Here is a 57671-nt window from a genome sequence, read left to right as displayed (position 1 = left end):
GGCCGCCGCGGGTGAGGCGGCGCCGATCGGGAAGACGCTGGCCGAGCGAGTCCTGGTGCCGTACCCGATCGAGTCGGCGCTGTCCGGCATCCAGCGGCACGAAGACCGGATGTGGTACCGCCGGACCTTCACCGTCCCCAGCGGTTGGCAGGGACAGCGGCTGGTCCTGCACTTCGGCGCGGTCGACTACGACGCGAAGGTCTGGGTGAACGGCCGCCAGGTCGCCACCCATCGCGGCGGCTACGACGGCTTCGACGTGGACGTGACGAACGTACTGCGCCGCTCCGGCCCGCAGGAGTTGATCGTCTGGGCCGAGGACCTCACCGACGAGACGTTCCAGCCGATCGGCAAGCAGCGCGAGGTCGGGGATCGCGGCATCTTCTACCAGGGCAGTTCCGGCATCTGGCGGACCGTCTGGATGGAACCGGTGAACACCTCGGCGATCGACCGGCTCCAACTCACGCCCGACCTGGCCACCAGCACGCTCAGGATCACCGCGGACACCAGCGGACCGGTCGGCCTCGACGTCGAGGCCACGGCGTACGACGGCCGCAAGGTGGTCGGCACGGTCCGGGGCAAGGCCGGCACCGAACTCAGGGTGCCGATCCCGAACCCCAAGCTCTGGTCGCCGGACAACCCGTTCCTGTACGACCTGAAGGTCCGGCTGATCGATCGCGGCAGGACCGTCGACCAGGTCGGCTCGTACTCCGGGATGCGGTCGGTCGGCAAGCTGAAAGGGGCCGACGGCAAACTCCGGCTCGCGCTGAACGGCAAGATCCTGTTCAACCTGTCCACCCTCGACCAGGGGTTCTGGCCGGACGGGCTGAACACCGCACCGACCGACGAGGCGCTCCGGTTCGACCTCGAGCAGCACAAGGTGCTCGGCTTCAACACCGTGCGCAAGCACATCAAGGTGGAGCCGGACCGCTGGTTCTACCACGCGGACAGGCTCGGCCTGATGGTCTGGCAGGACATGCCGTCGTCCAAGACCGACGCGATGCCGGAGCCCTGGCGGGCCCAGTTCAAGGCCGAACTGCACGAGATGATCGAGGAGCACAAGAGCTTCACCTCGATCACCGCCTGGGTGCCGTTCAACGAGGGCTGGGGTGAGTGGGACCTGGCCGAGACCGGGCGGATCGCCGACAGCGTCAAGGCCCAGGACCCGTCGCGACTCGTCAACGCCCACAGCGGGATGAACTGCTGCAACTCCAAGGGCGACTCCGGTCGCGGCGACATGATCGACCACCACGCGTACCTCGGACCGGCGACCTCCAGCCCGGCTGGTGACCGGGTCGCGGTCGACGGCGAGCACGGCGGATTCGGCCTGAAGACGGCGGACCACATGTGGTTCGGCGACGGCTTCGCCTACGAGATGACGCCGGACCAGGCGACCCTCACCCGCCGCTACGTCGAGAACCAGCGCGACGTACTCCGGTCGGCCAACACCTGCGGGATCAGCGGCTCGGTCTACACCCAGATCACCGATGTCGAAGGCGAGCTGAACGGCTTCTTCACCTACGACCGGCAGATCCCGAAGATGGACTTCGCCCAGGTCCGGGCGGTGAACGAATCCATCATCACCGGCGCCGACGGGACCGGTACGAGCGGTCCGCCGCCGCCGGCCGGCACCCCGGGCGCCGACGGCATCCACTTCTATCCGCTCGACGGAACCACTGAAGATGCCGTCGGCAACAACGACGCCACGTTGCAGGGCGGTGCGACGTTTGCCGAGGGCAAGAACGGCCAAGGCGTTGCCCTGAACGGATCCAGTCAGTTCATCGACACCGGCGCCCAACTCCTCGACACCAGCGGCAACTACACCGCGACCGCCTGGGTGAAGCTGAACAAGGCGGACGGCTCCTTCCAGACCGTGGTCAGCCAGGACGGCGACCGGGACAGCGCGTTCTTCCTGCAGTACTCCGGCCAGGACCAGCGGTTCGCGATGTCCTTCCCCGGCCAGCGAGCACTCGCCCCGACCAAGCCGAACCCGAACCAGTGGTACCACCTCACCGGAGTACGGGATGCCGCCAAGGGCGAGTTGAGGCTGTACGTCGACGGCGAGTTGGCGGCCACGAAGAGTGCCTGCAGCCTGGACGCCACCTCGACCGGCAACACCGTGATCGGACGGGCCAAGTTCGGCGGCAACTCGGTCGACTATCTCGACGGTACGGTCGACCAGGTCCACCTGTTCGACCGGGCGCTCGGCCCTGAGGAGGTGCGCAGCCTCTACGCATCGGGCCGCTGAGGAGTAGTTTCGAGATGCGAGGTCCTCTCCCAACCGCCATCCTGGTAGGGCCGCAGTCTGGCGGTGCTGCCGACCAGGGAGGACCAGTCCGATGACCGCTCCCAGCCATGTCCTCAGCCCCAGGACCGCGATGAAGTTCCGTCTTCCCCGCTTCGGACTCGGCGGGTCGCCCCTCGGCGACCTGCCGGGTCCGGACGGCGACGTCACCGCGACGGTCACCATCGACGCGGCGTACCAGGCCGGCATCAGGTTTTTCGACACCGCTCCGCGCTACGGCCGGGGCCAGTCCGAACGACGCTTCGGTACTGCGCTCGCCCGCCGCCCGCGCGGGGAGTTCCTGGTGTCGACCAAGGTCGGCCGGCTCATCGACGGCACGCCGGACTTCTCCGCGGACGGGATCACGCGATCCCTGGCCGACAGCCGCGAACGTCTCGGCCTCGACGTGGATCTGGTCCTGCTGGATGAGCCGGGGGAGCACTGGCAGCAGGCGATCGAGGATGCCTACCCGGTGCTGCACGAACTGCGACGGGGCCACCTGATCGCCGCGATCGGCGTGGCCGCGGACGACTGGCGGCTGCTCGACCGGTTCGTCCGCGACACCGAGATCGACGCGGTCCGGCTGGCCGGGCAGTACTCGCTGCTCGACCGGTCGGCGACCCCCCTGCTGGATCGCTGCGAGGCTCGGGGTGTCGTCGCGATCGCGGCCGGAGTACTGGGCAAGGAGGTGCTGAGGATTGACCAGTCCAAGCAAACAACTGACCCGACGGCGATCCTCGCGCGGCGCATCTCGGCGGTCTGCGAACGGTACGGCGTCTCGCTGCCGCAGGCCGCGCTCGCCTTCCCTGGCAGGCATTCCGCGGTCGGGTCGGTGTTGATCGGGGCCGCCAGCCAGGCCGAGATCCGGGCCGACGCGGCCCTGGTCCGGCAATCGGTTCCGGCCGAACTGTGGCGCGACCAGGAACTGCTCGGACTTCTGGACTAGTCAGGCCTTGTCACTTGTCCCGGGCTAGGTGATTCTGGACCCCTTTCGATTCCTGTGGGGGGATGTCCTTTGTCCAGAATCACTGCGGCCTGCCTGCGCGCCGCCGCGCTGGCCGGCCTGCTCGGCTCCGGCCTGGTCGCGGTCGCCGTACCGACTGCTTCGGCCGCCACCATCACCGTCACCACGACGGCCGACACGGTCGACGGAGGGGACGGCCAGACCTCGCTGCGGGAGGCGTTCACGACCGCCGGCGCGAACGGCGTCGACGACACGATCTCGCTGGGCGCCGGCCAGACCTACATCCTGACCGACTGCGCCGGACCGATGACCCATGCCGAGGGCCACGAACTCGTTGTCGAGGGCAATAACTCGACGATCGAGCAGGGCTGCGATGCCACCGGCATCGTCGACAGCACCGACCACGCCGGGCGGCTGGAACTGCGGAACCTGGTCATCGACGGCGGGCCGAACACCACGAACACGGGGCTGGAGGGTGCCGCGGTCCGTTCGGACAGCGAGTTGATGCTGAGCACGGTCGAGATCCGGAACGTGCTGTCGCCGAACGGTTCGGTCGTCTGGTCCAGCTTCGACCACGGCATCACGCCGTACCGGATGAGCATCCTGGGCAGCAACCTGCACCACAACACCGGCAGCATCGTGTTCTGCGAGAACTGCTCGGCCAGGGTCGACGGCAGCACGATCTCCGCCAACACCGGCTCCGGGATCTCGATGGTCGACGGCTACCCGCTGGTGGTCGAGAGTTCGACGATCTCGAACAACACCCGGGCGGGCATCAGCGACACCGGCCAGGGCTTCCCGGCCAACAAGCTGACGATCAACAACAGCCAGATCGAGAACAACGGCCGGGTCGGCATCCGCTGCGTCAACTGCGGCGTGCTGAGCATGTACTCCACCGGTGTCAACGGCAACGGCCTGACGGCGGTCGACGCGCTCGGCGGCATCTCGTTCTCGATGTCGGAGCGCAACGGCACCCCGGCGTCGTCGATCAGCAGCATCCTGTCCAGCATCACGGGCAACAAGAGCACTGCCGCGGGCGGTGGTCTCTCCGTCACGCCCATCCTCGTTGAGGACGGTGGAGAAACCGCGACCACGTACCTCGACCGCACGACGATCGACGGCAACCAGTCCGCGGGCGACGGCGGAGGCGTGGCGGTCAGCGTCGGGAACCTCAACCTCTACAAGGGCAGCCTGATCGGCAACACCGCGGCCGGCAAGGGTGGCGGTCTGGCGTATCTGACCCCAGGGCCGGCGTCGGCGGTGTCGCTGGACTCGACCGAGATCCAGACCAACACGGCCGGCACTGACGGTGGTGGGGTCCACGTGGCCGGCGCGGGCTCGGTGAGCGGGTTCCAGCCGATCATCTCGGGCAACACGGCAACCGGCAACGGCGGCGGCATCAAGGTCGGCTTCGCCTTCCAGGTCGGGTTCGACGGCGGCAAGATCTACGGCAACACCGCGGCCAACGGCGCCGGGCTGGACCTGGCCGGCGAGGTGGTGAAGTTCGACAAGACCACCATCAACGACAACGCGGTCGCTCCCGTCACCGGCACCGGCGGCGGCGCCCGCATCTCGGCGATGGCGACCGAGTTGCTGAACAGCACGGTCAACGGCAACACCGCGGCGGTCGGCGGCGGCCTCAACTTCACCACCGCCACGCAGGTCAAGCTGACCCACGTGACGATGGCCGACGACACCGCGACCACCGGCGCGCACATCGCCGCGGTACCGGCCGCGACGGTCGCGATCAGCCGAAGCGCCCTGGTCCTGCCGATCACCGGTACTGCGTGCGCGGGGGTCGGCGGCGCCTTCAACGGCACCTCCGGCGGCTTCTCCGTACTGCGGGACGCCACGTGCGGCTCGATCGCCTCGGACCTGGTGACTGCCGCCGACCCACAACTGGCTCCGCTGACCAACGGGTATCCGTCGGGACGGCTCCCGGCGGCGACCAGTCCGCTCGGCGGCCGGGTGCCGGTGGCGAGTTGCACGATCGAGGACGACCAGCGCCTGCAGGCTCGTCCGCTCGGGGCGAACTGTGACGCGGGATCGGTCGAGTTCGTCGAGACGGTCGCTCCGCCCAGCCCGGACAAGGCGCTGAAGGACCTGATCGCCGAGGTCAGGGCGCTGCATCTGGTCAAGCCGCTGGAGACGGTGCTGGTGCTCAAGCTCGAACTGGCCCGGGCCGCGATCAAGGCGAACCACAAGCCGGCCGCGAAGATCCTGCTGACCGCGTTCATCGCCGAGGTCACAGCCCAGTCGGGCAAGAAGATCCCGGCCGCGGCCGCGGCTCAACTGGTGATCAAGGCCACCGCCATCAGGGACAGTCTGTAGCTATTCTGGTCGGAGGCCCGCCGAGCCGGCGGGCCTCCGGACGAGATGGCGCCGTACCCGGTGGACGACAAGACGACGCTGGTCCCTGGAGGGGCCTGGCGGATGCATGTCGTCGATGTGGTGGAGATTGTCGGTGCCCTGACCGTGCTGGTGGCCTTCGCGGCCGCGCAGGCGGGGCGGCTCGAGCAGAAGACGCTGTCCTACCAGTTGCTGAACCTGTTGGGGTCGAGCGTGCTGGCGGTGATCGCGGCTGTCGAGAGCTCGTGGGGCTTCTTGCTGCTGGAGGGCAGTTGGGCCCTGGTCAGCCTGATCGGACTGATCGGGCTGCTGCGTCGCAAGCAGGAGAAGACCGCGGCCTGACTCAGAAGCGGTCGCCGGGGTCGCCCGGGGAGATGCTGCCGCTCGGGCCGGTGGTGGGGATCGGGCCGGTGGTGGTGCCGGTCGGCGTCGGTGACGGGCTGCCGCCGGGCGACGGGGACGGAGAGCCGCTCCCTGGCGGCGGCGTGGTCGGGGTGACGGTGACCGTCACGGTGCCGCTCGGGTCCGGGATGACCGGGCCCGGGTCCACTTCGGGGGAGTTCTTGAACAGCAGCCAGGCGATGAAGATCGCCAGCGCCATGATGACCAGCATCGTCAGCAGCGACAGCACCAGCGCGAACCAGGACGCCGGACGCAGGGCGGCCGGCCAGGGCAGCGGCCAGAGCCGGAACAGGCCCGGCCGGCGCCGGTTCTCCCAGTAGTGCCGGAAGTCGGGCCCGCGGACCCGGCCGAGTTGCGGGACCCGGTCCATCAGGACCGCCGACAGCACTTCCTCGCCGCGCCGCTCGGCGATCAGCCGCTCGTCGGCGACCGCGCTCGACCCGTCGTTCGGGCGGATCGGCCCGAGCGCGACCCAGAGGGCCAGATCGTCGTCGTCGCCGTCGTTGTGCGCCAGCACCGCCGCGACCGGCAGGCCGTCGACCACGGTGACGAACCGGTCCCGCGCCGCCGCGTCGTCCGCCGAGCCCTCGGTCATCATCGCGACCACGGCGTCCCGGCCGGTCTCGTCGGTCGCCGCGTACAGATAACCCGCCGCGTTCGCGCCCAGCCGGCCGCGCAGCCAGAAGTCGCCCACCCGCGGCGGGTCCTCCGGCATCAGCGGCAGCGCGTCCGGCAGCACCCGCGCGGGCACCGTGGCCGGCGCCTCGGGCTCGGCCGGCGCCGCCGTGTCGGTCTGGGAGTCGATCGCGGTCATCACCACCAATCCCACCACATCCCTGGTAGCAGTGTCGCCCGCGGCCGGGAACCGCCACGCCGAACCACCCGTCACACGCCGCGGTTGCCACCGCGGTACGCCGTCCGGGGGTGTCCGGATTTGGCGGGGTGGGGAGGATGGGAGGGGAGCCGGGCGGGGCACGCTCGTGTCCGGACCCGGCGATCTGATGGAATGGCGGCAGTTCCCGAGCGCTGAACAAGGTCCCGGTGGGGACCCCGGAAGGACAGGCATGACCGAAACCACTGTGCCGGCAGGGTCAGTGGCCCAGCAGTCCCACTTGGTCAGCGAGGCCATCAACGAGGTCAAGCGCGTCATCGTCGGCCAGGAGCACATGGTCGAGACGCTGATGGTGTCGTTGCTCGCCAAGGGGCACTGTCTGCTCGAGGGCGTGCCCGGTGTCGCCAAGACGCTGGCCGTCCGGACCTTCGCCTCGGTGGTCGGTGGTTCGTTCGCCCGGATCCAGTTCACCCCCGACCTGGTCCCGTCCGACATCGTCGGCACCCGGATCTACCGGCAGACCCGGGAGGCGTTCGACATCGAGCTCGGCCCGACGTTCGTGAACTTCGTCCTGGCCGACGAGGTGAACCGGGCCCCGGCCAAGGTGCAGTCGGCGATGCTGGAGTTGATGGCCGAGCGGCAGGTGTCGATCGGCGGCCAGACCTTCCCGATGCCCAAGCCGTTCATCGTGATCGCCACCCAGAACCCGATCGAGTCCGAGGGCGTCTACCCGCTGCCGGAGGCGCAGCGTGACCGGTTCCTGGTCAAGATCGACGTTCCGCACCCGCGCGGCCACGAGGAGTTCGAGATCCTCCGCCGGATGAGTGTCGACCCGCCGCAGCCGCGGCAGGTGCTGAAGCCCGAGACGATCATGGAGCTGCAGCGCTCGGCCGAGCAGGTCTTCGTGCACAACCTCGTCGCGGAGTACGCGGTGCGCCTGGTGATGGCGACCCGGACCCCGTCCGACTTCCACCTGCCCGACCTGGAGCCGATCATCGAGCTCGGCGTCAGCCCGCGGGCGACCCTCGGCCTGGTCGCGGCCGGCCGGGCGCTCGCGCTGATCCACGGCCGGGACTACCTGCTGCCGAGCGACGTCCAGACGGTCGCGCTCGACGTGATGGGCCACCGGCTCGGCCTGACCTTCGACGCGGTCGCCGACAACATCGACCCCCGCGCCGTGGTCGAGCGGATCCTCGCCACCGTGCCGCCGCCGCAGCCGGTCTGGCGCGACGGGTCCGACGGCACCGGCCGACCGGAATTCGTCTAGGCGGCCGGGGCTCCATGGCGAACCGACCCGATCCGCGGGCTGCGATGACGATCTCGCAGCTCGCTCCCGAGCGTGCCCTGCGCCGGCTGGAACTGACGGTCGTCCGCCGCCTGGAGGGTTACCTGCACGGCGAGCACCTCGGCCTGCTGCCCGGCCCGGGCACCGAGCTGGCCGAGGCCCGCGAGTACCAGGTCGGCGACGACGTCCGCCGGATGGACTGGGCCGTCACCGCCCGTACCACGATCCCGCACGTCCGCGACCTGATCGCGGACCGGGAGCTCGAGACCTGGGCGATGGTCGACCTGTCCGCCTCGATGGACTTCGGCACCTCCCAGCTGGAGAAGCGGGAGCTGGCTGTCGCCGCGGTCGCGACCGTCGGCTTCCTGACCCACCGGCTCGGGGACCGCTTCGGCGGCCTGATGCTGCGGGACTCCACCCTGCGCCGGTGGCCGGCCCGGTCGGGGCGGCTGGCGCTGTACGGACTGCTCCGCGCGTTGCTCGCGGAGACGAGCAACGGCGAGCACCAGGCGCGCAGCGACCTGGCCGGCGCGCTCGACTCGATGGCGCGCACCCAGCGCAAGCGGGGCCTGCGGGTGATCGTGTCCGACTTCCTCACCCCCGAGGACGGCGAGATCGACAGCCGGATGGAGCCGTCCTGGGAGCGCGCGATGCGCAAGCTGACCGCCCAGCACCAGGTGCTGGCGGTCGAGATCGTCGACCCGCGCGAGCTGGAACTGCCGAACATCGGCGTCGTCCTGATCGGCGATCCCGAGACCGGCGCGATCCGCGAGATCGACACCCGCAAGCGCAAGGTCCGCGAGCAGTACGCCGCGGCCGCGCTGGCGCAGCGGGAAAGGACCAGGACCGCCCTGCGTAGGGTAGGAGCCGGACACCTGGTTCTGCGGACCGACCGTGACTGGGTCGCCGACACCGTGCGGTTCGTGCTCGCCTACCGGCGAGTGGCGCCCCGCCTGCACCAACCGCCGAAGGGAGTGGCTCGCTGATGGAGTTCCTGTCTCCGGCCAGACTGTTGTTCCTGCTGATTATCCCGGTCGTCGTCGCCGGGTACATCTTCCTCCAGCACCGGCGCGCGCAGTACGCGCTGCGGTTCACCAACATCGCGCTGCTGGACCGGGTCGCCCCGCGCCGCCCGCAGTGGCGCCGGCACCTGGCCGTCGTGCTGGCGCTGTTCGCCGCGGCGTCGTGCATCGTGGCGTTCGCGCAGCCCAAGGACGAGGTGAAGGTGCCGCGCGAGCGGGCCACCATCGTGGTCGCGATCGACGTCTCGCTGTCGATGATGGCCACCGACGTCGACCCGAACCGGCTGGAGGCGGCGAAGAAGTCGGCGAAGAACTTCGTCGACCAGTTGCCGTCGAAGTTCAACGTGTCGCTGGTCAACTTCGCCGGTACGGCGTCCATCATCGTCCCGCCGACCACCGACCGGGCCACCGTGCAACGCTCGATCGACGGGCTGGAACTGGCCGAGTCCACCGCGACCGGTGAGGGCATCTTCACCTCGCTGCAGGCGCTGACCCAGGTCCCGCCGGACCCAGAGCACCCGAACGACCCGGCCCCGGCCCGCATTGTGCTGCTGTCCGACGGCAAGCGCACGGTCGGCCGGACCGCGCAGGAAGGCGCTCAGGCGGCCAAGGCCAAGAGCACCCCGGTCTACACGATCACTTTCGGCACCGACTCCGGCTTCATCGAGATGGACGGCATCCGCCAGCGCGTCCCCCCGGACCGCGCCGAGTTGCGCAGCGTCGCCGAGATCACCGGGGGAGAGGCCTACACGGCCGAGTCCGCGGGTGAACTCGAGGACGTCTACAAGGACATCGGCTCTTCGGTCGGCTACGACGAGGTCGACAAGGAAGTCACCTCCCGCTTCGCCGGCATCGCGATGCTCTTCACCCTCGCCGCCGCCGGCGCCTGCATCGCACTGGCTTCCCGCTTCCCGTAGAACGTGAGCGAACTGGGCCCGCCGTACGGCGGGCCCAGTTCGCGTTTCTATGTCCCGTTGATCAGCCGTACGGCGAGGTCCGGGCTGAACTGGCCGGCCGGAATGGTCGGCGCGGTCCCGCACGGACCGTCGGAGTTGCCGGGGACCTTGACCCAGAGCAGCATCTCCGCGCCGCCGCCGACCTGGCTCGTCGAGCCGAGCCGGCGGCCGGACGGGTTGCACCACTGGCCGTTCGAGCCGTTGCCGTTGCGGCTGGTGTCGATCACGAACGGCTTGGCGGAGGACAGGTTGTTCCGCACGTTGGTGCCGTAGGTCGCCGACGCCGAGGTGGTGTAGTAGTTCGACACGTTCACCGCGAAGCCGTGGGCGTTCGCGATCCCCGCGCCCTGCAGGCGCTGCGCCATCGTGGCCGCCGGGACCCAGCCGGCGTTGCCCGCGTCCAGGTACGCCCAGGTGTTCGGCGCGCGATCCTTGAACTGCTGGGTGGCGAAGGCAAGCATCCCGTTGCGTTCGGTGATCTGCGCGGTCGTCATGCACTCGAAGTCGCCGAGCGCGTCCGGCTCGATGACGACGACCGCCGGCCGGGTGCCGATCGAGTCCGCGAAGGCCGCGATCCAGGTCCGGTAGGCGGACGGGGATCCGGCGCCGCCGCCCGAATGACCGCCGCACGCGTCCCGGCCGGGCAGGTTGTACGCGACCAGGATCGGCAGTTTGTCCGCGTTGTCCGCGGCGCCCACGAAGGCGCCGACCGCGGCACCGATCGTCGTACCGGAGGGGTTGCCGAACCACCTGGCCATCGGCTTGGTGGTGATGTTGGTGTTGATCGTGCCGGCGCGGGAGTCGCCGCCGTTGTTTCGAACCCAGGTCGCGGGGGTCGAGTTCGGGTCGACGTAGAAGCCGTTCGTGAGGTCGACAGGGCTCGCGAGGACGGCTGGAGCCGCGGCGGCCTTGTGGTGGGCGTGTGTGTCGGCGAAGGCGGTCAGCCAGGCGAGGGCGGAGTTCCAGTTCACCGCGACCTCATTGGTCGAGTACGAGCCGATGTCGTCGACGTAGCAGGTCGCCGGCGCGCAGCCTTGGAGGTTGCGCTGGGCAACAGGATCCTGCAGGCCGGAGTTGGGGCCACCTGCCAGCGACCCGGGAGCGGGCGAGGGCAGCGCCGGGTCCAGTGACTTCGCCCAGAACCGGTGGTGCTGGTTCGCACTCGCACGTTCGCCGTAGCCGGTCACGTAGGACTGGTTGATCGCGTTCCGCCCGAGCAGGTAGTCGAGCGACTCGAGCGCCGCGTCGCGGTACTTGCTCTGCCCGGTCAGCTCGTACGCCGTTGCCATGATCATCGAACTGTTGGCGACCGCGCTGTTGGATCCCCACACGTACTTGCCGTCGGCCGGGCGGTAGGGATTGGCGTAGCCCTGCGCGCGGAGGTCGGCGACGTACTGGTCGGCGACCGCGCTGATCCGCTGCCTCAGCTTCCACTGCTCGATCGGGGACAACCGCCGTGGTGCGCGTGCGAGCGCGAGGTCCGCCAGCCCGCCGGTCTCCTGCCACGAGAACCCGTCCGCGGCCGTCAACTGGGTCGTGATCGCCTTCTTGTAAACGCCTCGGCCAGTCGTCGCGAAGAGCTCGGCCGCGGCCCACGAGAACTCGTCGGTGACCTTCACGTCGTCGTACGCACCGCCGCCCTCGCCGCCGTCCGGAGCGTAGACGGCGGGATTCTTCAGCGCTGCCTTCCATGCCTTGTCGGCGGCCGCAAGGCAGCGACCGGCCAAGGTCTTGTCCCAGCGCGCGTAGATCCGGGCGCACCGCGCGCCGACCGCGGCGACGTTGAGGGTCGCGGCCGTGGACGGGGGATAGAGGTAGCGCGGCTGCGGATCCGCCGCCGGCTTGAGCGGCAGTCCGGTCCACTTCTCGTCGTGGATCTTGTGATGCACCATTCCGGACGGCGCCTGCATCCGGAGCAGGAAGTCGAGTTGCCACTTCGCCTCGTCGAGCACGTCGGGGATCTTGTTGCCCGCTTCGGGAATCCGCAGTGCCCGGCTTCCCGACTGCTCGTACAGGTCGAGCAACTGCCAGGCCGCCAGCGCTCCGTTGACGACGTACTTGCCGTGGTCGCCGGCGTCGTACCAGCCACCCCGTACGTCGAGGCTGTAGGTGCAGGTCCCCGGGAAGCAGGGGACCGACGTGTCGCCTTTGTTGGGTGCGACGCCGACATGCCCGGCGTCCCTGGCGCGGTCGGCGCCGACGTACTGGGCCTCGATCGGGATGCCGCTGCGGTTGTTGTAGAAGTACTCGAGCGCGTCCCTCCGCAGGTCCCGATAGAGGTCGCCGGCCGCGTCGAAGGGCTCGCTCCGGTCGGTCCCGACAGCGAGCCGATAACCCTGGCCGGAGCCTCGGTATGTGCCGAAGTCGATCTTGTGCACGTTCTGCCCCGCCATCGGGTCCGCGCCGAACGGCTTCGTCTTGCCTTGGGCAACGACCCGGTCCGCCGCGTCGAGCAGGTTCCAGTCGAGCGGGGTCGTCTGGTCGGTGACGTACGTCGCCCGCTTCGGGCCGTCGGGGAGATAGCCGAGCTGGTTGACCCGCACCGGCGAACCGAAGTCCCGTACCCCACCAGGTGGCACGACACCGCCGACGAACGAGATGTTGTCCAGGCACAGCGTGTACGGCTCCGCGCCGCCGCCGGCCTGGAAGGTGACCTGGCTGTGCGCCGCGGTGGCGGTCGACGTCGCGGTGAACTCGAACGTCTGCGCCGTGGTGGTGACGTTGACTGGCTTGTTCAGCACCGTGGTTCGCGGCGCCGAAGCGGTCTGCACGACCGCGCGGAAGCCCACTGGCCGACTCGCCGAGGCATCGAAGCGCAAGGTGTACGGCTGCCCGCTCTCCAGCGGCACGTCGTCCTGGCCGATCATCGAATCCCATACGTTGACCGTGCCGCCGGGGATCTGCGCGCACAGCCGACCGTCCGTGACCGCCGACGGGGTGTTGCCGCTGCTCCACCAGGGACTCTTGCTGCCGCTGTCGAATGTCCCGTTCAGCACCCGCTCGTACGGCGGATCGGCGGTGGCCGCCGCCTGGACGGCACCGGTCGTGGGGACGAGGAGAAGGGCGATCAGGCCGATGGCCGCGCGCCTTCGGAATCTGGTCATACAACTGCCTCCGGATGGGAATGCGCTGGAAGCGCTCTCACTCTGCGGCCATCGATCCAGCGGCGTCCCTGAGCATGGTGCCGACGCCGGGAGAGCGTGTCAAGACTGGGACAGGCGTGAAATCCGCTCTTCACAAGACCGCGCTCGTGGCCTATGGTCGACCGGAAGCGCTCCCAGTTTCGAACCCGACGATTGGCTCATTCGCGCCATCGGGGTTCCTGCCGGAGCTGACTCAGCGGCGTCACCGAGGCCTCGGCGTCCGCAGTACTGGGAGCGCTTCCAGTTTGTTGGTCCGAGAAAGGGTGGAGTCATGCGACTATGGAAAGCGCTTGCCGTCGGCACGGCGACGGCGGTTGTCCTGCTGGCGGCCGGCTGCGGAAGCGGCGAGGAGGAGGCCGAAGCGGGCAAGGTCACGCTCACGGTCAAGACCTTCGGGCAGTTCGGCTACGACGACCTGATCAAGTCCTACCAGGCGTCGCACCCGGACATCGTGGTCAAGCAGGAGAACATCGCCAAGCTGGCCGACTACACGCCCAAGTTGCAGCAGTGGCTGACCGCGGGCAGTGGCGCCGGCGACGTGGTCGCGCTGGAAGAGGGCATCCTGATCAAGCTGATGGGCAAGCCCGACCAGTTCGTCAACCTGCTCGACCAAGGCGCCGGCGAGCTGAAGGGCAACTTCCTGGAATGGAAGTGGAACCAGGCGCTGACGCCGGACGGCAAGAAGCTCGTTGGCCTCGGCACCGACATCGGGGCCCAGGGCATGTGTTACCGGACGGACCTGTTCGCCAAGGCGGGCCTGCCGACGGATCGGGCCGCGGTCGGCGCGCTCTGGCCGACCTGGGACGGCTACCTTGCCACCGGCAAGCGCTTCGTTGCCGCGAGCACCGGGTCGAGCTTCTTCGACACCGCGGGCGGGGTCTACCAGAACATCCTGATGCAGCAGGGCGACCAGACCTACTTCGACCGCGAGAACAACCTGATCGCGGAGACGAACCCGGGCGTCCGGGCGGCCTGGGACCAGACGATCGCGATGATCGACGGTGGGTTGTCGGGCAAGCTGCAGATGTGGGGTCCGGCCTGGAACGCGGGCTTCAAGAAGGGCACCTTCGCGACCATTCCCTGCCCGGCCTGGATGCTCGGCGTCATCAAGGACCAGGCGGGGCCGGAGAACGCGGGTCGGTGGGACGTCGCCCGGGTGCCTGGTGAGGGCGCAGTACGGGGTGGCTCGTTCCTGGCCGTGCCGGCGCAGAGCAAGCACCCGAAGGAGGCGGCTGAGTTGGCGAAGTTCCTGACCAACCCCGCGGGTCAGATCGCTGCCTTCAAGGCCAAGAACAACTTCCCGTCGTCGCCGCAGGCCATCGACGACCCAGCGGTGTCGAGCGCGGTGAACGCCTACTTCAACAACGCGCCGGTCGGCAAGATCTTCGGCCAGTCTGCCAAGAGCCTGCGCCCGGTCTACCTGGGCCCGGACAACCAGGTCGTCGGCGACGGCATCGGCGACGCGCTGACCGCCGTGGAGCAGGGCAAGCTCGAGCCGGACAAGGCTTGGTCGAAGGCGATGACCGACGCGAAGCGAGCCGTCGACAAGTGAGAACGGCTGCCTGGCGGAACCGCCTCGACCTGCACGGGTCGCCGTACCTGTTCATCACTCCGTTCTTCGTCCTGTTCGGGTTGTTCGGCTTCTTCCCGTTGCTCTACACGGCCTGGGTGTCGTTGCGCTCGTGGGATCTGACCGGCGACGCCGGGTTCATCGGACTGCGGAACTACTCCAGGCTGCTTGCGGATCCGGACTTCTGGAACGCGATGGTGAACACGCTCGGCCTGTTCGTCTTGTCAACGGTGCCGCAACTGTGCCTCGCGTTGATCATCGCCGGACTGCTGAACCGGCCGATCCGCGCGCTGCTGCTGTTCCGGCTCGGCGTCCTCGCACCGATCGTCACCTCGGTCGCGGCGGTCGCCATCGTCTTCGGCCAGCTGTACGGGCGCGACACCGGCCTGGTCAACGGGGTGCTCGGGTTGGTCGACATCGGCCCGATCGACTGGCAGGCGAGCAAGGCGTCGTCCTGGGTCGCGGTCGCGAGCATGGTGAACTGGCGGTGGACCGGCTACAACGCGCTGATCTACCTGGCCGCGATCCAGGCGATTCCCCGCGATCTCTACGAGGCCGCCCAGTTGGACGGCGCCGGCGCGATCCGGCAGTTCCGATCCATCACCGTGCCGCTGATCCGGCCGGCGCTGATCTTCACCGTGGTGATGTCGACGATCGGCGGCATGCAGTTGTTCACCGAGCCGCTGCTGTTCGGCCAGGGCGACATCTCCGGCGGCAGCCTGCGGCAGTTCCAGACCGTCGCGATGTTCATGTTCGAGCAGAGCTTCCAGAACTTCGACTACGGCTACGGCTCGGCGATCGCGTGGATGATCTTCCTGCTGACCGTGCTCGCCGGTCTGGCTAACGCCCTGATCGCCCGCCGCTGGAAGGGCGGAACCCAATGAGGCGGCGTACCCGCGGCAACAGCCTGGTCTACCTGACGCTGCTGGTCAGCCTGGTCCTGTCGATCTTCCCGCTCTACTGGCTCTTCGTGGTCGCCACCCGGTCCAACGACGTGATCGGGCAGCTGCCGCCGCCGCTGGTCCCCGGCGGCAACCTGAGTGCGAACGTGAGCAGGCTCTTCGAGGCCCAGGAAGCTCACTTCGCCCGCGGTCTGCTGAACTCGATGATCGCCTCGGTCGCCGTCACGGTGTCGGTGGTGTTCTTCTCGTCGCTGGCAGGCTTCGCCTTCGCCAAGCTGCGCTTCCGGGGCCGCAACGCGCTCCTGCTGGCGGTGCTCGCGACGATGATGGTGCCGGTCCAGATGGGCATCGTGCCGCTCTACATGGTGATGGTGAAGCTCGGCTGGCAGAACCACCTGCAGGCGGTGATCGTGCCGTTCCTGGTGTCCGCCTTCGGCGTCTTCCTGATGCGCCAGTACGCCGAACGCGCCGTACCGGACGAGCTCATCGAAGCGGCTCGGCTGGATGGGTGCGGCACGTTCGGCTTGTTCGTCCGGGTGGTGTCGCCGGCGCTTCGGCCCGGCGCCGCGGTACTGGGGTTGTTCACGTTCATGAGTACCTGGAACGAGTTCCTCTGGCCGTTGGCGATCCTGGAGGCGGACAACCCCACCGTGCAGTTCTCGCTCAGCCAGTTGGCGACGCAGTACTACACGGACTACACGTTGATGTTCTCGGGGACGCTGATCGCGACGGTGCCGCTGTTGCTGGTGTTCGTCCTGTTCGGCCGACACATCGTCGGCGGCATCATGGACGGCGCCGTCCGCTCATGACCGGGTTACCCTTTCGTCCAGAGATGAAGGAGAACGACGCAGTGGCGATCGAGACGCCCAGGCGGCAACCGACGCTCGACGAGGTCGCCGAGCGGGCCGGTGTGTCGCGATCGGCCGCGTCGCGGGTGATCAACAACGCGCCGCACGTCAGCCGGGCAAAGCGCGAAGCGGTCCGGCGGGCCATCGACGATCTCGGCTACGTCCCCAACGCGACCGCAAGGGCCCTGGCCACCCAGCAGGTCGGCGCGGTCGTGCTGGCGATCTCCGGGGACGACCCGGGCATGTTCGCCGATCCCTTCTTCGCCGAGGTCGTGGTCGGGGTCAACTCCGTGCTGGAGGAGACCGAGTTGGAGTTGATGCTCTCGCTCGCCACCTCGACCCGCGGCCAGGCCCGGCTCGAGCAGTTGCTGCGCACCAGGCAGGCCGACGGCGTGATGCTGATGTCCCTGCACGGCGACGACCCGCTTGCGACACTCGCCGACCAGGCCTCCGTACCGGTCGTCTTCGGCGGCCGCCCACTCACCTTCGAACCCCGGTACTACGTTGACGCGGACAACCGCGGCGGAGCGCGTCTGGCGACCGAGCACCTGGTCAAGTCCGGGCGCCGGAAGATCGCCACCATCACCGGCGGGCTGGACGAGGGCGCGGGCATGGCGCGACTCCAGGGTTTCCAGGACGCGCTCGCGGTGGCCGGACTCGACAACAGCCTTGTCGAGCACGGTGATTTCCGCGAGGACGTCGGCAGTCGGGCGATGAGCCGACTGCTCGAGCGCGCTCCTGATCTCGACGGGGTGTTCATCGCGTCGGACCAGATGGCGATGGGCGCGCTGCGGGTGCTGGGCCAGGCCGGCAGGTCGGTGCCGGGTGACATCGCGGTGGTCGGCTTCAACGACATCGCCGGTGCGCGTCATACGGCTCCGCCACTCACGACCGTGAACCAGCCGATCCAGGCGCTCGGACGCGAGATGGCGCGGATGCTGCTCGCGCTGATGGCCGGTGAGCAGCCCAGCCCGCTGATCCTGCCGACCCGCCTGGTGGTGCGTGAGTCCGCCTGAGGTTTGCGGACCGGACAGTTCAGGATTGCGACACGACGGTGATGTGGTTGACACGGCGAGGTTGCTGGTGTCAGAGGGGTCCGTGGTGCAAGATGGGTCTCGCTGTCCGGGATTGACGAATGGTTGTTCGAGAACGCTGGGGAAGGCGCCCCTCGAGCACAGGAGGTCCCGGTGGCGACGACTCGTGGCGTTCTTTACGTCCACACGGTGCCGTCAGCGTTGTGCCCTCATGTCGAGTGGGCAGCGGGCGGCATCCTTGGCGTGCCCGTGAAACTCGACTGGACCCCGCAGCCCGCGGCCCAGGGAACCTATCGGGCCGAGCTGTCGTGGCAGGCTGAGGCCGGCACGGCGGCCAAACTGGCGTCCGCTCTGCGCGGCTGGCAGAAACTGCGCTTCGAGGTGACCGAGGAGCCGAGCAACGGGGTCGAGGGCGAGCGCTACTCCTTCACCCCGACCCTGGGTGTCTTCCACGCGACCACCGGTGTGCACGGCGACATCATGGTGCCGGAGGAACGGCTGAAGGCAGCGATGCTCAAGGCCGCCAGTGGCGAGGCCGACCTGACCGAGGAGGTCGAGCGTTTGCTCGGTCGTCCCTGGGACGACGAACTCGAACCGTTCCGCTACGCCGGCGACGGCGCACCGGTTCGCTGGCTGCACCAGGTGGTCTGAGCCGAACCTGAGAACTTCTGAAGAAAGCATCGGACCCTACAGCTTTTCGCGGACTTATCCCCGATGCTGGGAGTCAGACTTTTCACCGAGGTGGGAGGAGCCGTGGCCGCTGGGCCACCGGGTGTCGGGACACCCCCGGTTGTCGCAAACAGCGGCCGCACCACGTGAAGGGGCGCGGACCTCAGGGTCCGCGCCCTTTCTGTTGCGCTGATTCTGGAACGGCAGATCCGCTAGAGCGGGATGTTGCCGTGGCGGCCGCGGGTCCGGCCGGATGCTTCGGCGGTCGCGATGGCGGCGGCCAGTGCGGAGCGGGTCTTGGCCGGCTCGACGATCTCGTCGACGACGCCGATCTCCCGGGCCCGCTCGATGCCGCCGGCGATCTTCTCGTGCTCGGCGGCCAGTTCGGCCTCGACCTGCGGGCGCAGTTCCGGCGCCACCTCGGCGAGCTTGCGGCGGTGCAGGATCCGGATCGCGGCGACCGCGCCCATCACCGCCACCTCGGCCCGCGGCCAGGCGAACACCCGGGTCGCGCCGAGGGACCGGGCGTTCATCGCGATGTATGCGCCGCCGTAGGTCTTGCGGGTCACCAGCGTCACCCGCGGTACGACCGACTCGGCGAAGGCGTGCAGGAGCTTCGCGCCACGCCGTACGACGCCGTCCCACTCCTGACCGACACCGGGCAGGTACCCCGGGACGTCGACCAGCACGACCATCGGTACGCCGAACGCGTCGCACATCCGGACGAAGCGGGACGCCTTCTCCGCGCTCAGCGCGTCGAGGCAGCCACCTAGCCGGAGCGGGTTGTTCGCGATCACGCCGACGGTCCGGCCACCGAGCCGGCCCAGCGTGGTGACGATGTTCGGCGCCCACCGCTGGTGCAGTTCGACGCCGGACTCCTCGTCGAGCACCCCGCCGACCAGCGGATGGACGTCGTACGCGCGCTTGGCCGACTCCGGCAGCAGGCCGGACAGGTCGGTGTCGGGCACGTCGGTCGAGACGTCGCCCTGGTTCGCGAACAGGTCGGCCAGTTGGCGGGCCTTCTCGATCGCGGCGGCCTCGGAGTCGGTGGTGATGTGGACGACGCCGGAGCGCCGGCCGTGCGGCTCGGGACCACCGAGCCGCAGCATGTCGACGTCCTCACCGGTGACCGAGCGGACCACGTCCGGGCCGGTGACGAAGATCCGCCCCTCCGGTCCGAGCACGACGATGTCGGTCAACGCCGGCCCGTACGCCGCGCCGCCCGCCGCCGGGCCGAGCACGACCGAGATCTGCGGGATCTTGCCCGAGGCCTGGGTCATCTCGTAGAAGATCTTGCCGACGGCGTGCAGGCTGAGGACCCCCTCGGCCAGCCGGGCGCCGCCGGAGTGCCACAGACCGATGATCGGCAGCTCCTCCTGCCGGGCCACGTGGTACGCCTTCACGACGACGTCGCAGCCCTCGTCGCCCATCGCGCCGCCCATCACGGTGGCGTCCGAGCAGAACGCCACCACCGGCGCACCGGCGATGGTGCCCCGGGCCGCGAGCATGCCGGACAGGTCGTCCGGGGTGATCAGCTCGAGGGAGCCCGGGTCGAGCAGGTGCGTGAGCCGGCTGACCGGGTTGCGGGGGTCCTGCTCACGCGACAGCTTCGCCGGTTTGACGGGGGCGGTGGTCATGGGGCCTCCCGGCCTGGACTGAGGAGTGGAGGGAGCGAAGCGACTGGAGTGACGAGGGAAGGCCGGGAGTTCAAGCCCCATGGCCCGCGCGCCGGAGGCGCGCAATTCACCACGGTCATGGGCAACTCCTGTGGTCAGAAGGGGGAGCGGCGCCGGCTGGACTGTGAGCCGGGCGGACCGCCCGGCTCACCCACCTCAGACCGACTTGAAGGCGAGGGCGACGTTGTGTCCGCCGAAGCCGAAGGAGTTGTTCAGTGCGGCGATGTCCCCGTCGCCGAGCTTGCGCTGCTCGGTCGCGATGTCCAACTCGACGCCGTCGTCGACCTTGTCCAGGTTGATCGTCGGCGGCACCACCCGGTGGTGCAGGGCGAGCACGGTGGCGATCGACTCGACCGCGCCGGCCGCGCCGAGCAGGTGCCCGATCATCGACTTCGGTGCGGTCGCGACCGCCTGGTCGGCGGCCTTGCCCAGCGCCTTGCGGATCGCCACCGACTCGGCGACGTCGCCGACCGGGGTGGAGGTCGCGTGCGCGTTGATGTGCACCACGTCACCGGTGGCCAGGTCGCCCTCGCGCAGCGCCTGCAGCATGGCGCGCTCGGCGCCGGAGCCGGTCGGGTCGGGCTGCACGATGTCGTGACCGTCGGCGGTGATGCCGGAACCGGCGAACTCGGCGTAGATCTTCGCGCCGCGGGCGACCGCGTGCTCGTAGGTCTCCAGCACCAGCACGCCGGCGCCCTCACCGAGCAGGAAGCCGTCGCGGTCGACGTCCCACGGACGCGAGGCGCGCTCGGGGTCGTCGTTGCGGCGGCTCAGCGCCATCATCTGACCGAAGGCGGCCAGCGGCAGGCCGGCGATCGACCCCTCCGCGCCACCGGCGACGACGATGTCGGCGCGGCCGAGGCGGATCTGGTCGGCGGCCAGCGAGATGGCCTCGTTGCTCGAGGCGCAGGCGGACACTGGCGTCTGCACACCGGCCAGGGCGCCGATCTCGAGGCCCACGTTGGCGGCGGCGGAGTTCGGCATCAGCATCGGGATCGCCAGCGGCGACACCCGGCGCGGCCCGTTCCGCAGCGCGTCGTAGTTGGCCAGGGTGGTGAGCAGGCCGCCGATACCGGTCGCGATCGCGACACCGAGGCGGGTCTTGTCCAGCTCGACGTCGGCCAGGCCGGAGTCGGCCCAGGCCTCGCGGGCGGCGACCAGGGCGAACTGCGCGTTGCGGTCCAGGCGGCGGGCCTTGACCCGCTCGATCACCTCGGTCGGCTCGACGGCGGCGGGCGCGGCGATCTTGACCGGCAGCTCCTCGACCCAGTCGGCGGTCAGCAGCTTCGCGCCGGACCGGCCGGCCAGCAGGGCCTCCCAGGTGCTGGCGACGTCGCCCCCGACCGGGGTCGTCGCTCCGAGCCCGGTGATCACGACTCGGGTCTTCGACATGGTTACCTCATCCTTCGGACAGAGATCGGGTGATTGGGCTTCGGGGAGATCAGACGTCGCCCGCGGCGAACCCCGGTGGCGCCGGAGCGGCCGGCCGGCCGCGTGGTTGCCCACCGGGCGAGGTGCCCGGTGAGCCCCACGGCTGCCAGCACGATCGAGAGGTTTCGATCAGCCGTTCTGGGCGCGCTCGATGAACGCGACGGCGTCACCGACGGTCTTCAGGTTCTTGACCTCGTCGTCGGGGATCTTGACGCTGAACTTCTCCTCGGCGGCCACCACGACCTCGACCATGGAGAGCGAGTCGACGTCGAGGTCGTCGGTGAAGGACTTGTCCAGCTGGACGTCCTCGACCGGGATGCCCGCGATCTCGTTGACGATCTCGGCGAGGCTGGAGCGGATCTCTTCGGTGCTGGCCATCTGTTGGGTTCCCTTTCGGATTTCTTCTGTGTGCTTGCAGTCGCCGGGCTCGGCCACCTGAGCCGGCCCGGACATCTATCAGGGCAGCCGGATCACCTGGGCGGCGAAGACCAGGCCCGCGCCGAAACCGATGATGAGGGCAAGATCGCCGCTCTTGGCCTCGCCGTTCTCGCGCATGGTGCTGATCGCGAGCGGGATCGAGGCGGCCGAGGTGTTGCCCTGGCGCTCGATGTCGCGGGCCACCTTGACCGACTCGGGCAGCTTCAGCGTCCGGCGCATCGCGTCGGTGATCCGCATGTTCGCCTGGTGCGGGATGAACAGGTCGAGGTCCTCGGGCTTCACGCCGGCCACGTCCAGCGCCTGCTGCGCGGTCTTGGCCATCTCGAACGAGGCCCACCGGAAGACCGGGTTGCCGTCCATCGTCAGGTGCGGCCACTGGTAGCTGCCGGACGCCTCCTGCCAGGACTCCTTCTGGCTGATCACGTGGTGCTGGGTGCCGTCGGAGCCCCAGACGACCGGACCGATGCCCGCCTCCTCGGACGGGCCGATCACCGCGGCACCAGCGCCGTCGGCGAAGATGAACGCCGTACTGCGGTCGGTCCGGTCGGTGATGTCGCTGAGCCGCTCGACCCCGATCACCAGCACGTACTTCGCGCTGCCGGCGCGGACCATGTCGCTGCCCATCGCGACGCCGTAGCAGAAGCCCGCGCAGGCGGCCGAGACGTCGAAGGCGGCGGCGGTCGGAGCACCCACCGCGACCGCGATCTGGGTCGCGATCGCCGGGGTCTGGTAGAGGTGCGTGACGGTGGCGACGATCACGCAGCCGATCTGGGCCGGGTCGATGCCGGAGTCGGCCAGCGCCTCCTTGGCGGCGTTCGTCGACATCATCAGGACGGTCTCGTCCGCTTCGGCCCAGCGCCGCTCCTTGATCCCGGAGCGGGTCTGGATCCACTCGTCGCTGGAGTCGATCTGCTCGAGGATCTCGGCGTTCGTCACGACTCGGCGCGGCCGGTACGAGCCGAGGCCCAGGACCGCGGTGTGCTCGGCTCCGGTGGTGGTGTTGATCTGTCCGCCCATGTCAGTTCCCAGCGCTCGGGTGCAGTCGCACCAACGGTTGCCCGGGGGAGACCGGGTCTCCTTCTTCGACCAGCCACTCGACCACGATGCCGCCGTGCGGCGCGCGCACCTCGAGTTCGTCCCGCAGGCTCTTCACGGTGGCGACGACCTCGCCGGCCGCGACCGTGTCGCCCGTCTCGCGCTTCACCTGTGCCTCCCGGGTGAAGGTGCCCTTCATCGGGGCGACCAGCAGCCGCCAGGTCGGCGACGCGTCGATCTCCGACGGGCTGCCGTGCTTGTCCACGAAGGCCCGGGCGTCGTCGAGTTGGTCCGGCGTCTTCAGCGCGAACGTCTCGACCCCCTTCAGGGCCCGCTTGGCGATCCCGGTCAGGGTGCCCGCCGGGGTCATCTCCAGGATGCCGGTGACCTGCAGGTCGGCCATCGTCTGCATGCACAGGTCCCAGCGGACCGGCGCGTTGACCTGCTGGACCAGCCGGCGCAGTACGTCGCGGCCGTCGTGCACGATCTGGCCGTCGCGGTTGGAGATCAGCCTGCTGCGCGGGTCGTGGGTGGTGATGGAGCGCGCGTAGCCGGTCAGGGTCTGGACGGCCGGCTCCATGTGCTTGGTGTGGAAGGCGCCGGCCACCGACAGCGGAATCAGCCGCGTCTTGGCGGGCGGGTCCTCGGCCAGCGCGGCCAGTTCCTCGACGGTGCCGGCGGCGACGATCTGGCCGGGGCCGTTGTCGTTCGCGGCGGTCAGGCCGTGCTGCTCCAGCTTGGCCATGATCTCGTCGCGGTCTCCCCCGAGCACCGCGGTCATGGACGTCTTGGTCAGCGCCGACGCGGCGGCCATCGCCTTGCCGCGCTCGCGGACCAGGACCATCGCCTGCTCGGCGCTGATCACGCCCGCGCCGACGGCGGCGGCGATCTCGCCGACGCTGTGGCCGGCCAGCGCGCCCATCTTGGTGAACGAGTCGCCGGGGTGCGGGAACACCGCCAGCGCGGCCAGCATGCTGGAGGCGACCAGCAGCGGCTGGGCGATCGCGGTGTCACGGATGGTGTCCGCGTCGGCCTTGGTGCCGTAGTGGGCGAGGTCGAGCCCGGCGACCGCGGACAGCCAGTGCAGCCGGTTCTCGAACACGGGGTCCTCGAGCCAGGGCGCGAGGAAACCTGGGGTCTGGGCGCCCTGTCCGGGCGCGACGATGACGAGCACGTGACAACTCTCCCTGAGCCGGGCCGCCGATGGGCTACAAAGCAGCACGAATTCTACCGGCTGGACTTTGTAGGAATCCTACAATACGTACGTTCCGGGCTCCGGGTTGAGCAGGCGGCCCAGGGTCAGTGCGACACGTAACGTGAAAGCGTCGCGGGGATTGGTCGGCGAGTAGCCCGTGATCTCGCCCACACGCTTCAGCCGATACCGGACAGTATTCGCGTGGATGAACATCGCCCGGGCCGTTGCCTCGATGGAACCACCGGAATCGAGGTACGCCGCGACGGTGTCCCGGAGGACTCCATCGCCTATCGTGAGCGGGCCGTAGACATCCGAGGCCAGTTGGCGGCGGGCGTGACCGTCGCCGGACAGGGAGCGCTCGGGGAGCAGTTCGTCGGCCTGGACCGGTCGCGGGGCATCCGGCCAGCCTGGTGCGGCCCGGAGTCCGGCGACCGCCGCGCGAGCCGAGGTGACGGCCGACATCAGGTCCTTGACCACCGGTCCGACGACGATCGGACCCGGTCCAAACCAGCCGGCCAGCTTTTGTACGATGTCGACAGGTTTACTCGTACCACCGAGTACTATCACCAGCCGATCGCCCTGCATCGCGCACAGAGCGTCCGCCCCGGCTTCACGGGCCGCCGCGCGGACGGCGTCGGCCACGTTCTCGGTGCCGAGGTCGGCCTCGGGGGCTCTGCCGACCACGACGGCCACCTCGGAGGAGCCCGTCGTACCGGTCGCGGTGCCGGTCCAGCCGAGGGCGGAGGCGCGGGAGCGGACCGACTCGTCGGCCTCGCCGCGGATCACCGAGTCCACCACCAGCGCTTCCAGCCGGGCGTCCCAGGCGCCGCGCATCTCGGCCGCCTGCGCGTAGACCGTGGCGGCGGCGAAGGCGACCTCGCGCGCGTACCGCTGCATCGCCTCGCGCACCACCGGTACGTCGTCGGTGGGGAGCAGGTCACCGATCGTGTCCTCGATCATCTCGATGGTGGTCCGGACCAGGTCGACCGTCTGGTGCAGCGAGATCACCCGGGTGAACTCGCGCGGCGCCGAACCGAACATCCGGGTCGGCATCGACGAGTGCGCCTCGGGATCGCGGAACCAGTCCACGAACGCGGTGATGCCGGACTGCGCGACCAGCCCGATCCAGGACCTGTCCTGCGCCGACAACTTCCCGAACCACGGCAGTTCCTCGTCCATCGCCGCGATCGCCGCCGTAGCCAGCGCCCCCGTAGCCGCCTGCAACCGCTCCGCCCGCGCCTCATGCGCCGCGGTCGCAGTGAGCGCCTTGGTAGTCCGCTTGGCTGCCACGTCCCGACCCTAGCTCTCGTCCCCGGCGGACGGTTGCGGGGCGAGCTTGGTGTTCTCCCGACAACTGCGGCGGGACGCGCGATGATGGGAGCATGAGCGACAAGGCTGGGGTGGCGGATGCGGTCGAGGCGTTGCGGAAGATCGGGTACTTCCTGGAGCGGGATCGGCAGCCGACGCATCGGGTGAAGGCGTACCGGCGGGCCGCCGACACGATCGAGGCGCTGCCGGCCGCCGAAGTACGGGCTCGGCGGCGGGCCGGGACACTGACTGAGCTGCCGGGGATCGGGCCGAAGACCGAGGCGGTGATTCTCGAGGCGATGGACGGCGCGGTGCCGTCGTACCTGACCAAGCTGGAGGGCGCGGCCGGTGAGTTGACCGACGCGGGGAGCGTACTGCGGGCCGAGTTGCAGGCCGATCTCCACCTGCACTCCGACTGGTCCGACGGCGGCAGCCCGATCGAGGAGATGGCGCGTACGGCGGCGCGGCTCGGCCACAAGTACATGGCGCTCACGGACCACTCGCCCCGGCTGACCGTCGCCAACGGGCTGTCCCGGGAGCGCCGGCTGCAGCAGCTCGAGGTGGTGGCCGAGCTCAACAAGAAGCTGGCCGACGAGCTGGACGGGTTCACCATCCTGAACGGGATCGAGGTGGACATCCTCGACGACGGCTCGCTCGACTGCGACACCGAGATCCTGGCCCGGCTCGACATCGTCGTGGCCAGCGTGCACTCCAAGCTGCGGATGCAGTCCGAGCCGATGACCGAGCGGATGGTGCGTGCGGTCGCCAACCCGCACGTCGACATCCTCGGGCACTGCACCGGACGGCTGATCACGGGCGGTCGCGGGACGCGGCCGGAGTCGGACTTCGACGCCGAGGTGGTCTTCGAGGCGTGCAAGCAGTTCGGTACGGCGGTGGAGATCAACTCGCGGCCCGAGCGGCTGGACCCGCCGAAGCGGCTGCTGTCGCTGGCCGTCGAGAGCGGCTGCCTGTTCTCGATCGACACCGACGCACACGCGCCCGGGCAGCTGGACTGGCAGGTCTACGGCTGCGAGCGCGCGGAAGAGTGCGGGGTCAGCGCCGATCGCGTCGTCAACACGTGGGAATCGTCGGCACTCCTGGAATGGGCGGCATCATGAGCAACCTGGAGAAGGACCCGGCCGAGGGTGTCTGTGGCGGTGAAGGCGCTGAAGGCCCAGTGCTGGAGATGCTCGAGGCACGCGAGGTCGTGCTCGGCCGGACGACCAAGGTGCGCCGGCTGCTGCCGAACAAGAACCGCCGGATGGTCGGCGCGTGGTGCTTCGTCGACCACTACGGACCCGACGACCTGACCGCCCGCGTCGACTCGTACGACGTACCGGGTGCGGCCGGGATGCTCGTGCCGCCGCATCCGCACACGAGTCTGCAGACCGTCAGCTGGTTGTTCGCCGGTGAGATCGAGCACCGGGACAGCGTCGGCTCGCACGCGATGGTCCGGCCGGGCGAGCTGAACATCATGACCGCGGGCAACGGCATCGCGCACTCGGAGGTGTCGTTGCCGAGTGCTCCCGCGATCCTGCACGGCGCCCAGCTGTGGGTCGCGCTGCCCGATGCGGCCCGGTCGACGGTGCCGCCGGCCTTCAACGCCTATGCCGAGCTGCCGACGCTGGAGCTCGATGGTGCTCGCGCCACGGTCATGCTCGGCACGGTCGGCGGGGTCACCTCGCCCGCACCGGCGTACACGCCGCTGGTCGGCGCCGACGTGACGGTCGAGCCCGGCCGGACCGTCAGCCTGCCGCTCACGCCGGAGTTCGAGTACGCCGTACTGGTGGTCGACGGCTCGCTGCGGGTGGGGGAGTTGACCGCGGGGTTCGGCGAGATGGCGTACTTCGGGTCGGGCCGCGCTGCGATCGAGTTGGTTGCCGCAGGCGACGGTGTTCGCTTCCTGCTGCTCGGCGGCGAGCCGTTCGAGGAGGAGCTGGTGATGTGGTGGAACTTCATCGGCCGCTCCCACGACGAAATCGTTGCTGCTCGCAACGACTGGATGGCGTCCATCGACGCGGCCGGCACCTCGCGCTTCCCGCAGGTCCCCGGCTACGACGGCGACGCCCTGCCGGCACCGACTCTCCCCGGGACCCGCCTGAAGCCCCGCCCCCGCTCACGCTGATCAGAGCGGCGTCAGTACTGCGATCTGGTGGCCCTCGGGTCCGGGAATCAGTTGGTAGCAGAGGCGGCGAAGAACTCATCTGCTGTGCTCATGGCCTCTACGCCACGGCTGAAACCCGACGCGCCGCTGTCGGACTTTCAGCCTTCCTGCGCCGGTAGTAGGCCCACGTGAGGACCAGAAGCGCCGGCCCCCAGAGTAGGAGCGGGGCGTAGCAGGCGATCATCAACGCGGCGGCCCCGTCGCCGGCGAACGGCAGGAAGGCGCCGCTGAACACGTCCCGGAAGCCGTATGTCCAGATCCCGATCAGGGCCAGCGCACCCAGCGTCGCGGGAATGATCGCGGCGTACGGGGCCACCTTCCGCCCGCCGATCAGCGGGATCCACCGCGGCGCCACCTCACCCCACGGCCTGACCAGCCCGAAGGCGGTCAGCGCGAGAGCCTCCGAGAACACGCTCAGGAAGACAATCCAGACGACCTCACCCGTACTCGTCAGCCGAGCCGGTCGCCCGTGATCGTCCAGCATCCCCATCGAGAACCCCGCCACCAGCCCCAGCCGCCAGAGCCCGGACGGCAACGTCAGAAACGGAATCACATGCGCCAGCCGATTGGCCCAGCGCGGTACGGGTTGCTGTGTCATACCTCGAGCATCGCCACCGGCCGCGGACCACAACTCCCTCCGCTGGGTGAACCACATCCCTCCGAAAGCTGACTTGACGCGAGCGGCGCGCAGCGAAGTGGGCGGCCAGTCGGGGAGTGTCAGAGCAGGTCGTGCTCGCGGGCGTAGGCGACGGCCGCCGTCCGGGACGGGACCGCGAGCTTGGTGAAGATGTTGGACAGGTGCCGGGCGACGGTCTTGTCGCTGAGCACGAGGTGCCGCGCGACCTCCGTATTGCTGTTGCCGGCCGCAACCAGCCGCAGTACTTCGAGCTCGCGCTGGGTGAGGCCGCCGGGAGCGTTGCGGTGCAGGAGCTTCGCGACCTCGTCCCGGCAGGTCGCCGCTCCGAGTTCGGTGAACGTCTGGAGCGCGGCGGTCAGTTCGGAGGTTGCCGAGTCCTCGTCACCCAGGTCCCGGAACGCCCGCCCGACCAGCACCCGCGCCCGAGCCACCTCGTACGGCGCTTGGAGGCCGTTCCACAGTTGCGTCGCCAGCCGTGCCTGCGGGAGAGCCCGATCGGTGTCGCCGGCGGCCAGCGCCACCAGGCCCCCGCAGTACGCGGCCATCGCGCGCAGGCCCGTGCAGCCGAAGTCTTCCGCGATCTTCGTCAGTTCCCCGGCCGCCGCTTCGGCCTCGTCCCGGCAGTCACCGGCGACGAAGATCTCGATCGCGCCCGGCAGTAGCCGGGATCGCTGGACGGGGCCGCCGGTCTCGGCCAGCAACCGCCGGATCGCGGCGACCGCTGCCGGCGTCCGGCCGCGGCTGATCCACAGCAGGGCAAGGCCTGGCTGGGGTTCGTAACCGAAGCCCGAGGCTTGCTCGTAGCAGGTTTCGGCCAGGGCGAAGTCGCCGCGGATTCGCAGTACGTCGCCGCACTCGCTCAACGCGAAGCCGGCGGCGCCCTGCGAGTTCGAGGCCGCGTACCGGCGCCGGGCGAGTTCGAACTCCTCCAGTGCTTCGCCGAACGCTCCGCGCAGCCGCAGGATCTGGCCGCGATGCACGGCGCACTGGCCGGTGAACGGGACCAGATCGGGCTGGGTGTCGCACCATCGGGTCAGCGCGCTGGTCCAGGCGGACGCGCGGCCGAAGTCCAGCACCTCCTGGCAGGCTTCGATCATCGCGCAGTAGACGTTGCCCGCGAAGATCGGTGACAGCTCGCCGGCCGCGACACCGACCATCGCCTCGTCCAGCAGCGCGAGGCCCTCGGGGACCCGGCCGGAGTACATCAGCAGGCGGCCCTGACAGACCAGGCCCTGCGCCACCAGATCGGGGTCGGCGAACCGGCGGCCGAGGTCGGTGATCTCGGTGCCGACCCGCAACGCGCCCTGGAAGTCCTGCTGGTCGAGGTGCCGGAAGAACTCGTGGATCAGCAGGTATCCCCGCTCGACCACGTCGGCGGGCTGATCCGCCAGCAGCCGCTGGGCCCGGCCGACCCAGCCGCCGGCAACCGCCGCCTCGCCGCGGACGCTGAGCACCAGCCCGAGCCAGTAGGCGAACCGGACCGCTCGCAGGGTGTCGCCACCGTTGACCTCGGCCTGGTAACCGCGCTGAAGGGCCCGGATGCAGGCGTCGTCATCACCGGCGAGGTACGCCGCGGTGGCCAACGCCATCAAATCGTCCGGGCCCAGGTCGTCGACGGTCGACAGGCGGTCGTAGGCGGCGGCCCAGTCCCGCCGTTCGAACGCCTTGCGTGCCTGCTCGAGGTCATCGACGATGCCCATCGCGTACCCCCTCCTGCTGAGAGTACGCGCGGTGGGCCTCACGCGGCAGCGTCAGCGGTGGACCGGACCGCCCCGGACCGGGCGACGATGCGCTTGGCGACGTACTCCGCGTCCCGGCCCACGCCCGGCAGCACCATCGAGCTGAACGCGAACTGGAAGCAGAGACCGCAGAAGAACAGGCCGGGCGCTCCGATCACGACCCCACGCATCTCCTCGGGCCAGCCGTCCGCGCCGATGACCGGCAGCTTGATCCAGTCGAACACCTGTTGGAATCCGGTGCTCCAGACCACGTTGGCGACGTCCAGCACCCGGCCGTCGTCGAGCTTCGGCCGCCCGTTCTCGACGCCGACGACCCGGTTGTGGACGCGCTCGACGCCCCGGGCGAGCAGGTCCTCGCGCTTCACCCTGAGCATCGGGCCGCCGTGGTAGCGGACCTCCCGCAGTTCCTTGCGGCCGATCGGCGTACGCCTGGTGATCAGGTGCTTGCCGAGGAACAGGAACACCGGGAAGAAGATCCGGGCCCCCTTCTTCTCCAGCCGGACGGGGATCTGGCCGGGGTCGCGACCGCAGAGCACGGTCGAGTGGGTGGTGGCGAGCTCGTAGGCGATGTCGGTGCCCGAATGCGAACCGCCGACGACGAGAACCGGGCCGTCCTTGAGCTGTTCCGGCCGGCGGTACTCGCTGGAGTGGAGTTGCCGGATCGCCGGGTCCAGGTCGACGGCGAAGTCGGGGAGGAACGGCGTACGGCCGAAGGTGCCGGTGGCAACCACCACGTTGTCGGCCAGGATGCGGCGCTCGCCGGTGGTGACGGCGTACCCGCCCTCGCTCAGCGGTTCGAGCCGGTCCACAAGGGTTCGGGTGCGGACCGGCAGGTCGAAGCGGGCGGCGTACGACTCCAGGTAGTCGGCGACCTCGTCCTTGGTCGGGTAGGACCACTTGTCGTCCCCGGGGAACGGCATGCCCGGGATCCCGTCGTACTTCCTCGGGGTGTAGAGCCGCAGCGTGTCCCACTGCGCTCGCCAGTTGTCGCCCACCCGGGCGGAGCTGTCGAGGATGACGAACTGCCTGCCCCGCTTCCGCAGGTGGTACCCGGTGGCCAGGCCGGCTTGCCCGGCACCGATGATGACGGTCTCGATCCGTTCGGTGATCATGCGAGTCTCCGCTCGTTGCGTAGCGCGTCGTGCGACGTGGCACCGCGGTAGCGCAAGCACCACAGCAGCATCAGCCCGGTCGACACGACGTAGAAGCCGTGCAGGGCCCAGATGGGCCCGACCGGCAGGTGCACCACGTAGATGCAATGGACGGCGTTGCCGACGTTGGCGAGCACGAGGTTCGCCAGGCTGTACGACGAGAGGTCCCTCGTCCGGATCGCCTTGATCACCATCGGCAGCGCGCTCGACGCGAACAGGATGGTCGAAACCGTCCCCGCGAGAAGAGCAACACCTGCGCCAGTCATGTCCCCGACGCTAGAAGCGGGGGACGGCGGATCGCGTCGGGCGCAATACCCAACTCGCGACCGCCCGGATCTACATCATTTGTCGTAGACAGGCGAAGGGCCGCCCACCAGTGCGGTGGACGGCCCTTCGGCGACGCTGAGCCTCAGGCTCCGGCGCCCTCCTGCTTCACGCCGGCGACCGCGGTCGGGTCGTCGATCCGGTACTTGCGGGCCGCCTCGGCGGCGACCTCGGGCTTCACGTCGCCGCGCTTGGCCAGGATCTCCAGGGTGGCGACGACGATGGACTCGGCGTCGACCTGGAAGTGGCGGCGGGCGGCGGCCCGGGTGTCGGCCAGGCCCCAGCCGTCGGTGCCCAGCGACGTGTAGTCGTTCGGCACCCAGCGGGAGATCTGGTCCTGCACCGCGCGCATGAAGTCGCTGACCGCGACGACCGGGCCCTTGGTGTCCTTCAGTTGCTCGGTGATGAACGGGATCCGCTCGTCACCGTCCGGGTGCAGCAGGTTGTGCTGCTCCGCGGCGATCGCGTCGCGGCGCAACTCGTTCCACGACGTCACCGACCAGATGTCGGCCGCGACCGAGTACTCCTCGGCCAGGATCGTCTGGGCCTTGCGGATCCACGGCAGCGCGACACCCGAGCCGAGCAGCTGGACCCGCGGTACGTCGTCGCCGGCGGCCGTCGGGTACTCGGCGAAGCGGTACATGCCCTTCAGCAGGCCCGCGACGTCGAGGTTCTCCGGCTCGGCCGGCTGCGCGACCGGCTCGTTGTAGACGGTCAGGTAGTAGAAGACGTCCTCGCCGTACGGCTTGTCCTTGTCCAGCCCGTAGCCGTACATCCGGCGCAGGCCGTCCTTGACGATGTGCGCGACCTCGTAGGCGAAGGCCGGGTCGTAGTGCACCGCGGCCGGGTTCGACGAGGCGAGCAGCGGCGAGTGGCCGTCGGCGTGCTGCAGACCCTCGCCGGTCAGCGTGGTCCGGCCGGCGGTGGCACCCACCAGGAAGCCGCGGCCGAGCTGGTCGCCCATCGCCCAAAGCTGGTCGCCGGTCCGCTGGAACCCGAACATCGAGTAGAAGATGTAGAACGGGATCATCGGCTCGCCGTGCGTCGCGTACGCCGTACCGGCCGCGATCATCGAGCCCATCGCGCCGGCCTCGCTGATGCCCTCGTGCAGCAACTGGCCCTTGTCGGACTCCTTGTACGCGAGCAGCAGGTTGCGGTCGACCGCCTCGTAGGTCTGCCCGTGCGGCGAGTAGATCTTCGCCGTCGGGAACATCGAGTCCATCCCGAAGGTGCGGTACTCGTCGGGGGCGATCGGGACGATCCGGTGCCCGATCTCCGGGTCCTTCATCAGGTCCCGGAAGAGCCGGACGAGCGCCATGGTCGTTGCCACCGGCGTCTTCTCGTTGCCCTTGCTGAGCGGCTTGTAGACGTCGTCACCAGGCAGCTTCAGCGTCTTCGGCCGGACCCGGCGCTCGGGCAGGAACCCGCCGAGCTGCTGACGCCGCTCCATCATGTACTGGTACTCCGGCGAGTCGGTGCCGGGGTGGAAGTACGGCGGGTTGTACGCGTCCTCGAGGTCCTTGTCCTCGATCGGCAGGTAGAGCCGGTCGCGGAACGTCTTCAGGTCGTCCGAGGTGAGCTTCTTCATCTGGTGGGTCGCGTTGCGGCCCTCCAGCGCCTCGATCGTCCAGCCCTTGATCGTCTGGGCCAGGATGACGGTCGGCTGCCCGACGTGCTCCTTCGCGCTCTTGAACGCCGCGTAGACCTTGCGGTAGTCGTGACCGCCGCGGGGCAGCTTGCGCAGGTCCTCGTCGGACAGGTTGCGGACCATCGCCTGCAGCCGCTGGTCACCGCCGAAGAAGTTGTTCCGGATGTACTCGCCGGACTCCACGGAGTACGTCTGGAACTGTCCGTCCGGGGTGGTGTTCATCTTGTTCACCAGCACGCCGTCGTGGTCCTGGGCCAACAGCGAGTCCCACTCGCGGCCCCAGATCACCTTGATGACGTTCCAGCCGGCGCCGCGGAAGTACGCCTCGAGCTCCTGGATCACCTTGCCGTTGCCGCGGACGGGACCGTCCAGCTGCTGCAGGTTGCAGTTGATCACGAAGGTGAGGTTGTCCAGCTCCTCGCGGGCGGCCAGACCGATCGCGCCGAGCGACTCCGGCTCGCCCATCTCGCCGTCACCCAGGAACGTCCAGACGTGCTGGTCGCTGGTGTCCTTGATGCCGCGATGGTGCAGGTACCGGTTGAAGCGGGCCTGGTAGATCGAGTCCAGCGCGGCCAGACCCATCGAGACCGTCGGGTACTCCCAGAAGTCCGGCATCAGCCGGGGGTGCGGGTACGACGACAGGCCCTGGTGCGGGCCGCGAGAGACCTCCTGGCGGAACCCGTCCAGCTGGTCGGTGCTCAGCCGGCCCTCGAGGAAGGCGCGCGCGTACATACCCGGCGAGGCGTGGCCCTGGATGAAGACCTGGTCGCCACCGCCCGGGTGGTCCTTGCCGCGGAAGAAGTGGTTGAAACCGACCTCGTACAGGCTCGCGGCGGACTGGTAGGTGGCGATGTGGCCGCCGACCTCCAGGCCCTTGCGGTTGGCCTTGCTCACCATCACGGCGGCGTTCCACCGGATGAAGGCACGGATCCGCCGCTCGATGTGCTCGTCACCGGGGAACCACGGCTCGCGCTCGGGCGGGATCGAGTTGATGTAGTCCGTGCTGCGCAGCGCGGGCACACCCACCTGTCGCTCCCGGGCTCGCTCGATCAGCTTGAGCATCAGGTAGCGCGCTCGGCCCTTGCCGCGTTCGTCCAGCACGGCGTCGAGCGACTCGACCCATTCCCGAGTCTCGTCGGGGTCGATGTCGGGGAGCTGGGTCGGCATCCCCTCGGTGATGATGGCTGGTGGTTCGTGTCCGGAAGCCACGGTGTCCTGCCGTTCTGTCTAGTCGGTACTCCTCGCAATCCTGTCACCTGACCGGAATGCGTTCTACTTCGCATCCACAACCATGCCGGTTCCGCTCTGCCGAGCGGGTTCCCACCGGACACGCACAGTGTCCGACATGCGGATACCGGACACGCCACGGAACCCTCGTGCATACTTGCGCGACGCGGTAGGCCACGATGGACTACTGCTACTGACGCCTACCCCCGGGCGACCGGGGACGACGGAGGAGGACACGTGAGCGCGACCGCGGACCACGCGGACGGCAAGAGCGGCGAGCCGAACATGGCGAGCCGGCTCGGCTTCGAGAGCGGCACGGTCGTGCTGGAACTCGGCTACGACGACGACTGTGACGACGCCTTCCGCGACGCCATCACCGAACTGACCGGCGAACCTTTCACCGGCGACGATCCGGACGACGCGGTCGACGTCGTGCTGCTCTGGTTCCGTGAGGACGACGGGGATCTGGTCGACGCCCTGTTCGAGACCCTGACCGACCTCAAGGCCGGCGGCGTCGTCTGGCTGATGACCCCGAAGGTGGGCCGGGAGGGCTACGTCGACGCGAGTGAGATCGCCGAGGCGGCTCCCACGGCCGGCATGTCCACCACGAGCAGCCTGAGCGTGACCGAGGACTGGTCGGCGACCAAGCTGGTGCTGCCGAAGTCCCCGCGGGTCAAGAGGTGACGTCGCGGTGACTGCTGCCGTCCCCCGGGTCGGCAGTCAGGCACCGGACTTCATCGCGCGCAGCCAGCACGGCGAGCCGTTCCGGCTGTCGGAGTACCACGGCCGGCGCGCCGTCGTGCTGGTGTTCTACCCGTACGCCTTCAGCCGGGTCTGCACCAGCGAACTCGGCGCGCTCCGCGACCGGCCGGACCTGCTCGCCGGCGCGGAGATCGTGGCGATCTCGTGCGACCCGATGTTCACCCTGCGCGCGTACGCCGAGTCGGAGCGGCTGGAGTTCGCCCTGCTCAGCGACTTCTGGCCGCACGGGGCGATCGCGTCGCAGTACGGGGTGTTCGACGCGGAGCGGGGATGTGCCGGCCGGGGGACGTTCGTGGTCGACCAGGCCGGGATCGTGCGCTGGTCGGTGGTCAACCCGTTCGGCGAAGCCAGGAATCCGGACGACTACGCCGAGGCGCTGGCAAGTCTTGGGCCTGGTCTCGGATAGACTCTGGCGCTCCGTCATCATGGCGGGACCAGGGCGCTTAGCTCAGCGGTAGAGCGCTTCCCTTACAAGGAAGATGTCGGGGGTTCGATCCCCTCAGCGCCCACCAGTTCGTCAGTAGCGGACGCTGCTCTGCAGCAGCGGCGGGTAGACCGCTGACGGCTCACCATCGACGGTTGTCCCCGCGAACTGCAGCATCGCCCGCTGTGCGCCGTGCATCGGCGCCGGGTAGTTCAAGGTCGGCGTCGAGACCTCGTCCAGCGTCTGAAGGTGGGCCGGCGTGAGAGTCGCCTCGAGGGCGGCCAGGTTGTTCTCGAGGTGCTCCAGGCGGCGGGCGCCGAGGATCGGTACGACGGCGCCCTGCCTGGCCCGCAGCCACGCCAGGGAGACGGCCGCGGACGTCGTACCGAGATCTTCGGCGATGGTGGCGACTGCCTCGATGACTGGCCAGTCGTCTTCGCCCGGGCCGCCGACGAAGGCGGTGCGGGCGGAGTCGGTGACTTGGCCGTCGCGCCGGTATTTGCCGGAGAGGAAGCCGTTCTTCAGCGGGCTCCAGGGGACCAGCGCCATGCCCTGATCGAGCGCTAGCGGGGCGAGTTCACCCTCGACAGTGCGGGCGAGGAGCGAGTACTCGACCTGCAGCGCGATCAGTGGCGTCCAGCCCTTCAGCATCGCCATGGTCTGGGCCTGCGCGGTGACCCAGGCGGGCGTGTTGGAGAAGCCGAGGTAGCGGATCTTGCCTTTGCGGACTAGGTCGTCGAGGGTGCGGAGGGTCTCCTCGATCGGGGTGTGCCGGTCCCAGTTGTGCATCCAGTACAGGTCCAGGTAGTCGGTCTGCAGTCTGCGGAGGGTCTCGTCGAGTTGGGCGATGATCGCCGTCCGGCCCGCGCCACCGCCGTTGGGGTCGCCGGGGAACATGTTGCCGAAGAACTTCGACGCGAGGACGACGTGCTCGCGGCGGCCTGGGTTGGCCGCGAACCAGTCGCCGAGGATCTTCTCCGAGTGGCCGTTGGTGTAGAAGTTCGCGGTGTCGACGAAGTTGCCGCCGCGGTCGAGGTAGGCGGCGAGGATCTTCTCCGACTCCTCGACGCTGCAGCCGGCCCCGCCCGGGTCGTCGCCGAACGTCATCGCACCGAGGGCGAACGGGCTGACTCGCAGGCCCGAGCGGCCGAGGGTGAGGTAGTGGTCGAGTTGCATGATCGTGGCTCCAAGCTTGTCGGTCTGGGTGCCTCTATCTCAGCCGTTCGACGGGTGGTGGCGGTAGACCGATCCGCTTGGAGTTTTGCACGATCCTCTCGACTTCTGTCTGTCACCGGTCACGGCCTCGGGGCCGGCCCGGAGCCGCCGAGCCGGCTGCCGTTCAGTACCTGCCGTGACCGTCCTCAGGCCGTTCGATTTCTTTACAGTCGGCTGCCGGAACTGCTTCGGCCAGGTCACATTTCGGCTGGTAAGGTTCACGCTCGTCGGATCAGTCGATGACGCACCGGGACCATCCGGTGACCCGCGTCGGCCACTCCGGCAACGGGGCCTGTTCTGTCGGTGTGAGTGCGAGACGGGTATGCCCTGAACCCGGCTCCGTCCAGTTGGGGAGGCACGTGTCCGTGGGTCGCCACCCCGCCACCACCACAGCCCGCCCGGCTGCCTCCACCACCCCCTTCCCGCCCTCCACGGCCCCCGCCCTGCGCGCTCGCACTTCGCATGCAGCCGGCGGACCGACTGGTGCGGAACGTACTGCGATTCGCCAGTTGCTCGTGGAGCGGATGCGATGAGGAACGGGGTGGACCGGCCGGCGATCAGCACCGGCCCGGCTTTGATGATCCCGGCCGGGTATCCGCGGGACCTGCCGAGCGCTCTGCTGCGGGCGGCCCGTGACTTCGGCACCGCCGGCGTGGTCGAGATCGGCCCGGACGGACGCGAGACCCGCCTCGACTTCCCGACCCTGCTCGAACTCGCCGCCCGGATCCTGGCCGGCCTGCGCGCCAACGGAGTACGGGCCGGCGACCCGGCCGTCGTGCACTGCACCGAGCCCGTCGGATTCTTCGCCGCGTTCTGGGCCTGCACGCTCGGTGGCATCCGCCCCCTGCTGATCGCGCCCTCACCCGAAGGCGACACCACCGAGGAGGGCCGCGAGCGGCTCCGCAAGGTCACCGACCTGCTCGGCTGGACCGTCCTGATCGGCCGCCCCTCGGACCTCCCGAACGACCTCGGCCTCCCGGTCCTCGACCCCGACGCCCTCGCCGGCCACGAGCCGACCTCGGAGTTCCACCGGCCCGCCGCGGACGACGTCGCAGTACTGATGATGACGTCCGGTACCAGCACCGGTACCCCGAAGATCATCCAGTTGACGCACCGCGGACTGGTCGAGTTCGCCGCCGGTACTCCGGCGATGCTGCCGGTGCGGCCCGGTCAGACGACGCTGAACTGGCTCCCGCTGGACCACAGCGGCGCCTTCCTGCTGTACCACCTGCTCCCGGTGTTCACCGGCTGCACGAACATCCACGTCGCCACCGACTGGGTGCTCGCCGACCCGCTGCGCTGGCTCGACCTGATGGACCAGCACCGGGTGAACCACTCCTGGTCCCCGAACTTCGGCTACCGCCTCGCCGCCGCGGCGATCGCGAACGACCCGGACCGGCACTGGGACCTCTCGGCGCTGCGGAGCCTGGTCAGCGGTGGCGAGCAGATCACCGTGCCCGTGGTGAGCGAGTTCCTGCGGCTGACGAACCGGTTCGGCGTCGTACCGGAGACGTTCGTCGCGGCCTGGGGAATGACCGAGACCGTCACCGGCATCACCTTCGCCCGGCCCGGCCTGACCCCGAACGTGCACCGCGTCCGGATCGCCCCGACCGGCGTGGTGGAGTGGGTCGACCAGCGCACCACCACCGGCAAGGTCGCAGTCGCCCGCCCGGGCAAGCCGCGCGCCGATGCGCCCGGAGTACTGAGTCTGGTGTCGGTGGGCGCGCCTGCTCCGGGGACCACCGTGCGGATCGTGGGACCCAACGGCGCAGTACTGCCGGAAGGCCGTATCGGCCAGTTGCAGGTGGCGTCTGCGCGGGTGACACCGGGCTATCTCGGGAATCCCGACGCGGATCGTGCGGCCTTCCCCGAGGGGAACTGGCCGGCGCGGAAGTGGCTGGCAACCGGCGACCAGGGCTTCATCTCCGGCGGCCAGGTGGTCATCACCGGCCGCGACAGCGAGCGAATCATCCTGAACGGCCAGACTTACTACGCCCCGGAGCTTGAGGCGGTCGCCGCGACTGCCGCTGGTGCTGCCGCCGGTCTGGTAGCCGCTTGCGGAGTCGCCGACCCGGACGCCGGCACCGAGCGCCTGCTGATCTTCTACGCCCTGTCATCGGACTCCGCCGAGGGCGTAGACGAAGCGATCCGCGCTGTCATTCGCGGACGGCTCGGGTTAGATGCCCGGGTGGTAGGAGTCCCACGCCGCCACTTCCCGACCACCCCCGGCGGCAAAATCCTCCGCCCGCTCCTAAAACAACGCTGGCTAGACGGCACGCTAGAAACCGCGCCCGGCCCGTATGCGACCCCGCCGGCGTCCCCTTCGCCGTACGGCGAACCAGTCCGCCCGGGCTCGCCGTACGCCGCGTCGTCCGAGTTCGACGAAGACGCCAGCGAGCGCACCACGGAACTCCCAGTAGTCCGCCTAGCCTGGCGCCGCACCCTCACCGACTCAATCCCGGTTCCACCAGAACGCCCCACCTACGGCGCCAACCGCCTCACCGACGAGCCTCTCGCGGCCGACGAGGACGCCCTCTCCAACAGCACACCCTTCTCACCAGTCCCCGTCGCGGACGCGCCCACGCCCACCGCCCCGCTGCTTGCCCCCAGCACCGAAGACCTCACCCAAGCAGCCTCCTCAGCCCTCGATAAGCCGGACGCACGCCCGCTCGCCGAGGATGCTCAACAGCCCGATGAAGCCTCCGACGACACCCTCGCCGCAGAGCCGTCCGACCGGGCTGCCCTGGTTGCAGAGTCATCTCCGGTCATCAGCGATGACGAGCAGCCTTCCACCGACGAGGCCGAGCAGCCTTCCACCGACGAGGCCGAGCTACCCACCACCGATGCGGAGGCAGATGTCACCGGCGATCCGCTGCCGACTGATGCCGCGCCGTCGGCGGTAGAGGCCGCGGACCTGGCCGACGCCGAGGACTCGGCCGATGCGCCCGAGCCTGTCGGACCTGCTGCCGACGAGACCGCGGACATCGAGCCGCTAACCGAGAGTGCCCCGTCAGCAGAAGCCGAGCAGCCAACGGAGCCGCCGCAAGCCGACCCCGCCACCGAGGACGCTGTAGACGCCCAGCTAGCAGCCGAGCCAGTGGCGGACGCTCAGCAAGCAACCGAGAGTGCTCAGCAAGCAACCGAGAGCCGTGCGGACGCTCAGCAAGCAACCGTGAGTGCTGCGGATACTCCCGCTGAAGCCGAGAAGGCGGAAGACGCTCAGGTGGCACCCGAGGAGGCGTTGGCTGCTGAGCGCGAGCCATCCGCCGTTGAGCAGGCGGCCGGTGAGGCCGACCTGGCCGCCGAGCCGGCCGAAGAGGCTGGAGAGCCCGACTCAGTCGAGGATGCGACGGTTGCTGACGGCAACCAGCCCGTTGCCAAGGCAGATGCAGACGTCGAGCCGCCGACCGACGAAGTCGGCGAGCGGACCGAAACGCCCGAGCACGCGGAAGCTGTTGCCGAGTCCGCGACAGACGCCGACGAGAACGCAACAGCTGCCGAGGCCATCGCCCCCGAGAGCTCGTCGGTTGTCGAGGCCGAGCAATCTGCCGCCGAGCCGGATGCAGACGTCGAACCGCCCGCCGACGATGTTGAGGAGTTGCCCGAGGCATCCGAACACACCGGCACTGCGGCGGAGGCTGCCGCGGTGGCCGAGGCAGCTACCGACGAAGCCACAACTGCAGAGGACGTCGTAGCCGAGGAGCCGACGGTTGCAGAGCCTGCGGTTGTCGCAGGAGATGCATCGGTTGCGGAAGCCGACGTAGCCGCCAAGGACGCGGTTGCAGAAGCCGAGGCAGCCGCCAAGGACGGGGTTGCGGAAGCTGACGCAGCCGCCGATGATGCGTCGGCAGCAGAGGGCGAGCAAGCTGCCGCAGAGCAGCCAGCCGAGGCGCCCGCGCATGCTGAGCCTGTTGCCGAGGCTGCACAATTCGACGCCGTCGACGAGGATCCGACGGCTGTTGAGCACGAGCAGTCGGCCGCAGCGGCGGATGCAGCGATTGCGCCGGATGTGCAAGACGCCGCCCAGGCCGCTGAGGTGCCCAACCAAGAGCGCGATGCCGCCAGCGAGTTCGAATCCTCAGTCGCGGAGGCGTCGGAGGCGGCAGAGGACCAGGTCGTAGCCGAGGATGCGACGGCTGCGGAGGGCGAGCAGTCGGCTGCTGTGGCGGACGAGGCTGCGCCAGGCGCGGAAGATGACGACCAGACTGCTGAGCCGTCTAGGCACGTCGAGCCGGCCGCCGAGGGCGAGCAGGCCGCGGTGGCGGAGGTAGAAGCTGCGCCAAGCGCGAAAGATGCTGGCCAGACCGCCGAGGCGTCTGCGCACGCCGAGCCGACCGCCGCGGATGCCGCGGACAACCACGTAACAGCTGAGCCTGTGACGGTCGCTGAAGGCAAGGAGACGGTTGCCCAAGGCAAGGAGGCTGCTGCCGAAGGCGAGGAGTATGACGCCGCGGCAGAGGCCGCTGTTGTGCCGTCTGCAGGTGCTGGTCAGACGGACGAGGCGACCGAGTTCGTCGCAAAGGCCGGTGAGCTGGCTGAGCAGCCTGTGGAGGCTGAGCCCGTCGGTCAGGCCGAGAGTGCGGACGAGGAGCCAGCTGAGGACGAGGTTGTCGCGGAGGTTGAAGCGGCGGCTGCAGGTGGAGCGTCTGAAAGTGCTGACGAGGGCGAGGCGGCTGGCGAGGTAGCTGGAGCGGCTGGCGAGCTTGAGGCAGAGGGCGGATCGTCTGTTGATGTCGAGGCGGTTGCGGGGGAGGGGGCTGCTGAGGTTGCGGCAGAGCCCGCCGAAGCTGAAGCGGGTCCTGAGACGGCTGCTGAGGATGAGCTTTCTGGTAACGCAGCCGCGCTAGACGCGGACGTCGAATCCGCTGCCGAGGACAAGGCGGCGGCTGAGGCTGAACAGGGTGCCGAGGTAGAGGCGAAGGCTGAGGGCGACCCACGCGGTGAGGTTGAGACTGGCACGGAGGTTCTGTCGGAGGAGCCTTCGGCCGAAGCTGAGGCCGACAGCGTAAGCGGTCACGAGGCTGAGCCCGGTGGCGAGAACGGTGCTGAGGTTGAAGCGGCCGGGGCTGTGGACGCTGGGGTGAAGGCGGCCCCGGCGGCTGGAGTTGAGCCTGTTGGCGAGGCCGGATCGCCTGGTGGGGCTGAGGTTGAACGGGTAGCTGCGGCTGCGCCGGTCGCTCGGGTAGCTGAGGCTGAGCTGGACGCTGCGGAGGCGGTGGAGTCCTCGGCGGTGGAGGTTGTGGGTGCGGGGGTTGCGCACCGTGCGGCCGGCGCGCAGAAGGTTGGTGTCGGGCGGGGGCGGAAGAAGGGTAAGGGTGCTGCCAAGGGGCTTGTGGGTGAGCCGGTGGCGATTGTGGGGTTGGCTGCTCGGTTCCCTGGGGCCGCGACGTTGGAGCAGTTCTGGGACAACCTTGTCGGGGGCGTTGAGAGTATTCGGCGGTTCACGGCGGCGGAAGTTCAGCAGGCCGGGGGTGGGGAAGCCTTCGGGGACGATGAGCTGGTTGCGGTCAGTGGGGCCCTGGAGGACGTGGAAGCGTTTGATGCGGGGTTCTTCGGGCTGAGTGCGCGGGAAGCGGAGCTCACCGATCCGGCGCAGCGGATGTTCTTGGAGGTTTGTCAGCAGGCGTTGGAGCACGGGGGATACGCCGGTGCGGCTGGGCGGATCGGGGTGTTCGCTGGGTCTGGGATGAATCTGTATACGCAGCAGAACCAGCCGTCTGATTCGTTGGCGACCCGGGTGGCTTATCGGCTCGGATTGACCGGGCCGGCTATCGGAGTACAAGCCGCGTGGTCGTCTTCGTTGGTGGCGGTTCACCTTGCTTGTCAGGCGTTGCGGAGTGGGGACGCGGATCTGGCGCTGGCCGGCGCGGCCGCCGTACATGTGCCTCAGGCAACGGGTTATCACGCCACGCCGGGGTCGATTTTGTCGCCGAGCGGGCATTTGCGGGCGTTCGACGCGGAGGCTGACGGGACGGTTGGCGGCAACGGGGTCGCGGCTGTTCTGCTGAAGCGGCTTGACCAGGCGGTCGCTGACGGCGACACCGTGTACGCCGTGATCAAGGGGTCCGCGGTCACCAACGACGGCGCCGCGACCGGGCAGATCGACCTGATCGAACGCGCCTTGGAGAAGGCGGGCGTTCCGGCCGAGTCGCTGACCTACGTCGAGGCCAACGCGACCGGGACGGCGGCCGACGACTCGGTCGAGTTCCGCGCCCTCGCGACCGCGTTGCGCAAGCACACCGACAAGGTCGGCTTCTGCACGATCGGCTCGGTCAAGCCCAACATCGGGCACCTCGACAGCGCCGCGGGCATGGCCGGGCTGATCAAGACCGTGCTGATGCTGCAGCACCGCACGCTCGTCCCGACGATCAACTACGCCGAGCCCAACCCCGACCTCCAACTGGCGAACAGCCCGTTCGTGATCGGTACCGAGGTCCGCGACTGGGAAACCGCTACGCCGTTGCGCGCCGGCGTCAGCGCGCTCGATGCCGGGGGCACCAGTGCGCACGTGATCCTCGAAGAGGCGCCCCGGCAGATCCGGCGCGGCGACGACGGACCCGTCGTACTGCCGCTCTCCGCGCCCGACCCCGAGGCGCTTCCCGAGCTGGCAGACCTGTTCCGTGCCGACCTCGAGCACGGCACCGGGCACCGCCTGATCGACCTCGCCGGTACTGCGGCGATCGGCCGCCCGGCTCATCGTCACCGCTTGGCCGTCGCTGGCTCGTCCGAGGCCGAACTGGCCGAAGCGCTCACCACCGCCGGCATCGCGGAGGTGCCTCGCGGTGGACCTGGGCCGCTCGGGTTCGCGTTCACCGGGCAGGGCGCGGCTCGTCGCGGGATGGCGGCCGGGCTGGCTGCGCGGTTCCCCGTGTTCCGGGCGGTTCTCGACGAGTGCGACAAGGTCTACGAGGAGGAGTTCGGCGGCAGCCTGCTCGAGCTCCTGCTCACGCCGGCCGGGTCGGCGGAAGGTGTTTGGCCGACCGAAACCGCGCAGCCCGCGTTGTTTGCGTTCGAGGTTGCGTTGGCGCGGTTGTGGCAGTCGTTCGGGGTGCAGCCGGCGTTGGTGGTCGGGCACAGCGTCGGGGAGTACGCCGCTCTGTGCGTGGCTGGTGCACTCTCGTTGGCGGACGGCGTTCGGTTGACCGCGCAGCGCGGAGTACTGATGCAGCGCGGGACTGTGCCGGGCGCGATGGTCGCAGTGCGGGCCGACGCGGATCGGGTTCGGGAGCTGGCGCAGACGCCCGGCGTGGAGATTGCCGCAGGCAACGGTCCGCAGTCGTTCGTACTGACCGGGACCGAGGTGATCGTCGGGCAACTGGCCGAGCAGCTCGATCGGCTCGAGCTCAAGTGGCAACGGCTCGATGTCGACCGGGCGTTCCACAGCTCGCTGGTCGATCCGATCCTGGCGGACTTCGCCGAGGTGGTCGCGCAGATCAAGCTCAAGCCGCTGCGGATGCCGATGGTGTCGAGCTGGTCCGGTGAACTGCTGGAGAGCGGTACTGCGCTCGACAGCGACTACCTGGTCGGGCAGCTCCGCCAGCCGGTGCTCTTCGGCGATGCGGTGGAGGCGTTGACCGCTGCTGGGTGCAGGCGATTCCTGGAGCTCGGGCCGGACGCAGTACTCAGTCCGGCGGGGCGGCGGATCGCGCCGAACAGTACGTGGATCCCGGCGCAGCGGCTCGGGCAGGATCCGGTGCTGGCGACGATGAACGGGCTTGCGGAGCTTTTCGAGCAGGGGACCGAGATCGCGTGGGCGAAGGTGTATCCGGAGAGTGGGCGGGTGCCGCTGCCGACGTATCCGTTCCGGCGGGTGCATCATCCGGTGGATGCTTCCGCGCGGCCGATCGCGTCGGTGCGGCCGCCGGTGGTGGAGGAGCGGTCGATCGAGCGGAGCGGGGCGGCGCTGAAGCGGATCCCGCTGGATCCGCCTCGCTCGTCGGCGGTGGTTGCTGCGCCGGAAGAGTTGGATTCGGTGGAGAAGTCGCCGTTCGCGATTCCTGAGGAGGATGGGGATCGGCGTACTGCGCCCGCCGTGGTTGAGGTCGAGCCCGCCGTGGACGCGGCGGAGTTGCTGGCGTCGAGCTATGTGCAGATGCTGCCGGCGGGTGTTGGTGTCGCTGAGCTGCTCGAGTCGGCGTACGTGAAGATGGTGCCGGCTGCGCGGGTCGCGGAAGATGACGCGGCTGCTGCCGCTGAGCTGCTGGAGAACGCGTACGTGCGGATGCTGCCGGCTGCCGCCGCAGCTGAGGCGGCGATTAGTGCGCTTGCCGGAGCTGAGGATGCGCCGGAGGCGCGAGCTGACGCTGCGGCGGAGGTCGGCGGGACTGCGGTCGAGGCCGAGGGTGCCGCGGATGTGGACGCCGAGGTTGCGGCGGAGGCAGATCCTGAGGCTGAGGCGGAGGCGGAGGCCGAGGCTGACGCGGAGGCGGAGGCGGGAGCCGAGGCTGGAGGCGCGTCTGAAGACGACGGGTTTGCTGAGGTTGACGATCTGGCTGAGGTTTTGCCTGCGGCTGCGGCGGGGGAGCGGTATCGGGAGTCGTTGGGGGTTGTGCTGGATCTGACGGGGGAGCAGCTTGGGCTGGATCCTTATGACGTGACGGTGGATCACACGTTTGCCGAGCTCGGGGCTGACTCGTTGTCGATGTTGCGGGTGGTGGAGGAGGTCGGGCAGAAGTTCGATGTCGAGTTGGCGGTCAGTGAGCTGTTCGGGGAGTTGAACACGCCGCACAAGCTTGCGTCGGCTATTGCTTCGCGCAACCTTCCTGGGACCGTCGATCCGCTTGAGCTCGTGCGCACTGGCTCGCCGGTTGAGAAGGCGCCGGCCGGAGTACCGGATTCTCGGACTGCGTTGGCGGTGTTGGGGTCTGGGCTGGCTGAGTTGGCGGCGAAGGTGGACGCCGCGGCCGCCGCGACCAGTGAGGCTGAGTTGCCGGGGTCTGGGATGGCTGCGTTGATGTCGCAGCAGTTGCGGGTTGCTGGGCAGTTGGTTGATGGCGTCACCAAGCTGATGCACGAGCAGTTGGCGCTGCTGAACGCCGGTCAGAAAACTGATCAGATTGATCAGAAGCGTGAGCACAGCGGTCAGAACAACCGACCTGAAGGCCCGAAGGGCCCGGGGCCGCTAACGGGCGCAGGCGCGCCGGCGAAGGTCGAGAAGGCCGTGGCCGAGAAAGCCAAGTTCGCCCAGGCGAAGGTCGAGAAGGCCGGGGCCGAGAAAGCCAAGGTCCCGCAGGCAAAGGTCGAGAAAGCTGAGGCCGAGAAGGCCAAGATCGCGCAGGCGAAGGTCGAGAAGGCCGAGGCCGAGAAAGCCAAGATCGCGCAGGCGAAGGTCGAGAAGGCCGGGGCCGAGAAGGCCAAGCGGGCCAGGGATCTCGAGTACTGGCAGACCACCCTGCAGGGCGCCCAGCCGCTCGTGTTGCCGACCGACCGCCCGCGCCCCGCGTCCGACGACGCGATCGCGACGACCGTGCACGAGCTCAACTCGGAGCTCGGCGACGCGGTGTTCGCCTTCAGTCGCGACCGTCGCGTCAGCCCGCTCATGACGATGCTCGCCGCCATCGGCACGGTCCTCGGCCGCTTCGCCGCGCAGGACGACATCACCCTCGGCACCGCAGCGCTCCGCCGGCCTGGCGACACCTCGACCCAGCCGGCCCTGCCGCTGCGCCTGGACCTCTCCGGTGAGCCCGACCTCGGCGACCTGGCTCAGCGGATTCGCGAGATCACCACCGTCGCGTTCGACCACGCGAGCGTCGACCTCGCCGTACTGGAACAGGACCCGCTCTTCCAGGTCCTGGTCGAGTTCGAGGACGGTGACGGCGACCTGGCCGCGGAACTGGACGTCCGGTTCCGGCTCGCGTACCACGGCGACGGCATCACCTGTACTGCGGACTACCGCGCCGGCCTGTTCAACGAGTCGACCATCAAGCGGCTCCTCGACTACCTGGAAGCCGTACTGCGCCGCGCGATCGCCGAGCCGGACCAGTCCCTTCCGGAGTTGATGCTGCCGATCGAGTCCGACCAACGGATCCTCGCCGAGTTCGAAGGCGAGGCACCGCAGACAACACCAGTCGGCCGCGTACGCCGGGACGCCGTGGTGGCGGGTGAACTCAGCGGTCTGCACACCTTGTTCGAGCAGCAGGTGGCCCGTACTCCCGACGCGGTCGCCCTGATCCAAGGTGATCGCGAACTGACCTACACCGAGCTGGACCGCCGGTCGAACGCGGTTGCGTGGCAACTGGTGGACCTGGGAGTGAAGCCGGGCCAACTGGTCGCAGTACGGGTTGCTCGTGGGGCTGAGCTGGTAGTCGCAGTACTGGCTGTGCTCAAGTCGGGTGCGGCGTACCTGCCTCTGGACCCCGGAGTGCCGGAGTCGCGCTGGGCGTTCATGACCGCCGACGCCGGCGCGGTCGCGCTGGTCGGGGATGACGCGGCGCTGGCGGATCGGCTGGGCCTGCGGCTGGTGCCGGTTGCGGCGGCCGATGGGGATCCGCGGGCCAAGCAGGCTCCGCCGGTACGGGCTGCGGCTGACGACATCGCCTACTGCATCTACACGTCCGGGTCGAACGGGAACCCGAAGGGCGTCGCAGTACCGCATCGTGGTCCGGTCAACCTGGTCCGGCACTATCTGCGGACCCGGCGATCGCTGCGCACGTTGCAATGGACCTCGTTCGGCTTCGACGTCCACGTGCAGGAGATGTTCACCGTGCTGGCGTCCGGCGCCGCGCTGGTGCTGATCGGCGAGGACGACCGGTACGACCCGGACGCGGTCGTCGCGGCGCTGAAGGTTCACGGGGTCGAGCGGCTGTTCATGGCGTTCTCACCGCTGACCGCGCTGCTCGCGACGATGCGGAAGTTGCCGGAACTCCCGGCCCTGCGCGAGATCGTCGCCGGTGGCGAGGCGATGGTGCTGACCCACAAGATCCGCGACTTCCTCGCCGCGCATCCGGAATGCACGCTCTACAACGAGTACGGCCCGACCGAGGCGTCGGTGGTGACGACGATCCACCACGTCGACCCGGACGAGGACCGGCCGTCCATCGGCCGCCCCATCGACGGGGTGGTGGTGCGGCTGCTCGACGAGGCGCTGCGGCCCGTCCCGGTCGGTGCGATCGGCGAGATCCACCTGGGCGGCGTAGCCGTTGCCCACGGCTACCTCGGTCGGCCGGACGAGACCGAGACCGCGTTCGTCAGCGACCCGGCGCACCCGGGCGGGCGGCTGTACCGGAGCCGGGATCTCGGCCGGTGGCGGTCGGACGGCTCGCTGGACTACCTGGGCCGCGCCGACGACCAGGTGAAGATCCGCGGGCATCGGGTGGAGCCAGGCGAGACCGAGCACGTGCTGGCGGACCTGCCCGGCGTGATCGACGCCGTGGTGATCGCCTGTGCGGATCCGGCCGGCGACACGTGCCTGATCGGGTACGTCGTCCTGGAGGACAGCGATCCCGCAGTACTGGCGCAACTGCTCCTCGACCTCACCAAGGAACTGCCGATCTATCTGGTGCCGGCGGACCTGATCCCCGTAGAGGACCTGCCGCTGGACGACAGCGGCAAGCTCGATCGCAGTCGCTTGCCAGAGCCGGAGTGGCTGAAGGACTAGGCCATCCCAGGTCCCTGAAGAACGTTGACCTGGCCAGGCTGGGGAAGCGCGTCACACTTCTCGCAGCTCAGATGCTGGTGGACCATGCCACCGCACCCGTCGTGTTCGTAGAGGATCGGCGGGCCCTGCGGCGCGGCGTACTGGTCGCCCCACGCGGTGAGCGCGATGATCACCGGCTGGAAGTCCATCCCGCGCCGAGTCAGCACGTACTCGTGCCCGTCGTTGTCGCCCGGTAGCGGCCGCATCTCCATCACTCCGGCTTCGACGAAGCGGTCCAGCCGGTTGGACAAGATGTTCGGCGCCACCCCGAGTTGGCGCTGGAACTCGGTGAACCGGGTCGACCCGCTGAACATCGCGTTCCGGAGGATCAGCAGGCTCCAGCGTTCGCCGACCACCTCCAGGGCCCGGGCGGCCGAACAGTTCTCGCGCTCATAGGTACGTCCGAGCATGCGGCATCATCCATTCCGAATATCACTTGCATGATGCAAGCGACTCCTTCTACGGTACTTGCATCATGATAGCGAGTGGACGGGACCGGTCTGAATGAGCACGGAAGCCACAAGTACCGAGGAGCCAGGCCCCGAAGCAGCCGTCCGCAGCCGGGCGAATCTCGTTCTGGCCACCCTGTTCGCCGGAATGTTCGTTCTCGGCAGCGCCGAAATGCTCGTCGTCGGCGTGCTGAACCTGGTCGCGGACGACCTGCAGGTGTCGATCTCGGCCGCCGGCCGGCTCGTCACGGCCTACGCGCTCGGCCTGGCCATCGGCGGCCCGATCCTCGCGGCGCTCACGATCAAGCTGGACAAACGCACCATCCTGATCGGCGCGCTGGTCCTGTTCATCCTCGGCAACGTGGTCGTCGTGCTGTCATCGAGCTACGGGCTCTTCCTCGCGGCCCGGACCCTGACCGGCGCGATCCAGGGCCTGTTCATCGCGACCGCGTTCGTGGCCGGGACCTCCGTCGTGCCGCCGGAGCGGATGGGGCGGGCGCTGGCTGTGGTGATCTCGGGAATCGCGGTCTCGGCGGCGGTCGGCGTACCGCTGGGAACGCTGCTGGGCCAGGCTGTCGGCTGGCGCGGCTCGTTCGTCGCGATCATCGGGCTCGCCGTACTGGTGCTGATCGCCACGGCCGCCCTGGTGCCCTCGGTGCCGAGCACGGGAGGCGGCGCGGGCAACCAGGCGAAGTACGCGTTCGCGCCGCGCGTGCTCGCAGTACTGGGGCTGAACTTCCTGCTGTTCGCCGCGCTCTTCTCGGCGCTGACCTACATCGTGCCGTTCCTGGAGCGGGTGACAGGTATCTCCGGTGCGTTGATCAGCGTGTTCCTGCTGGCCTACGGCGTCGCGACGGCGGTGGGTTCGTTCGGCGGCGGCCGGTACGCCGACGCGAACGCGGCGCGCACGTTGATCATCGGGTCGGCCGGAGTCGCCGTCTCGCTGCTGGTGCTCTACCTGGTCGGCTCGATCCCCGCGCTGGTGGCACCGGCGCTGCTGGCCCTGGGGCTGTTCGGGATGGGGATGGCGCCGTCGATCCAGTACCGGGTGGTGAGCCTGGCCGGTCCGGGCGGCCAACTGGCTTCGTCACTGCCGGCGTCCGCGATCAACGTCGGTATCGCTTTCGGATCGCTGGCCGGCGGGGTCGCGCTCGATCGCTTCACCACCTCGTCGGTGGTGGTGACCGCCCTGATCATCGCCACGCTCGCCATCCCGGTCGCCTGGGCCACGAGCTACCTGACCCCTCAACCCACGAACTAGGAGAACGTCGTGACCACGATCGTCGTCGGAGCAAGCCGGGGCCTCGGGCACGGAGTCGCCGCAGGGCTGGCAGCAGCAGGATCGCGGGTGATCGCCGTGTCCCGTACCGGTGCCGCGTTCGGCAGCGGCGCCGCTCTGAACGCGGACGGGTCACCGTTGAGCGGCGGGTACGCGGGGTCGAAGGCGACCCAGCGATTCATCACCGGCTACGCCCAGGACGAGGCGACTTGAGCCGGCCTGGACCTTGGCTTCACCACGGTTTTCCCGCCGTTCGCGCCGCAGACGGGAGTCGGCCGGCCCGCGGTCCGCGCGTACGCCGCACGCGCGGGTCTGCCACTGGAGGACTTAGGGACCGCTGCTCACTCCGGAGATCGCGGGCTCGGCCATGGCCGAGTTGCTGGCGGCGGACAAGCTCGGGTCCGGCTATGTCCTCAACGGCTCGGGTTTGCACGAGCTCGCCTGACCCCCTGCGTCCCAGGACGTCGGTTCTGCACCGTGGACGGGGGTTGGTGTGCCCGGCGGCAGCCCTCCCGCAGCCACCGGCTCACCGTCCGCGGTGCAGAACCCGCGATCGATCCTCATCCCTCCTGAGGATCGATCGCACTTCCTGCTCGCTTGCGAGCCAGCGCCCAGGCGCTGATCCCGCAGATGAGCAGTGAATACACGGCCCAGACGGGTCCGACGTTGCCGAGCTCAGGTCCGTTCCCCCGGGATCCGAGTACGACGACGGCGGTGACCGCGACGAGCGCGATCAACGGGCCGGTCCAGCCCAGCACGCCCATCCGTACCGGCTGCTCGTAGCCGGACTGGTCGTCCGGTATCGAGGCGGCGGAGATGGCGCGTCCCCGCAGGGACTCGTGCAGGGCCGCGACGCCGCACGAGGCGGCGACGTTCAGGAGCAGCAGGCGACCGGCGACGTCGTCGATGGCGGCGCCCCCCGGGCCGATCGTGCCGTACACGACGGCGTACAGGTCGACCGGGATGGTGGCCGCGGCGGCAAGGACCACGAGGAACTGGAACAACCGTGGCTTGCGCACCGTGGCGCGGAGCCGCTCGTGGCCGGCGAGCGTGGCGATCAGCAGTGCTGCGAAGAAAAGCGCGAAGACGGTCAGTACAGCGACGTCCATCAGGACCTGTCCCTACGGTCGAGCGTTGCCCCGGACAACGCTGGTGGACGTGCGTACCTCGGTACTGCGAAAGCCCGCGAGGGCGGCGGGGAGTCTCCTCCTCGCCGCACCCGCAAGCGGTCAATCCCTGGCATGCAGGCCCCCCTGATTGCCCTTGGATGACGGTGCCCCCACCCCATCCATCCGTTGCATCGGGAGAGGAGGGGTCGCCGTTACAGCCTTTTCGGCAATCGGGTAAAAATTGCGCAAAATTGCGCAGGAGACCCCTTTCCGCACGCCACGTTTGTGTGTGAGGGGTCCCGGACCGTCACGAGCGGTCGCGATGGCGCCAACTGCCGGGTCGGGCTACCCCGAACGGGTCCCGACGGCGGTGAAGGAGTTGTCCGTCCGGAGGGCATCCCAGCCGAGCCGGGCGGCGCCGATCAGGCCGGCGTTGTCGAGTTGGGCCGGTTCGACGGTGAGGTCCGTGACGAAGGGGAGTTGCGCGAGCCGTTTCACCCAGCGCTGCACCGGGTCGAACAGCACCGGGCCGGCCTTGGCCACGCCGCCGCCGATCACGACGGTGGTCAGGTCCACGGTGACCGCGGTGGCAACGATCCCGGCCGCGAGGGCCTGGGCGCCGTCGTCGAAGATGGCCAGGGCGATCTCGTCCCCGGCAGCGGCGTCCGCGGCCAGAACTGCCGCGTCGACGTCCTCGTCGGGGCGCCAGCCGCGACGCTTGGCCCGGGCAACCATCCTGGGGCCGCTCGCATAGGTCTCGACGCAGCCGTACGAGCCGCAGGCGCACGGTTCGCCGTCCAGGTCGACGACGACGTGACCGAGGTGCGCCGCGTTGCCCGACTGGCCGAGCATTGGCTTGCCGTCGACAACGAGACCGGCGCCGACGCCGGTGGAGACGACGATGCCGAGGAGGGTGTCGACGGTGCGGCCGGCACCGGTCCAGTACTCGCCGAGCGCGAAACAGTGCCCGTCCACACCAAGCGTGACCGGTACGTCGCCGACCAGCGCGCGGACCCGATCCACGAGTGGGAAATTCCGCCAGCCGATGATGTTCACCGGCGAGACCAGGCCGTGCTCCTGGTCCAGCGGCCCGGCCGAACCGATCCCGACCGCGGCCGGGTGGTCCCCGCCGGCCACGTCGCCCTGGACCCGCGCGATCAGTTCGCCCAGCGCGGCGAACACCTGGTCGGCGTCACCGGCCGGCGTCAGGATCCGGTCCTTGGCGAGGATCTCGCCGTCGGCGGACACGATCGCGGCGGCCATCTTCGTGCCGCCGATGTCGATGCCGAGAACGGTCGCTGCCTCGTCGCTCATGGTCCCCCCGTCAGTGCCGGTGCAGATTGTCAGGTTGATTGCTGTCGCCCGGATGTTCGAGCCCGTGGACCAACTGGACTCGTTCGTGCTGGGCGGCGTTCAGCCAGCGCGCGAAAGCCTCGAGTCGCGCACTGTCGAGCAACTCGGCGTGCCAACGCTCCGCTGGTACGGCGGGGTCGGCCGGCGGATCCACCCCGAGCACGTCAGCCGCGTAAGCCAACTGCTCAGCCGGGATCCGCACCTCCCGACTCACCAACTCGGCCACCCGCCGCACCACCTCAGACCCGGCCAAGGCCGCCGCGGTGATGGACCCCACCGCGATAGCAGTAGAGACATCAAGCGGCGCGGCTGTTGCTGTGGAGGGGGTGGGCTGGTGCTGCCTGGTGAGCTCGTCTTGGCAGAGATGCTCGGTGATGATGATCTGGGCGACCCAGCGGGCCATCTGGCGGGCTTCTCGGGTGCCTTCGCGGGGGAGGACGCAGGCGGCGTCGCCTGCTCGGAGGGCTGCTAGGCGGGTGTCCAGGAGGTGGCGGGGGATGGGGGTGCCGTTGAGGTAGGCAAGCACGTCGGCGGGGGCATGCGGAGCGTGGCTGTGGCCATGCCCGTGTCCGTGCCCGTGTCCGTGGGCAGTGGTGGGGGCAGCCGCCGGGGCGGCTGTCACAGGATCTCCAGGCGGACGGTCGGTGCGTACTGCGCGCGGCCGAACCACATCACCTTCGGAAGCACCCAGGCATGAGCAGGAGTGGCGTCCGCAGGCGCGTGGACGGGGATGTCGAGCGTGATCGACGACTTGCCCGGTACGACGACCGACCGCACCGGCTCGGGCAGCCACGACCACGTCCCGTACGGCGACGCCAACTGCAGTTCACCGCGAATCTCCGAGGAGGTGGTGTTCGTGAAGGTCAGCCCCAGCGTCTCCCGCGTACCAGGCGCCAACCGCAGATCCAGCGTGGACGGCGTCACGGTCAACCCGGTCGGACGGCCCGGCTCACCATCGACCGCACCGGAACCATGCTCCGGCGGCTCGGTCGGAGCGAAGCCGAACCCGAGCGCGGCCGTGAGCTCGGGACTCTCCCCGACGAACACCGTCACGACATCCTCGACAGCCCGTACTCCGGATCCGCCGGCGAGCGCGTCCGTCGTGGTGAGCACCTGGGCTCCGACGAAGTACTGGCCGGGCTCGCAGTTCTCGGGGGGTGTCACGTTCACCAGGTAGCGCGCGAAGCCGCCTGGCTCGAGCTGAATCTGGCGACCCGGCTGGTCCGAGGTCCACCCGTCGGGGAGGTCGAGCGTGAGCGTCCCCTCCGCCACCGCATCGGCGTACTGGTTGGCGATCACCAGGGAGAGCTCGAACGGCTTGCCGGCGGTCCGGGCGACCGTGGGGGAGACCGACAGGCTGACCGGCAGGAATCCCATCTGCGCAGGCCCGCGGTTGTGCAGCCAGTACCGCGAGTACGACGGCTGCGCGATCTCCCCGGCCTGGCCGAGCACCTCCTCCTGGCGGGCCGAGGTGGTGTCCATGTCGAGGACGAAGGTGTCGACCGCGGAGCCGGGCAGATCAACCGTGAGCTTGCCGTCAGCAACTTCCAGCGGGGCGCCGCGGGATTCGAGCAGATCCGCGTGGCAGGCGCCGGTGATCGGCAGGGCTGAGGTGATGGTTGCCGACGCGCCCAGACCTGTTGCCTCGATCAACCGCAGGGTGACGCCGTCGCGGGGATCGACGGCGGCGCCGGATCCGTGTGCGATCGGGTTGCCCGCGGGCTTCAGGGTGGAGATGAGCACGTCGCGCTCTGGTGAGACCTGCAGCAGCGAGTGGTTCGCGGGCAACAGGCCGTCGTGGGCGGTGGTGGTTGCGGCAAGCAACGGCGAGGAGAACTCCTGGCCGCGCGCGGGGAGTTGCAGCGCGCGCCAGTCGCCTTCGCCGGTGGTCAGGGCGTAGCGGAACTCGTGTGTCCAGTGCTGAAGCTGGAAGGAGGAACCGTCTGGGGTGGAACGGCGGGGTGGGTCGATCCAGATTCCTGACGGCCAGCCGGTGCAGGATCGCAGCAGGGAGGCATGCAGGGCGCCGGTCGCGTCGACGGCGAATCCCGGGAGACCATAGGTGAGCAACGCGACGGTGGCGTCGGTGAACTCCTCGATCACGCCGTCGCCGTGCACGGTCGCGGTGATGCGGGCTTCGCCGAGTTCACTGATCGCCGTTGCCACAGCGTCGTCGTCCGGCAACACCAGTGCCGGAATCGCCCGTACGTCCCGCACGTCGGCGTTCGGCTGCCAAACCTCAGCAAGAGCCGTAAGCGGCGGCACGAAGTAGGCGCGGCCTGGCGCGCCCGCCAGCAAATCGCCTGCGGCGGCGGAGCGGGAGGCGGAGGCAGGGGCACCCTCAGCCGCAGCGGGGGCGGAGGGCGAACCGTCCCGCGCGGCGACGACGGAGGTGCCTCCGGCTGCGGAGACGGAGGCACCTTCTGTGGTGCTTAGCAACGAGGAAGCGGAGCCGATGAGGATGCGGAGGTCGGGGAGGTTGGAGTCGACCTTCAGCCAGCCGTAGCGGGTGCCGCTGGTGGTGGAGGTGGTGGCTGTGACGCCTACGCGGGCCAGTGCTACGACCAGGTCGCGGACCGACGAAGGCTCGCTGTCGTCCGGTACGACGATCTCGGCGACCGCGAGCGGGCGAGTGCCGACGGAGTTGCCGGTGGAGTCGACCAACGAGACCCGAGCGGTCGCGCCAAGCCCGAACCACGTGTTCGCGGGGTTGTCCAACGTCCACGGCGCCTGCTCGCTGTCCACGTCGATCAAGCCGAAGCCGCGGCCGACGACAGCGCCCGCGACCTCGCTGAGCGGGAGAGCGCCGGGAACGTCGGCGGGGAACTTCACCCGCACCAGCCGATCCGACTGCGAGTGATCCAGGATCCGAGTAGTGAACTCGATCCGGTCGAGGCCGGTGTAGGCGGTGATGACCGACTCGTACGCGATCCCGTCGACCTCGCCGCGGCTGACCACCCGGCTGCCGAGCGGACCCGACTGCGTGAAGACCTTCGCGGGCGCCTCCGACGACCCGACCACCGGTCCGGACGGAGTCAGATGCCAAGGGCCCTCACCGAAGCGTGGATGGTCCGGATACTCCTCGTAGACCCGCAGTTCGTTGCCGAGTCCCGTCAAGACCTGACGGCCGGTCCGCTTGTCGACGATCGAGCTGACCGCACCACCGCGGGTGGGATCGACGATGACCTGGAAGAACTCGTTCTCCACCGACTCCGCGGAATCCGCCGGCCCCCACGATCCCGACCCGCCGCCAGGGACAAGACCGTACGTGCGCCAACCGAGCGAGGGAACCTCCACGGCCAGGAACGTCAGCTTGTTGCCTTCAGCAACCGCCGGTACGGCCACGCCGCTCTCGTCGACCACACTCACCGGACTGGCATCCGGCAGCTCCACCGTCACCAAGTCAGTGCGGCGGAACGAGAGCGTGTTGGTGACGACGACCGCCAGCCCACCGAACGCACTCGTATCGATCCGCGCCGCGAAAGCCTCCAGCGAAGCCGTCCGAGCCTCGTCGGAGAGATCATGCGCCTCGCGCCAGCCCGTGACGAGGTCGATGTACACCTGGTCCGACTCGGAGCCGGTGATCGCGTCGTGGTGCGCGCCGTACGCGAGCTGCCGCCAGACCTTGTCCAGCGACGCCTCCGCGAACCGCCCGAGCCCGAGCAGATCGGCGTACGTGCCGAGCTTCTCCGCATCGACCGCCGCGACCTCGGCAGCGCGCTGGGCCTGCTTGGTGTCGATGTAGGAGACGTCCTTGCCGGTGTAGATCGGGTTCATGTCCCGCGACTGCGGCGACGGCTTGCGGCCCTCGGCGTCCAGCTCGGCCCGAACCCGGTCCATGAAGTGCTTGGTTGTCCCGCACACGAACTTCGGCCACGCGTAGCGAGCGGCCCAATCGTGGTGCACGGCCGTGATCCAGTTGTTCGGCGGGGTGTAGTCGCCACCGACCGGCAGCAGGGTGTTCTTGGTCGCCGCCACCGTCTTGAGCGTCGCGAACAGCTGGTACGCCGTTTCGCCGGCTGCCTCGACGCTGGGCGCGTTCTGCAGCTCCCAGCCCGGCCCGTAGTGGTCCGGCATGTAGTGAGTCAGCACGCCGTCACCACTCGGGCTGATCCACTCGAACTCGCTGTGGAACTGCATCACCGCGGCAGTACCCGACTTCGGGTCGCTCCAGGCCTGCCGCAGCGGCCCCCACTGGTGGAACGGCCCGCGAGCCCAGGCAGACCCGGTCAGCCCGGCCTTGGCCAGATACCCCGGGAACTGCGGGTCGTGTCCGAACACGTCCAGCTGCCAGGCGTTCTGCGGGTCACCGCCGAGGATGTCCCGCTGGTAGCCCACGCCGTACACGATGTTGCGGATGGTGGTCTCCGCGCCGGTCAGGTTCGTGTTCGGCTCGTTGTAGGTGCCGCCGATGATCTCCACCCGGCCCTCGGCGATCAGCCGGCGCAGTACGGCGCGGTTCTCCGGGAAGGTGTCGAAGTACGGCTTGAGGTAGTCCAGCTCCGCCAGCACGAAGCAGTACGCCGGGTCGCGCAGCGCGAGCTTCAGGTGCGCGTCGACCAGGCTGAAGGCGTTGTGCGTGTACACCGGCCGGGTGGTGCCGTCCGGGCCCTGCAGGTCCCAGCTGGTCGTGTACGCCGCCTGCGTGTTCCACCAGACGGGGTCGTAGTGGAAGTGCGACACCATCACCATCGTCCAGCCCGGCTCGGCGATCACCACGGTGCCGCTGTCGCTCGCGAGCTCCCCGGAGCCGCCGGACACGGTGACCGTCGCCTCGACAGCTTGCCCGTACTGCGTACGCAGTGCGCCGGCCACCTCCAGCAGGAGCGCGCCGTCGCCCGCCGGGACCTCCGTCGTACCGGAGACGCCGTCGCCCGCGACCTGTACGGAGAGCGTGCCGTCGGCGGACGAGCGCGTGAGCTCGACCCGCACCAGTTGGCGCGGGTCGTCGTCGCTGCCGACGAACAGTTCGGGGGAGGAGACGCGGGTGATCTGCACTGTCACGTTGTATGAGCTCCGTCGCGGGTGGTCAGGTCGGGAGACAACGTTATCCGTAACCAGCCAATCCGGCGAGGGGTTGCCGGTGCTAATCACCGATGAACCCGCAGGTGAGCGCTCAGATCATGCCATGACAAAGTCTGACAACGATGGCCTCGACACCGCTCCGAGAGGCCAATTCTTCGCTGTCCGTGACCGTCCACGCACAAGCGCCGCC

38 protein-coding genes, 1 tRNA gene and 1 riboswitch (1 of these 40 only partly in view) are annotated in these 57671 nt (G+C 69.3%); of the genes, 20 read left to right on the top strand and 19 right to left on the bottom strand.

Annotated features, from left to right (window positions below; all coding sequences use genetic code 11):
• From ABD255_RS21170 to ABD255_RS21155, 4 genes are all read left to right on the top strand, one after another.
• On the top strand, positions 1-2245 hold the 3' portion of the coding sequence (locus ABD255_RS21170; protein WP_344216529.1) for a LamG-like jellyroll fold domain-containing protein. The gene continues 242 nt to the left of window position 1, outside the view; 2245 of the gene's 2487 nt are visible here — the last part of the coding sequence; the start codon falls outside the window, past its left edge; its stop codon occupies positions 2243-2245.
• Between the two features lie 91 nt (positions 2246-2336).
• Positions 2337-3227, top strand: coding sequence for an aldo/keto reductase (locus tag ABD255_RS21165; RefSeq protein WP_344216527.1), 891 nt, complete (start codon positions 2337-2339; stop codon positions 3225-3227).
• 69 nt (positions 3228-3296) lie between these two features.
• Positions 3297-5576 carry a right-handed parallel beta-helix repeat-containing protein gene (locus ABD255_RS21160; RefSeq protein WP_344216525.1) on the top strand — a complete coding sequence of 760 codons (2280 nt, stop codon included), beginning with the start codon at positions 3297-3299 and terminating at the stop codon, positions 5574-5576.
• A 12-nt stretch (positions 5577-5588) separates the two neighbouring features.
• Positions 5589-5658, top strand: a riboswitch (guanidine-III (ykkC-III) riboswitch).
• Positions 5637-5936: a CBU_0592 family membrane protein gene (locus ABD255_RS21155; protein WP_344216523.1), complete on the top strand. Its 300-nt coding sequence runs from the start codon at positions 5637-5639 to the stop codon at positions 5934-5936. It overlaps the preceding riboswitch by 22 nt.
• Before the next feature lies 1 nt (position 5937).
• Here ABD255_RS21155 and ABD255_RS21150 read toward each other — a convergent pair whose 3' ends face one another.
• Positions 5938-6810 carry a hypothetical protein gene (locus ABD255_RS21150; RefSeq protein WP_344216521.1) on the bottom strand — a complete coding sequence of 291 codons (873 nt, stop codon included), beginning with the start codon at positions 6808-6810 and terminating at the stop codon, positions 5938-5940.
• A 250-nt stretch (positions 6811-7060) separates the two neighbouring features.
• Here ABD255_RS21150 and ABD255_RS21145 point away from each other — a divergent pair, with 250 nt between their 5' ends.
• The 3 genes from ABD255_RS21145 to ABD255_RS21135 are packed head-to-tail and all read left to right on the top strand — an operon-like array spanning position 7061 to position 10052.
• Complete coding sequence (locus ABD255_RS21145) at positions 7061-8095, top strand: AAA family ATPase (protein ID WP_344216519.1); 1035 nt, start codon at positions 7061-7063, stop codon at positions 8093-8095.
• A 14-nt stretch (positions 8096-8109) separates the two neighbouring features.
• Positions 8110-9099, top strand: a complete 990-nt coding sequence (locus tag ABD255_RS21140) for a DUF58 domain-containing protein (RefSeq protein WP_344216517.1) — start codon at positions 8110-8112, stop codon at positions 9097-9099.
• Entirely contained in the window at positions 9099-10052 is a 954-nt protein-coding gene (locus ABD255_RS21135) for a VWA domain-containing protein (protein ID WP_344216515.1), read from the top strand. The genes ABD255_RS21140 and ABD255_RS21135 overlap by 1 nt, the downstream gene beginning before the upstream one ends.
• 47 nt (positions 10053-10099) lie before the next feature.
• Here ABD255_RS21135 and ABD255_RS21130 read toward each other — a convergent pair whose 3' ends face one another.
• A complete protein-coding gene (locus ABD255_RS21130; protein WP_344216513.1) occupies positions 10100-13195 on the bottom strand; it encodes a glycoside hydrolase family 9 protein in 3096 nt (1031 codons plus the stop codon).
• 310 nt (positions 13196-13505) lie between these two features.
• Between ABD255_RS21130 and ABD255_RS21125 the strand changes: the two genes are divergently transcribed.
• From ABD255_RS21125 to ABD255_RS21105, 5 genes are all read left to right on the top strand, one after another.
• Complete coding sequence (locus tag ABD255_RS21125; RefSeq protein ID WP_344216511.1) at positions 13506-14786, top strand: ABC transporter substrate-binding protein; 1281 nt, start codon at positions 13506-13508, stop codon at positions 14784-14786.
• Positions 14783-15688, top strand: a complete 906-nt coding sequence (locus ABD255_RS21120) for a carbohydrate ABC transporter permease (protein ID WP_344216509.1) — start codon at positions 14783-14785, stop codon at positions 15686-15688. Before ABD255_RS21125 ends, ABD255_RS21120 begins: the two co-directional genes overlap by 4 nt.
• A complete protein-coding gene (locus ABD255_RS21115; RefSeq protein ID WP_344216507.1) occupies positions 15685-16515 on the top strand; it encodes a carbohydrate ABC transporter permease in 831 nt (276 codons plus the stop codon). Before ABD255_RS21120 ends, ABD255_RS21115 begins: the two co-directional genes overlap by 4 nt.
• A 23-nt stretch (positions 16516-16538) precedes the next feature.
• Positions 16539-17570 (top strand): LacI family DNA-binding transcriptional regulator, encoded by a 1032-nt coding sequence (locus ABD255_RS21110; RefSeq protein WP_344216505.1) that lies wholly within the window; start codon positions 16539-16541, stop codon positions 17568-17570.
• 171 nt (positions 17571-17741) lie between these two features.
• Entirely contained in the window at positions 17742-18239 is a 498-nt protein-coding gene (locus tag ABD255_RS21105; protein ID WP_132193951.1) for a DUF3145 domain-containing protein, read from the top strand.
• 230 nt (positions 18240-18469) lie between these two features.
• Here ABD255_RS21105 and ABD255_RS21100 read toward each other — a convergent pair whose 3' ends face one another.
• The 6 genes from ABD255_RS21100 to ABD255_RS21075 form a co-directional block, all read right to left on the bottom strand.
• Complete coding sequence (locus ABD255_RS21100) at positions 18470-19894, bottom strand: acyl-CoA carboxylase subunit beta (RefSeq protein ID WP_344216503.1); 1425 nt, start codon at positions 19892-19894, stop codon at positions 18470-18472.
• 195 nt (positions 19895-20089) lie between these two features.
• A complete protein-coding gene (locus tag ABD255_RS21095; protein ID WP_344216501.1) occupies positions 20090-21325 on the bottom strand; it encodes a beta-ketoacyl-[acyl-carrier-protein] synthase family protein in 1236 nt (411 codons plus the stop codon).
• A gap of 168 nt (positions 21326-21493) precedes the next feature.
• Entirely contained in the window at positions 21494-21742 is a 249-nt protein-coding gene (locus ABD255_RS21090; RefSeq protein ID WP_012920191.1) for an acyl carrier protein, read from the bottom strand.
• A gap of 78 nt (positions 21743-21820) precedes the next feature.
• Entirely contained in the window at positions 21821-22819 is a 999-nt protein-coding gene (locus tag ABD255_RS21085) for a beta-ketoacyl-ACP synthase III (RefSeq protein WP_344216499.1), read from the bottom strand.
• A 1-nt stretch (position 22820) separates the two neighbouring features.
• Complete coding sequence (locus tag ABD255_RS21080) at positions 22821-24011, bottom strand: acyltransferase domain-containing protein (protein WP_344216496.1); 1191 nt, start codon at positions 24009-24011, stop codon at positions 22821-22823.
• A gap of 78 nt (positions 24012-24089) precedes the next feature.
• Complete coding sequence (locus ABD255_RS21075; RefSeq protein ID WP_344216494.1) at positions 24090-25322, bottom strand: PucR family transcriptional regulator; 1233 nt, start codon at positions 25320-25322, stop codon at positions 24090-24092.
• A gap of 92 nt (positions 25323-25414) precedes the next feature.
• Here ABD255_RS21075 and ABD255_RS21070 point away from each other — a divergent pair, with 92 nt between their 5' ends.
• Positions 25415-26458 carry a PHP domain-containing protein gene (locus ABD255_RS21070; protein ID WP_344216492.1) on the top strand — a complete coding sequence of 348 codons (1044 nt, stop codon included), beginning with the start codon at positions 25415-25417 and terminating at the stop codon, positions 26456-26458.
• A complete protein-coding gene (locus tag ABD255_RS21065) occupies positions 26455-27465 on the top strand; it encodes a pirin family protein (RefSeq protein WP_344216490.1) in 1011 nt (336 codons plus the stop codon). Before ABD255_RS21070 ends, ABD255_RS21065 begins: the two co-directional genes overlap by 4 nt.
• A 97-nt stretch (positions 27466-27562) precedes the next feature.
• Here the strand turns inward: ABD255_RS21065 and ABD255_RS21060 are convergent, their stop codons facing one another.
• From ABD255_RS21060 to aceE, 5 genes are all read right to left on the bottom strand, one after another.
• Entirely contained in the window at positions 27563-28102 is a 540-nt protein-coding gene (locus ABD255_RS21060; RefSeq protein WP_344216488.1) for a hypothetical protein, read from the bottom strand.
• Positions 28103-28221: 119 nt separating this feature from the next.
• The gene (locus ABD255_RS21055) at positions 28222-29841 is read right to left on the bottom strand and encodes a helix-turn-helix transcriptional regulator (protein WP_344216486.1); all 1620 of its coding nucleotides are present in this window, start codon (positions 29839-29841) and stop codon (positions 28222-28224) included.
• Positions 29842-29879: 38 nt separating this feature from the next.
• A complete protein-coding gene (locus tag ABD255_RS21050; RefSeq protein ID WP_344216484.1) occupies positions 29880-30992 on the bottom strand; it encodes a flavin-containing monooxygenase in 1113 nt (370 codons plus the stop codon).
• Positions 30989-31297 (bottom strand): hypothetical protein, encoded by a 309-nt coding sequence (locus ABD255_RS21045; RefSeq protein ID WP_344216482.1) that lies wholly within the window; start codon positions 31295-31297, stop codon positions 30989-30991. The genes ABD255_RS21050 and ABD255_RS21045 overlap by 4 nt, the downstream gene beginning before the upstream one ends.
• A 143-nt stretch (positions 31298-31440) precedes the next feature.
• The gene (aceE, locus tag ABD255_RS21040) at positions 31441-34170 is read right to left on the bottom strand and encodes a pyruvate dehydrogenase (acetyl-transferring), homodimeric type (protein WP_344216659.1); all 2730 of its coding nucleotides are present in this window, start codon (positions 34168-34170) and stop codon (positions 31441-31443) included.
• 297 nt (positions 34171-34467) lie between these two features.
• Between aceE and ABD255_RS21035 the strand changes: the two genes are divergently transcribed.
• The 3 genes from ABD255_RS21035 (at position 34468) to ABD255_RS21025 (ending at position 35504) form a co-directional block, all read left to right on the top strand.
• On the top strand, positions 34468-34914 hold the full coding sequence (locus tag ABD255_RS21035; protein WP_344216480.1) for a DUF3052 domain-containing protein: 447 nt from the start codon (positions 34468-34470) through the stop codon (positions 34912-34914).
• Between the two features lie 7 nt (positions 34915-34921).
• Complete coding sequence (locus tag ABD255_RS21030) at positions 34922-35398, top strand: peroxiredoxin (protein WP_344216478.1); 477 nt, start codon at positions 34922-34924, stop codon at positions 35396-35398.
• A gap of 31 nt (positions 35399-35429) precedes the next feature.
• A tRNA-Val gene (locus ABD255_RS21025) sits at positions 35430-35504 on the top strand.
• A 5-nt stretch (positions 35505-35509) separates the two neighbouring features.
• On the opposite strand, the gene ABD255_RS21020 is transcribed toward ABD255_RS21025, so the two are convergent.
• On the bottom strand, positions 35510-36592 hold the full coding sequence (locus ABD255_RS21020; RefSeq protein WP_344216476.1) for an aldo/keto reductase: 1083 nt from the start codon (positions 36590-36592) through the stop codon (positions 35510-35512).
• Between the two features lie 568 nt (positions 36593-37160).
• Between ABD255_RS21020 and ABD255_RS21015 the strand changes: the two genes are divergently transcribed.
• The gene (locus ABD255_RS21015; protein WP_344216474.1) at positions 37161-48227 is read left to right on the top strand and encodes a non-ribosomal peptide synthetase/type I polyketide synthase; all 11067 of its coding nucleotides are present in this window, start codon (positions 37161-37163) and stop codon (positions 48225-48227) included.
• On the opposite strand, the gene ABD255_RS21010 is transcribed toward ABD255_RS21015, so the two are convergent.
• Complete coding sequence (locus tag ABD255_RS21010) at positions 48224-48676, bottom strand: winged helix-turn-helix transcriptional regulator (protein WP_344216472.1); 453 nt, start codon at positions 48674-48676, stop codon at positions 48224-48226. The genes ABD255_RS21015 and ABD255_RS21010 overlap by 4 nt on opposite strands.
• A gap of 94 nt (positions 48677-48770) precedes the next feature.
• On the opposite strand from ABD255_RS21010, the gene ABD255_RS21005 reads away from it, so the two are divergent.
• Together ABD255_RS21005 and ABD255_RS21000 are read left to right on the top strand one after the other, a co-directional pair.
• The gene (locus ABD255_RS21005) at positions 48771-49976 is read left to right on the top strand and encodes an MFS transporter (protein ID WP_344216470.1); all 1206 of its coding nucleotides are present in this window, start codon (positions 48771-48773) and stop codon (positions 49974-49976) included.
• A gap of 9 nt (positions 49977-49985) precedes the next feature.
• Positions 49986-50207, top strand: a complete 222-nt coding sequence (locus ABD255_RS21000; protein WP_344216468.1) for a hypothetical protein — start codon at positions 49986-49988, stop codon at positions 50205-50207.
• A gap of 347 nt (positions 50208-50554) precedes the next feature.
• On the opposite strand, the gene ABD255_RS20995 is transcribed toward ABD255_RS21000, so the two are convergent.
• The 4 genes from ABD255_RS20995 to ABD255_RS20980 form a co-directional block, all read right to left on the bottom strand.
• Positions 50555-51103: a hypothetical protein gene (locus tag ABD255_RS20995; RefSeq protein ID WP_344216466.1), complete on the bottom strand. Its 549-nt coding sequence runs from the start codon at positions 51101-51103 to the stop codon at positions 50555-50557.
• Positions 51104-51448: 345 nt separating this feature from the next.
• On the bottom strand, positions 51449-52417 hold the full coding sequence (locus tag ABD255_RS20990) for an ROK family protein (protein WP_344216464.1): 969 nt from the start codon (positions 52415-52417) through the stop codon (positions 51449-51451).
• 10 nt (positions 52418-52427) lie between these two features.
• A complete protein-coding gene (locus ABD255_RS20985) occupies positions 52428-53078 on the bottom strand; it encodes a DUF7158 domain-containing protein (RefSeq protein WP_344216462.1) in 651 nt (216 codons plus the stop codon).
• Entirely contained in the window at positions 53075-57460 is a 4386-nt protein-coding gene (locus ABD255_RS20980; protein ID WP_344216461.1) for a glycoside hydrolase family 38 N-terminal domain-containing protein, read from the bottom strand. Before ABD255_RS20980 ends, ABD255_RS20985 begins: the two co-directional genes overlap by 4 nt.
• Positions 57461-57671: the final 211 nt, after the last annotated feature.

Origin of the sequence: Kribbella sancticallisti (assembly GCF_039530625.1) — a bacterium.
GTDB classification, from domain to species: Bacteria; Actinomycetota; Actinomycetes; order Propionibacteriales; family Kribbellaceae; genus Kribbella; species Kribbella sancticallisti.
This window is presented reverse-complemented; position numbering and strand designations above follow the sequence as displayed.

Bases quoted from the DNA above. Each gene is read 5' to 3' on its own strand.
- ABD255_RS21165 (WP_344216527.1), top strand. From the start codon at position 2,337: ATGACCGCTCCCAGCCATGTCCTCAGCCCCAGGACCGCGATGAAGTTC.
- ABD255_RS21150 (WP_344216521.1), bottom strand. From the start codon at position 6,810: ATGACCGCGATCGACTCCCAGACCGACACGGCGGCGCCGGCCGAGCCC.
- ABD255_RS21145 (WP_344216519.1), top strand. From the start codon at position 7,061: ATGACCGAAACCACTGTGCCGGCAGGGTCAGTGGCCCAGCAGTCCCAC.
- ABD255_RS21140 (WP_344216517.1), top strand. From the start codon at position 8,110: ATGGCGAACCGACCCGATCCGCGGGCTGCGATGACGATCTCGCAGCTC.
- ABD255_RS21135 (WP_344216515.1), top strand. From the start codon at position 9,099: ATGGAGTTCCTGTCTCCGGCCAGACTGTTGTTCCTGCTGATTATCCCG.
- ABD255_RS21130 (WP_344216513.1), bottom strand. From the start codon at position 13,195: ATGACCAGATTCCGAAGGCGCGCGGCCATCGGCCTGATCGCCCTTCTC.
- ABD255_RS21125 (WP_344216511.1), top strand. From the start codon at position 13,506: ATGCGACTATGGAAAGCGCTTGCCGTCGGCACGGCGACGGCGGTTGTC.
- ABD255_RS21115 (WP_344216507.1), top strand. From the start codon at position 15,685: ATGAGGCGGCGTACCCGCGGCAACAGCCTGGTCTACCTGACGCTGCTG.
- ABD255_RS21110 (WP_344216505.1), top strand. From the start codon at position 16,539: ATGAAGGAGAACGACGCAGTGGCGATCGAGACGCCCAGGCGGCAACCG.
- ABD255_RS21100 (WP_344216503.1), bottom strand. From the start codon at position 19,894: ATGACCACCGCCCCCGTCAAACCGGCGAAGCTGTCGCGTGAGCAGGAC.
- ABD255_RS21095 (WP_344216501.1), bottom strand. From the start codon at position 21,325: ATGTCGAAGACCCGAGTCGTGATCACCGGGCTCGGAGCGACGACCCCG.
- ABD255_RS21090 (WP_012920191.1), bottom strand. From the start codon at position 21,742: ATGGCCAGCACCGAAGAGATCCGCTCCAGCCTCGCCGAGATCGTCAAC.
- ABD255_RS21085 (WP_344216499.1), bottom strand. From the start codon at position 22,819: ATGGGCGGACAGATCAACACCACCACCGGAGCCGAGCACACCGCGGTC.
- ABD255_RS21070 (WP_344216492.1), top strand. From the start codon at position 25,415: ATGAGCGACAAGGCTGGGGTGGCGGATGCGGTCGAGGCGTTGCGGAAG.
- ABD255_RS21065 (WP_344216490.1), top strand. From the start codon at position 26,455: ATGAGCAACCTGGAGAAGGACCCGGCCGAGGGTGTCTGTGGCGGTGAA.
- ABD255_RS21060 (WP_344216488.1), bottom strand. From the start codon at position 28,102: ATGACACAGCAACCCGTACCGCGCTGGGCCAATCGGCTGGCGCATGTG.
- ABD255_RS21055 (WP_344216486.1), bottom strand. From the start codon at position 29,841: ATGGGCATCGTCGATGACCTCGAGCAGGCACGCAAGGCGTTCGAACGG.
- ABD255_RS21050 (WP_344216484.1), bottom strand. From the start codon at position 30,992: ATGATCACCGAACGGATCGAGACCGTCATCATCGGTGCCGGGCAAGCC.
- ABD255_RS21045 (WP_344216482.1), bottom strand. From the start codon at position 31,297: ATGACTGGCGCAGGTGTTGCTCTTCTCGCGGGGACGGTTTCGACCATC.
- aceE (WP_344216659.1), bottom strand. From the start codon at position 34,170: ATGCCGACCCAGCTCCCCGACATCGACCCCGACGAGACTCGGGAATGG.
- ABD255_RS21020 (WP_344216476.1), bottom strand. From the start codon at position 36,592: ATGCAACTCGACCACTACCTCACCCTCGGCCGCTCGGGCCTGCGAGTC.
- ABD255_RS21015 (WP_344216474.1), top strand. From the start codon at position 37,161: ATGAGGAACGGGGTGGACCGGCCGGCGATCAGCACCGGCCCGGCTTTG.
- ABD255_RS21010 (WP_344216472.1), bottom strand. From the start codon at position 48,676: ATGCTCGGACGTACCTATGAGCGCGAGAACTGTTCGGCCGCCCGGGCC.
- ABD255_RS21005 (WP_344216470.1), top strand. From the start codon at position 48,771: ATGAGCACGGAAGCCACAAGTACCGAGGAGCCAGGCCCCGAAGCAGCC.
- ABD255_RS20995 (WP_344216466.1), bottom strand. From the start codon at position 51,103: ATGGACGTCGCTGTACTGACCGTCTTCGCGCTTTTCTTCGCAGCACTG.
- ABD255_RS20990 (WP_344216464.1), bottom strand. From the start codon at position 52,417: ATGAGCGACGAGGCAGCGACCGTTCTCGGCATCGACATCGGCGGCACG.